Consider the following 47,936-nt stretch of genomic DNA (forward strand, 5'->3'; position numbering starts at 1 on the left):
CACTTCATTCGCTGTGACCAGCTTATGGCGGGACTTGCACCCGCAGGAGTGCGCCCATGCTGGGCGCACAAACAAAAAGCCCGCCATTTGCATGGCGGGCCTTTCGATTTCGGCAGAAATTGCCGTCAGCGGCCGAGCTGGTAGAAAAACAATACCGTGCTGCCGGTGAACATGCCGAACAGTGCGATTCCCATTGCCATTGCCAGATCCATGGCCGCTCCTCGAAGTGTCATGACCCGGCAACCTCACCGGTTTAGAGGCATTATCCCGACAGCTGACAATCTGAAAAACTCGCGATTTCCCGAGAAGGGTTTTCCCCGACCGCCTCGCGACCCGATAATGGAGCGCGCCATCGCGCACCCCGCCCACCCCGTTCATACCGATTCGCCATGCCGATCTTCCAGCAGCACGACATACACGAACTTCACGCCGGCCCGTCGCTCGTTCGGGTCGCCCCGCAATTCGGCGGCCGCCTCCTGTCGTGGCACGTCGACGGCGAGCCGATCATCTTCTGGCCGGAAACGGCCGACTGGAGCAACCTCGCGCGCGTGCGCGGCGGCAATCCGCTGCTGTTCCCGTTCCTCGGCCGCCACCGCGTCGACGGCGAACTGGGCCGCTGGCGCGATGCCGCCGGCGTGGTCCGCGACCTGCCGATGCACGGTTTCGCGCGTGACCTGCCGTTCGCGGCACAACCGTCGGCCGACAGCGCCGCCCTCACGATGACGCTGGAAGGCAATGAAGCGCTGCACGCGAGCTACCCGTTCGATTTCCGCTTCGAAACGACCTACCGGCTCGCCGACGCACACACGCTCGAGGTCGCGCTCACCACGACCAACCGCGGCGACACGCCGCTGCCCTACTACGCGGGCCACCATTTCTATTTCGCGCTGCCGCACGGCGAGCGCGCGCAAACCACGCTCGAGCTACCGCCCACGCACCGCTGCGCACAAAACGCCGACGGCTCTATCAGCGCGCCCGAACGCGGCGACGCGCATTACACGCTCGACGATCCCGACATCCTCGACCGCTTCCACTGCCTCGACGGCGCGCCGTCCACGCCGGTGCGCATCGTGATGCCGGGCCGCCGCCGCACGATCGAGATCGCGCTCGACGTACCGGGCTCGATCCCGTGGTACGCAGTCACGACCTGGACCGAAAAGCCGGAATCGGACTTCTACTGCGTCGAGCCATGGCTCGGCCTGCCGGATGCGATCCACAACGGTCTCGGGCTGCGCATGCTCGCGCCGGGCGCAACCGAAACGGCCACGCTGCGCATCCGCGTGCTGCCGCTCGCAGGCTGACGCCATCGCGCGCCGAAACGGCGCGCGATGGGCGCGAAACTGCGGCGCTCGGGTCGAACCCGTTAAAATCTGACGTTTTGTATTGCTTGCCGCGTCGCGCGGCAGGGTTTTGCGAGGTTCAATGTTCGGAACAACAACGAAGCGACTCTTCGCGGCCGCCTGCGCCGCCCTGCTCGTCGCGTGCGGCTCCGCCCCCGTCGGCCCCGGTTACTACCGCGTCGAGCGCGGCGACACGCTCTACAAGATCGCGCGCGCGAATCGCACGTCGATGGCGAACATCGTGCGCTGGAACCAGATCACGAACCCCGATGCGATCGAGGTCGGCCAGGTGTTGCGCGTCGCGCCGCCGCCCGGCACCACGACCGCGTCGACCACCGGCACCGGCAGCGCGGGACGCAGTCGCCCCGCGCCTTCCGCGCCGGTCGAATCGGCCGTCAAGCCGGCCACCAGCATCGCGCTGATCTGGCCGGCCGCCGGCAACGTGGTGCGCACGTTCGACGGTTCGAAATCCAAGGGCATCGATATCGCAAACGCCGCGGGCTCACCGGTGCTGGCTGCCGCGCCGGGCACGGTCGTCTATGCGGGTAACGGATTGCGCGGCTACGGCAACCTGATCATCCTCAAGCACAACGCCGATTACCTGACGGCGTACGCGCACAACCGCGCGCTGCTCGTGAAGGAAGGTCAGTCGGTCACGCAGGGGCAAACGATCGCGGAGATGGGCAACAGCGACAGCGATCGCGTCGCGCTGCATTTCGAGCTGCGTTACGGCGGCCGCTCGATCGATCCGGCACGCTACCTGCCGGCGCGCTGAACGCGCCCGGCATCGACAGGACGACACGCGATGCCGGCATGCATCGCATGTCGTCGCGAGGGAAATCGGGAAGGGTGTGTCAGCGCTTGCGCAGACGGCCGGTGAAACGGCCGGACAACGGATCGACGCGGCTGGCAAACATCACCAACGCCCCGATTCCGAACAGGCTGAACCCCGCAGCTATCAAAAGCAAATCCATGGTCACATCACTGTTTTGTCGTGATCTTATGCGTCATTGCGGAATCGTGCACTGAGCCGCACCCGTTGGACGAGTCCGCACATTCCCTATCTATCAGACGCCATTGTGGTTTCGGTCGCGTGAAATGTTGATGTAAACCATCGACCGGATCCGTCGATCGACATCGAGGAGACCCGCGATGCTGCCCGCCGCCGAACGCTACGACGACCTGCTCTCCCGCTTCCGGTGGGAGGTTCCGGTCCGCTACAACATCGCGATGGACGTCTGCGACAAGTGAGCCGACGGCCGCGGACGACTCGCGCTGATCCACGAAACGTCGCAAGGCGACATGTCGCGCATCACATTCGACGACCTGAGGAATGCTTCTAACCGGCTCGCGAACAGCTTTGCGCGTGCGGGCCTGCAACGCGGCGACCGGATCGCCATCTTCCTCGCGCAAGGCCCCGAAACGGCGATTGCCCATCTCGCCGCGTACAAGCTCGGCGCCATCGCGGTGCCGCTGTTCACGCTGTTCGGCACCGACGCGCTCGAATACCGGCTCGCGAACAGCGAAGCCGCCGCGCTCGTCACCGATGCGCCCGGCTATGCGAAGATCGTGCCGCTGCGCGCGCAACTGCCGACGCTGCGCACGTGTTACTGCATCGGCGACGACGTGCCCGACGCGCCGGGCGTGCTGCGCTACGACGCCGCCCTTGCGGCCGAATCGCCGGACTTCGTGCCGGCTGACACCACCGCCAACGATCCGGCGGTGATCATCTATACGTCCGGCACGACCGGCAAGCCGAAAGGGCGCTGCCGCACGAATACCCGCGCGCAATCGCGTTCGTCGACGGCCTGCCGATGACGGCGACCGGCAAGATCGTGCGCCGCGCACTGCGCGACGCTTGAACCGCGTGGGGCCCGCTCGCCGGGCGGCCGGCCGGTCGCCCGGATGGTTTATAGTGGCGCCACGCTGTCTTTCCACGCACAACGATGTCCTCCCACCAACACGAATCCGCCGCGGGCGCGTCGCACAGCCCGCTCTACACCAAACTCCTCGGCGAAACCGCCAAGATCGACTGGTGCGATCTCGAGCGCTTCTTCGCGCAGGGCAAGCTGCTGTCGGTCGCGCGCGACCTCGATCTCGTCAGCGTCGCGGAGGCGATTGCCGGCGACGATGCGCAACAGGTCACGCACTGGCTGTCGTCCGGCCTCGTCGCGCGCATGCCGGCGGAAACGGCCGCCGACTTCGCGGCGCGCAATCCGGAGCTGTGGGCGGTCGTCGTGTCGCCGTGGGTCTGCGTGCAGGAACGCGCCTGACACGTCCGCCATGTCCGAATCCGCATTACCGCACGCGGCCGGCACCGGGTCGGCCGCCGTCTCGCACCGGCGCGTCCTCGCGCTCGCGTTCCCGATCGTCCTGGCGAACCTGACCCAGCCGATCCTCGGCGCGGTGGACACGGCCGTCGCCGGCCACCTCGACGGCGCGCAGTATCTCGGCGGCGTCGCGCTCGGCGGACTGTTCTTCAATTTCGTGTTCTGGGGCTTCGGCTTCCTGCGGATGGGCACGACCGGCCTCGTCGCGCAGGCGCACGGCGCCGGCGACGCCGCCGGCATCCGCCTGAACGTGCTGCGTGCGCTGATCGTCGCGTTCGCGCTCGGCGCCGCGGTGCTCGCGCTGCAAGTGCCGCTGCTGTCGTTCGCGCTGTCCGCACTGGGCGGCAGCGACGCGGTTCGCGCAACCGCGCTGGCCTACAGCCACGCGCGGATCTGGAGCGCGCCGTTCGCGCTCGCGAACTACGTCGTGCTCGGCTACCTGCTCGGCATGCAGCGCGTGCGGCTCGCACTCGTCGCGCAGGTCTTCATCAATGCGGTGAACATCGGTGCCGTGCTGCTGTACGTGTACGGCTTCGGCTGGGGCATTGCCGGGATCGGGGCGGCGACCGCGACCGCCGACGCATGCGGCTTCGCGCTCGGTGCCTGGATGCTGTGGCAGCTGCGGCCGCGCGGCCTCGCACCCATTGCCGCGCGTGCGCTGGCGGACCGTGCGGCGCTCAAGCGGCTGATCGTGCTCAATCGCGACATCTTCCTGCGCACGATGTGCCTGCTCGGCGCGTTCGGCTGGTTCGCGCATCTCGGCGCGAAACAGGGCGATGCGACACTCGCGGCCAACGCACTGCTGCTGAATTTTCAGACCTTCATGGCGTACGGGCTGGACGGCTTCGCGCATGCGGCCGAGGCGCTCGTCGGCGCCGCGGCCGGCGCGCGCGACCGCGCCGCATTCCGGCAAGCCGTGCGCGTCACGTTGCTGTGGTCCGCGCTCGGTGCGCTGCTGTTCGCGCTCGTCTACTGGGCGGCCGGTGGATGGATCGTCGCGCGGCTGACCGATCAGGCCGAGATCCGCGCGCTCGCGCTGCAATACCTGCCGTGGGCGGCGGTCTCGCCGATCGTGTCCGTGTGGGGATTCATGCTCGATGGCGTGTTCATCGGCGCGACGCAGACGCAATCGCTGATGCGCGCGATGGTCGCGTCGTTCGCGATCTTCATTGCCGCGACGCTGACCGTCGTCGGCCCGTTCGGCAATCACGGGCTGTGGTTCGCGCTGCTGTTGTTCATGGTCGCGCGCGGAGCGACGCTCGCGCGCTACCTGCCGGCGCTGGTGCGGCGAATCGGCGCCGACGCATCAGCGGCCGGCGCCTGACGGCCACGCGGGACGGACGTTATTGCGCGGGTGCGGGTGCGGGCTCACCGAGCATCGACGGCGGCGTCATGTCGGTCGGCACGCCTTGGTAATCGGCCGGATCTTGCGGCGGGTGGCCTCGACGGGCCTGGCGCGGATCGCTGGAACAGCCGGCAAGAATGGACGCGGCCAGCACGGCCAGCATGAAACGGGTCATCGGGAAGGCTCTCCGGAAAACGGCGCGCCCATCGCGCCAGGACCGCGCCGAGTCTAGCGGAATTCCGGGTTAGGGGTCGTCCCGCGGATGTTCTAGTATGAACGCATGGCGCTGTGCCGTTGAAAGGAGGCTGCCGTGTCGTCTGAAGAAATCGCTGGCCTGATCGGCCTGTTCGTCGGCCTGATGGTGCTCGCCGCCCTGTCCTACTTCGAATCGCGCGAATACAAGCGCAGCCACGGCGGCGAAGGGATGGTCCATCACTGGATGGCCGAACACCATCTGCTCGACTGGCGGCGCAAGCACTAGGCAAGCCGCCCTGTCGCCCGGCCGCCACCTGCGCAGGCCGTCCAGAACGTGCGCCCGCCCGCACGGTGGGCACTGCGTGTCGTTCAAATTAACAGGGCGGGACACGCCAACATCGTCCGAATAGCCGAACGCCGTCGCGCGGCAGCCTCGGATGGTCTGCCACGCGACGGCGTTCGCACGTGTGCGCACCGCAACCGGCGCGCCGCGTCGGTTTACTCAGCCCAGGAAGTGCCGGGCGTAGCGAGCGTTGATGTCTGACAGCCGGAACAGCGTCAGGAAATCCGCGCAGTTGAAGTCGGGATCCCAGGCGGGCGCACCGCAAATCTTCGCGCCGAGGCGCAGATAGCCCTTGATCAGCGGCGGCGGCGCGACGACGGTGCCCGTCTGCAGTTCGTCGACCGGCAGCGCCGTATGCGGGAACGCGCGGTATTCGGGCGCCGTCAGCGAGTTGGCCGACAGCGACTGATACAGGTTCGCCGCATAGTGGCCGCCATCGGCCATCGACACGCTCGCGCAGCCGAGCATCGTCTCGTAGCCGTTCTGCATCATGTAGGCGCCGAGACCGCCCCACAGCGCCATGATCACGGCGCCGCTGCGGTAGTCGCTGTGCACGCACGAGCGACCGACCTCGACCATCTTGCCGCGCAGGTGCGTCAGGCGCGACAGGTCGAATTCGCCTTCCGCGTACAGACGGCCGACACGCGCGGCCTCGTGCGGTGGCAGCACGCGGTACGTGCCGACCACCTTCAGCGTGTCGAGATCGCGCACCAGCAGGTGGTCGCAATAGGCATCGAACGGGTCGACGTCGAGACCGGACGGGCCGCTGAGCTGCGCGCCCATCTCTTCGGCGAAGACGGTGTAACGCAGGCGCTGCGCCTCGCGCAGTTCGTCTTCCGTGCGCGCCCAGGCGGCACGCAGACGGTACTCGGATGTGACGGTTTCAGCAGCGCGCGGCAGGTGACGCCGCGTCGTGTCGAGGGGAAGCGAGGCAAAAGGGAGCGTAGGCGTCGGCAGTTCTCGCATTAGGCTTTCCTGATCGTAAGGAATAGGACGACATGCCAGCCAATGTAGTAACCGGCCGTTACCATTCTGTGGCACGACCGTGTCCTTTCAATGACGTGTCGCCGAATTGACTTTAGCAGAAAGCTTGCGAAACCGTATGATCAATCCCTGCAAACCCTTCATACAAGGTCCGGCGGCAACAACGCACGCAGCACGGCCTGGCGGTTGCCGTCACGCGTACGGCTTGCGATCCACACGATGCCGCCCTTCTTGATGCTCCAGCTGTCACCGTTGCCGGCGACGAGGTGCGCGGCGACGCTGCCGAGCGTCGGCTGGTGTCCGACGATCACGACCGTCGACGCGATGCCGTCCGGCCAGCCGGCGGCCGCCAGCACGTCATCGACGCTGCCGTCTGGCGCGAGTCCGTCGACGGTCCGGTACTGGTCGGTCAGCGCCTCGACGGTCTGCACGGTCCGTGCCGCCGGGCTCGCGAGGATCACGGTGTTCGACTCGAGCCGGCCGCGCAGCCATTTGGCCATTGCCTGCGCTTCCTTGCGCCCGCGGCTCGTCAGTTGACGCGCGAGGTCGTTTGTCGCGTAGTCTTCGGCTTCGGCGTGGCGCCACAGGATCAGATTCATCATGATGTCTCTCCATGCATGGGCGAACGATCCGGTCGCGCACGTGCGTGCCGGACGATCACACTCCGCATTGTCGCCAATCGTTAACGGTTCGTGATGACGTGCGCCATATGCATAACGTGATTGACGCCGTCACCCATTACACGATAGACTCTTTGGCTCGTCGGAGCGTAGCGCAGCCTGGTAGCGCATCTGATTTGGGATCAGAGGGTCGTAGGTTCGAATCCTATCGCTCCGACCAAGGAAATCAAGGGGTTAGCGAAAGCTAACCCCTTTTTCTTTGGTGCAATCCGCCGTATTGCTCTCCTTTGCTATCGGCTGGACTAACTCTCCGATACGGAACGACGGCCGATCCCGTCTCTTTCAGCGCCGTTTCATCGCCCATGAAGACTGGCGCGCAAGCACCCGCCCACCGAACTTCGTCCGCAAACGCTGTCTCTCGAAGCTTCGCAAGTGGGTCTGGCACTCTCCGCCCATTGACAAAGCACTCTTGACACGAAGCCTGACGCAAGATGTCGTGGCCAGCAGCGTGCCGTTCATGCCACTGCCCGCATCGGAATCAATACTTCGCCATGAAGCTATAGACGGTCGACAGGCATTCGTCGCCGCGCGCTCGCACACGATCCTGTATCGGCTTCAGCCCGTCTTGATATCAACGACGCTCAGCTCGGCGTTCCGCTGAGCACTTTGCACGCCAAAGACCAACCGGGCATGATGGTTGTACGGACGCGCATGAGAAAAAGACGATCGCAATCACCGCTCATAATCACGACCTCGATCCGATGCGCTCGGCATACACGCCAACTCACCATGTTTCGGAGCGTCTCGTTTCCCTTTCCTCACGTCCTTCAGACCTCGACATACGATACCGACTGCGACGCCACCAGCTTCGGCGGCGTTGGACATGCGCAGCGACAGAGGTCGTCACTCAACGCCGACTGTCGGCCATCCGGCCCGGTGCTTGAATGACGTGGGCCGTCGCACTCGATCACGCCGAGTGTCTTGCACACCGGGCACCACACCGGATCGTTTTCATACGCTTGTTCGCGGTCGTGCAGAATGTCTTGTCCGTCACCGCCCTGCACGATGCCTCCGACGGTCGTCGTGTCACCTTTCACGATGTCGTAGCGTCGCATGTCGCCTCCGCTCAGACTGCGCCCGGCCGCAGTCGCAGGCTGTTCAACAGCGTGTCCCACGTTTGCAGTGCGGCAGCCTCATCGACCGGTGACGTCGCCTCGTCAGGCTTCAAATCGGGGCTGCTCGCTCCGAGCAGCAACTGAATAGCCGTATGCGGTTTCGCCAACGTGCTCGGATCGCCTGGCGCGAGCAGGTAGAAGCGGTAGGACGTGATCTCGCCTTCCTTCAGCGCGAACAGCACTTCCTCAGCGTCCATCCCGGCCACCGTGCGCTTGCCTTGCCGCAGGATGCGATAGCTCCCGCTCGAAACCTTATCCATCTTCGCCCGAAGTTCGGGAAGGGTTTTGGTTAATGGCGATTTCTGATCCGCGTTCACCGAATCCCGCATCTGGATGACGAGTAGCGCTGGCCGGCCCGGCATCAGCGCCAGTGACTGGCTGACCTCCTCGGTAGAAGTCGACGCGCCTGTGGCAATCCCTCCGTCGAAACAGAACCCCGATTCGGTTGGGACCGACCAGTTATCGCGCGCCTTTATCCGACGATAGATTCCATTATAAATATTTTCGACATCACCAATTGCAGCTGATCCGACGCTGCTAGTTGTGTGAAACAAGGTATTGTTTTCGTAAATATATCCCTCCGTATCAAAAGGTAGTCCGTTAGCCGAAACCGCATCCTGGAACACAAACACCCTGGAATCCTTTGTAGGAGAAAACGCCTTCTCTAGCCATACATGCTTTGTTTCTTCGTTTCTGCGCCCAGGATTAATGCGCTTTTTTGTACGCAACTCTTTTTCCCGGGCGGCAACTTTCCCTTGATACGTCGCAGACGATACGTTGTACCGCGTCTCCAGTTTTTCTCCCTGAAACTCATATCGTTGATTGGTGATTTCGCTTGCCACTGGTCGTTCAAAAACGAAGCGGCCGATGCACCACGGCCGAGGCTTGGACAACAAGGGATTCGTCATGGTCGGTTCACCGGAAAACGTTATCGAACAGGCGCATATGCCCGTCACTAAAAATAGAAATCGGCCAATTCGTGTCAGCATTTCGGCTCCGGGGCATCCTGCGCGATTTGCACGACGCTGTAGAGGAGCGCCCAGCGCGTCCACGGATGGTTATAGCTTTCCTGATGCACGTAGCCTCCTTGGTCAAACACCATTTGTACGCCGTGGGCTGCGCCCCCCTCCGCGCCGCGCGCGGGGGCTTCGGCTGACCAGACCGGCACCGTTCCGTCACCCGGCACGATGCCATTCTTCTCGGGATCGGGCGTTTCGCTGCCCGGCGGCAGCTTCGCCACCTTCTGCACCTCGAACTCGATCGTGACGTTGCGCGAATCTAAATGCACGCGCAGCTTTCCAGTGTGGGAATCGTCGCGCTTCTCGCCCAGGAACCGCGCAGCGCGCAGTTCTTCCTCCGTCACTCCCGCCGGCACATCTCCCTTCCAAATCACCGTACCCCATGCCAACAGATCGGTCAGATCCTCGCCTTTCTCGATCGCGGGCTTGCCGTGATTTTCGTCCAATGCCGCCGCCCCTCTATGTTTCAGCTCTCCATCCCCGTAGGCAACATACGTTTTGTCGTGATAGATGTTAATTATCTTGTTTTGATTTTCGACGACCTTTTTGATTGTATCCTTGAAGTTGTCAACCACCGACTTCTTTTGAGGGCTTTTATCAAGTCGTTCTTTCATAATTCCGGCTGGATCGAGTAACGAAGCCGATTGCTCGGGCACCAAGCCGTACCACTTTGGGTTAGTGAAGACATCATCGTAAGTATTTCCATCCTTCGGCAACTTCATCACCGGTTCGCCGTTGAGCCGTGCAAATATCCACCACGGTTCGCCGTTGTGGTAATCCGGCATCGGCAACAGCTCAAGCGGTCCCGGCGCATTCGCGGCCACCGCCACAAACTCGTCTGCATCGCTCCCGAGCAGTGCACCATTGATGAAACCGTTCACGCCGCCCTCGCTGCCGCCACCGGTACGGAACCGCTTCGCCGCGATGGGTGCCCCGGTCGCCGGCAGCACGTTGTGGAATACACCGTGCATCAGGTCCGCTCCACCGTGCATCGCGATCGCCATCCGTGCTACCAGCCCTCCCATCGAGTGCGTGAGGATAATCGCCTTGCCGCTATGGTTCTCCTCGATGATCTCCCTGATGCCCATCAGGCGCGTCGTCTTGCCGGTCTTCTTGTCCTTGAAATCCGTGCCATCAATCACCTGTTGTGCCGATTTTTCATTCGATTGCAGCCAGTTGTATCCAATTGCGTAGACTCGGTACTGGTATTTCATGAAGTGCTTGAACACCTCCGAGTCTTTTGTGATCGCCTGCCCCCGGCCTTGCGCGCCGGCATCGATCGCCCCGTAGCTGGCCGGCTCCGTGTCCAGCAGTGGCTTGAGCGCCCACTTCTTGCCGTCAGGGTCGCCTGCAATCCAGGGCCCTTTATGCTTCCCCAGACGCATCGGATCGTTCAATTGCTCCTGCAGCCACGCCAACATGGGCTGATAGCTTGACCGATACACTGAGCCCCAACCCCGCCGAATGGCCTCCTTCTCGTCCACGTACTGGTCTGGTTCAGCATCCTCTTCGTGCTTGCCGGCGCTGACTGGCCCGAACGGGGTGACGGCTGCCAAGGTGGGGTCGAACAGCTTTTCCCGCGTGGACGCGCCCTTGAACCACAAGCCGATCAGTGCTGGCAATGCGCCTGCCTTCCCCAATAGGCCGTCCGTCTCCGGTGCAAAGAACATCTCGTCACCGGTTTCGGTGTTTACCAACGGCGAGCCCATCACGCCCGGTAGGAAGATCACCGGAATGATTGGCCGCACGTCGCACAGCAGTTCTTTGGAGCGCGTGTCACTCGCCGGCGTCAACGTAAAATGCCCGACCGACGCCCCGTCCTTGTCCGTGCGACCAGCCTGCTGGACGACTTCCTTGTCGGCATCGTCACTGAACGGCGATCCGCCACCGAATTTCTCTGTGTTTTCGCTCATCGTCGCTCTTCAGATTCGACCATCGGTTATCGGGTTCATGCCGTAGGGCCCTTCGGTGTTGGCCGCAATGCACGCAGCGTAAGCCTCTCGACGTCCTCGCTCTTCTGCTCGGCCACGTGCCCCAGTTCGTTCGTCATTCCGGTCAGGCGTGTGCCGTCCCCGCGGATCAGTTCGTACGGGTGGTTTTTCAGCACCTCGCCCGTGATGCGATCGCGCAGCACATAGGGATCGTTAAACTTGGCCTGCGGCAGGCTGTTCATATGCTGCGCAATCGAACTCGGCCCCTGACGGCTGAGCGATGCCGATTTGATCGTGCGTGGTCCTTGCGTGCCATCCTCGATGCCAGCGGCCACCCACCTGGTGTACGAGCCGCCCGCCTTGATAATGATTTCGTCGGCGTCGAGCACGATGCGCTTGGCCTTCACGGTCACGTCTTTACCCGCATTGAGGTTCACGTCGTCGGTATTGGCCGACAATTTGATCGGGCCTTTCGCGGTCACGAAGTACGCGCCGAGCTTCTGTGCGAAGAAGCTCACTTTTTCCGCGGCCGCCACGACAAACGACTTGCCCGTTGCAACGTACGTGTTCTCGTTACTGACGACGTTGATCTCTTTCTCGGCCACGATATGCGTCGAGTTGTCTGCGACCAGTGCAATGTCTTTCGGCGTCGATACCAATATGTTCGGCTGCGCAAAACCGTTGGCGCTGCCCGTACCGCCACCTGCCGTCACCCCGCCCGACGTATCGCCCGACACCGGATGCTGGATGTCCTTCGACAGCGCCTTGAGCGCATCCTGTCCGGTTTGCAGCGATTCCGCCTGAGCGGTTGCGCTTGCGCTGGACAGCGACTCGACCAGCATTCCCGCCTGCTGCAACTGTGAGCGCGCCTCGTCCACGCCCATCTGCTCATCGTCGTAGGATTTCGAGTGCGCACTGATGGACAACCCCTTGCTGGCACGAACCGCACCGAACTCGTCTGCGTGCAGGATGAAACCAGCGCCCAAATACTGTCCGCGCGTGTTGCCCTCATGCTTGATCAGGTAGCCCTGCGTCAGCGCCGCATAGCTCTTGCCGGTATAGCTGACCAGCCGCGTGCCGCCTTGATTCGTAGAATCGTCGTGGACGAACGCGTTGTATGCTCCGGTCTTGCCAAACCCCTCCGACCTGAACCCGGACAGCAACGCGTTCGAATGCCATGGCGATGGGGTGGCGCCTCCGTTGATACGACCTAATACGAACGGCTTGTCACAGTCGCCGTTCCAGTAACCGACGATGACCCATTCCCGCGCCCTCGGAACGTGAACCGCTCCATAACCGTTCCCGGTATCGGATTGAAGCGACGACAGCAACGGCGAGGAATTGAAGGCGTCCGGTGGATTCTTGCGATCCCACGCGAAATGCACCCGGATCTGGTTTCGGTCGTTCGTCCACGCTTCCGCGCCATCCGGGGTCACGACAAGCGCGTGTTCGATCGACATGACCGGCTTCGGATGATCCAACGGACTCCGGTATTCAACAGCCGTGGGTTGCGCTTCGACTTCGAGCACGAAAAATCCGGCCGAGCCATCCGCCTCATGTCCAAGCGTCTTGAACCGCTCACGGTGAATCGCCTGCTGCTCGGCCAGCGTTGCACGAAGACTTTGAGGAAACTCGGCCGTCTGCTGGCCGATCGGGACGTTGTTCTCGATGAACCAACGCGCCTCGACCACCAGAAACTCTCGCTTCTTCGAGTCGCCGTCGTCGTGGCGGGGATGTCCATTCAAGACGAACCGGGAACCGGCATCGAGCCACCGCACGCCTCCGACGCCAAAATATCGGCTTGCTCGCGCATCCCATATCTCTACTCGTCGTCGCGCTCGCACCTCACCAGTGTCTGAGCTGGAATAGCCGTAAGCCGTCGATTCATAGACCGTCATCGGCGCATCCGGAACGCTCTGCTCAACTTTCTGGCGGTGCGCCTCCGTGACATAGCTCGTCGCGGCAAGCCCATTCTCAACCTGAAAATTGGACGCGGGCCGCTTGTAATCGAACGCACGCGACATGTAGCGCGTGCTCTGCATCGTCTGCACCGCGGCCCAATGGGCGAAGCCGTCTGATTCGTTGCTGTCGTTCGCCCAAATGAATTCAACCGACCTGGCGTCGGGAAGTGTCGAGACGCGGTCAACGATTACGAGTGTCGTCTTGGGCGCGTCACCTTCGCTAACGTTTTCGTGGATCCAGTGGAAATACCAGCCCTCAGCTTCGGCCAAGCGGTTCACGAAGTGAAGATCGGATTCGCTTTGCCTGCACCACGACCGCTTGGCAGGATCCGTCGACAGCGCAAAACGGTACTGCCCGCGTAGCTGCGGATACCGATCAAGCACGTCGGAAACGATCTCGCGGGCGTCTTTCTCGAGCCAGCCTTCTTCGTTGTGGGTTTTCTCGAGGAAGGTCAGGGCCGATGAAAACTCGATCTGGTATGTCGAAAGGCCGCCGTTTCCGCCCAAATAGGCGACCCGATGCACGAAGCCGTGGACCGGACGATAGACGGGAACCGCAAAGGGGGCCGTGACTTGCTGAATCTGCAGAGTGACCGGTTGGTGCATCAGCGACAGTAGTGCGGTATCGTCGCGCGTCGACGCAACGTCGATCGTATACGAATAGTCACGCCCGATTCTGGCCGATCCCCGCGCACGTAACGGCACCAGCGCATTCTTGCCGAGCGGCGTATTCAGCATCAACAACCGCCCCTGCTGCAAAACGCCCTTACTGATCGCCTCGTAGAGGTCGCGAAACTTCAGGTCCCCGAGTGCGGACGGTCTGATATCCATTTTCGTTATCTCTCTCAGGTTCGACCGTCCCGTCAGTCGCACAAAGACGGTCAGCCATCGCGACAGCAAGTCGCCCGCGCGATTTTAATCTAAAGTCTGACAAATATGGTTCGGCCTGACAGAATTTGACGCCGGTTGCCTAGTGAAGCGGAGGCTCGTACCCAGGCACGATTGGGCGACAGCGAATCATTGTCACAAATTCATTGAGCCGCCCTTGGCGTCGGTGGCGACGTGGACGAGGAGATTCCGCAAATATTCGTCGCGCAGGACGAGTACCCTCTGAATCGCGACCATGCCATCGGCGCACTCGAAAATTTCCCCTCGACCTTACGTGACAGGCGAAAGCGAACGGCGTCGCTGCAACGACACGGAACAAGTCCAGGCCGGCTCGCCCCTCCGTCACTTCGAAACAGAAATGCACTGCGAAAGCGAATGGGGTGGCGGCCTGGGTAAATGGGGAGGCGTCGCCCGCGCTCATGAAGAAACTACTGTGGCTATGGAAGGCCGAAATTATTCGGATCGGAAAATTGCAGTAGCGGGAGCAGGTTGCAGCAAAAATTGTAGATGGGTTCCCGAATGAGCCAAACCCACGCAATTTCCATCTTGGAAATATTCAAACTTAAGCAATGAAAAAATTAATAGAAATTTTTCCTCTGTTGCTTTCCTCTTCGACGCGCCTGGCGTCAGACCCAATCCGTCCATGAAAAGAAAGGAATATTAGGCCGCTCTTATATATGTAATTTTTGAAAATACAGGGCGGTTACGATCCACACTCGAGACCCCGGGCCTTCAATAACCATTGGGGGAGTTCGCCACTCTGCAAAAGTTGGCAGCTATTCCTACCAGGCCGATGATAGGAAGTTTGCAATTGCATTCAACCCAAAATGACAGCTTGGACGTATTTAAGCGGGGATGATCCGGATTGGATAATCGCCTCTCATTGCAAGATTCGCACCAAGCGGAGGTAATATATCCAAAGACGATACGCGCACTTCATATATGGCCTCTTCAGCCCGCGTACCATGAACGCTGTACTGCATTGCCGGTAGCCAACGGTTGTGTGAAAACCAAACTGAAATGGAGTTCGACGAGTGATGAATCTAGGCTGACCGCGATGTAAGGTCATTACGGGCTCATCGGCGATCCGCTTTGACGGCCGCTACGTCGCCAGCAAGGACGGCCACACTTCCAACCATCGCCCCGCCCCCGCGCACGAATCTTGCGAGAACACGCGATAATATCCGTGACCAACCCGCAACCGCGCATGAAAAACAACGTACTCAAGACCGCCCTGTTCGGCGCGCTGCTCGCATTCGGCACGTCCGGCGCCGCATCGGCCAAGGCCCTCGACGACGCGCTCGACTGCCATTCGAACGGCCACAAGTTCGTCGCGCCGCTGCTCGCGGCCGGCGACATCCAGTCGGAGCCGATGCACGTCGAAGCGAATTCGGTCAACGCGTTCCGCACGAACCATCCGCTGACCGCCTACGGCTTCGGCGTCTACGTCGTGCTTGGCTATCAGGCGAACGACCCGATCTTCCGGCCGGGCGACGGCACGCCGATCGGCAATTGGGCGTATGGCGTCGTGGTACGCGGCACGAAGAGCGCCGTCGAACAGGCCGTGCGCAAGGCCGGCAGCGACGCGACCGTCAAGCAGGCGTTCCCGTTCCTGACCGCGATCGTGTGCTCGGACTGAACGAGTCGCAAGGAACGCGGCGCGAGCGCGCCGCGCCGGTGCCGGAGCCGTCCCCGGGAGCGCGTCTCGTCACGCGCCCGTATAAACCACGCGATACGGAATGCCGACCTTCTCCCACTCGGCCGCTTCCTGGCTGAGGCTGTAGTCGGTCAGCGGGTTCTGCTCGACCCACGCGCTCGGCAGGCGCACTTCATATCCGCCCTTCTTCATCTGCGACACGGAAATGTCCGGCAGCCCGGCATCGGTCCGGCGCCGGCACAGCAGCGCCGCGAGCCGCAGGCAGAACAGCAGCGGCCATTCGACGTCGCGCGCCTGCGACAGCTTGCCGAGCTTGCCCGCGTGCCCGAGCACGAGCGCGGCGAGGCGCGCCTGGTCGGTGCGCGAGAAACCCGGCATGTCGGCGTTGCTCGCGATATAGGCCGAATGCTTGTGATACGAACTGTGCGAGATCGACAGCCCGATCTCATGCAACGCGGCGGCCCAGCCGAGGAACATCCGGCCTTCCTCGCGCGCTTCGTCGTCGGCTTCCTCGAGCTCGTCGTAGAACCGCACCGCAAGCGCACCGATGCGCTCGGCCTGCGCGCGATCGACGCCGTAGCGACGCGTGAAGCCCTCGACGGTCACCGCGCGCATGTCCTCGTGCTGGGTCCGGCCGAGCAGGTCGTACAGCACGCCGAGACGCAGCGCGCCGTCGGTGGTATCGACATAGTCGACGCCCAGTTCCTCGAATACCGCGAGCATGATCGCGAGGCCGCCGGCGAGCACCGGCACGCGATCGGGCTTCAGCGCGATCAGCTTCAGCCGGTTCACGTTCTCGGACTTGATCAGCGCACGCTTCAGGCGTTCGAGCCCGCCGCGCGAAATGCCGTGCGTAATGCCCGCATCGTTGAAGCCGTTCGCCTCGACGAGTTCCGCGAGCGCACGCGCGGTGCCGGACGAACCGATCGCCTGGTCCCATCCGGCCTTCTTGTACTCGCTGGAAATGATCTGGATCTCGCGCTTGGCCGCGAGTTCGGCCTGCCGCATCGTGTATTCGTCGACGTTGCCGGCCGGGAAGAATGCACGGCTATGGCTCACGCAGCCGATGTAGAGACTCTCCATCACGATCGGCGTGTAGTGCGAGCCGATGATGAATTCGGTCGAGCCGCCGCCGATGTCGACGACGAGCCGTTTGCCGGGGCTCGCCGGCACCGAATGCGCGGCACCCGCGTAGATCAGGCGCGCCTCTTCGCGGCCCGCGATCACTTCGATCGGAAAACCGAGCGCCGCTTCGGCCTCGCCGAGGAATTCGCCCGCGTTCTTCGCGACGCGCAGCGTGTTGGTCGCCACCGCCCGCACGTGATCGGGGTGGAAATCGCGCAGGCGCTCGCCGAACCGCTTGAGCGCCTCCCAGCCACGCTCCTGCGACGCGCGATCGAGCATCTTGTCGCTCGACAGGCCCGCGGCCAGTCGCACGGGCTCACGCAGCGCATCGACGGGATAGATCTGGCTGCCCGCCGGCGTTTCCTCGACGCGCCCGACGATCAGCCGGAAGCTGTTCGAGCCGAGATCGACGGCAGCCAGCAAGTGGGGGGTTGTAACCATCAGAAGGGGGCTCCGTGCGCGTTCGCCCGCGGCAGCCGCTGCGGCCACGCTGGACGGTCAATCAAAGGCGATATTTTAAGCGTGGAACGCTTGCCGTTGCCACGCTTCACGGGCATGTACACGGGTAGATTGTATATGGCCGAAACATTTATGAGATGAAACGGTTGCGGCGTAGAATTTCCCGATATAAATACACAACCGTCATCAGCACGTCATCGTACCGTGAGAGTTTCCGAGCGTCCTTTCGAATCATCGCCCGAATCATCCCCTACTCTGCCGATGTCCGTCCGTTATCCGCTTCTCAATCGTGAACTCGGCATCCTCGGTTTCAACGAGCGCGTGCTGGCCCAGGCTGCCGACCCGCAAGTTCCGTTGCTCGAGCGCCTGCGCTTCATCTGCATCACCAGCAGCAACCTCGACGAATTCTTCGAAGTCCGGATGGCGGGCCTTCAGGAACAGATTCGCGACAACCCCGGCGCCCTGACGCCCGACGGCATGTCGTTACAGCACGCTTACGACCTCGTCGTCGAGCGCGCGCAGCGGCTCGTGCATCGCCAATACACGATGTTGCACGAAACCGTGCTGCCGGCGCTCGAACAGGAAGGCATCTACTTCCACGCGAGCGACACGTGGAACGACGAGCAGCTCGAATGGGCGCGCCGCTACTTCCTCGACGAACTGCTGCCGGTGCTGACGCCGATCGGCCTCGATCCCGCGCATCCGTTCCCGCGCGTGCTGAACAAGAGCCTGAACTTCGTCGTCGAGCTCGAAGGCCGCGACGCGTTCGGCCGCCAGGCGGTGATGGGCATCGTGCAGGCGCCGCGCGCGCTGCCGCGCGTGGTGCGCATGCCGCAGGCACTGTCGGGCTTCGAGCACGGCTTCGTGCTGCTCAGCACGTTCCTCCAGCGCTTCGTGGGCGAACTGTTCCCGCAACTCGTCGTGAAGAGCTGCAACCAGTTCCGCATCACGCGCAACAGCGAGCTGTTCGTCGACGAAGACGAAATCACCAACCTGCGCGTCGCGCTGCAAGGCGAACTGCCCGCGCGCCACCTCGGCAACGCGGTGCGGCTCGAAGTGTCGGCCGACACGCCGGCGCATATCGTGCGCCGCCTGCTCGAGGAAAGCCTGCTCGGCGAGAAGGACTGCTATCGCGTGGCTGGCTCCGTGAACCTCGTGCGGCTGATGCAGATCCCCGATCTCGTCGATCGCCCCGACCTGAAGTTCGCGCCGTTCGCCGCATCGATCCCGCCCGCGATCGCCAACGCACCGGCGATGTTCGACGCGATCGACGACGGCGACATCCTGCTGCACCACCCGTACGAAAGTTTCCAGCCGGTGCTCGAACTGCTGCAGCAGGCCGCGAAGGATCCGAGCGTCGTCGCGATCAAGCAGACGATCTACCGCACCGGCACCGATTCGCCGCTGATGGATGCGCTGATGGAAGCAGCGCGCAACGGCAAGGAAGTGACCGTCGTCGTCGAGCTGCTCGCGCGCTTCGACGAGGAAACCAACATCAACTGGGCGTCGCAGCTCGAAGCCGTCGGCGCGCATGTGGTGTATGGCGTGGTCGGTCACAAGTGCCACGCGAAGATGATGCTGATCGTGCGCCGCGTCGTGCAGGGCGGCAAGGCGACGCTGCGCCGCTACGTGCACCTCGGCACCGGCAACTATCACCCGCGCACCGCACGCCTCTACACCGACTTCGGGCTGATGACGGCCGACCAGAAGATCTGCGAGGACGTCCACCACGTCTTCCAGCAACTGACCGGAATCGGCGGCGAGCTGACGCTGCACGAGCTGTGGCAGTCGCCGTTCACACTGCATCCGCGCATCATCGAATCGATCCGCGCGGAGATCGACAATGCGCGCGCCGGCAAGCGCGCGCGCGTGGTCGCGAAGATGAACGCGCTGCTGGAACCGACGGTGATCGCCGCGCTGTACGAAGCGTCGCAGGCCGGCGTCAAGGTCGACCTGATCGTGCGCGGCGTGTGCGCGCTGAAGCCGGGCGTGCCGGGACTGTCGGAAAACATCACGGTGCGCTCGATCGTCGGACGCTTCCTCGAACACCACCGCATCTACTATTTCCACGCGGACGGCGCCGAGGAAGTCTATCTGTCGAGCGCGGACTGGATGGACCGCAACCTGTTCCGGCGCGTCGAAGTCGCATTCCCGATCCGCGAGCGCAAGCTCAAACGCCGCGTGATCGCCGAAGGGCTGTCGGTCTGTCTCGGCGACAACCAGTCGGCGTGGCTGATGCAAAGCGACGGTCACTATCGGCGCCGCCGCGCGGGCAAGACGCTGCGCAACGCGCAACTCGGGCTGCTCGCGAAGTTCTGTTCGTAGGCAGGCGGCGCGCGGCGCGCAGCAAACGAAAAAGGCACAGCTCACGCGGGCTGTGCCTTTTTCGTTTTCAGTCGTGCGCGAATGCGATGCGCACGAACCGTGTCACGCGATCACGCGCTCAAGCTTCGAACGCTGCCGGCCGGATCGCGATGATCCGCGACGCCGGGAAGCGCGCGGTGAACGTGCTGCCGCGCCCTTCCTCGCTCTGCACGTACAGGTGCGAGTCGTGTCGCTGCAGCACGTGCTTGACGATCGCGAGGCCGAGCCCCGTGCCGCCCGTATCGCGCGAACGGCTGCGGTCGACGCGATAGAAGCGCTCCGTCAACCGCGGCAGGTCGGCGGCCGGAATGCCGAAACCACTGTCGGTGACGGAAAACACGCCCTGCGCGCCCTCGCGCCGCCACGACACGAATATCTTGCCGCCGTCGGGCGTATAGCGGATCGCGTTGGTGACGAGATTCGCGAACGCGCTGAACACTTCGGTCTGGGCGCCCGTGACGCCGAGCGTCTCGTCGATCGCGAACCCGATCTCGTGATGCCCGTTCGACAGCGTCTGCGCATCCTCCTTCAGATGGTCGAACACGGCACGCATGTCGATCGCGTGATCCACCGGCGGCCTGCTTTCGCCCTCGAGCTTCGCGAGCACCAGCAGATCGGTGACGATGTGCCGCATCCGCGACGCCTGCTGCTCCATCATCTCGAGATAGCGCGCGCGATCTTCCTCGTTCAGCGGCAGCTCGCGCATCGTCTCGAGAAAACCCGACAGCACGGTGAGCGGCGTCTTCAGTTCGTGCGACACGTTCGCGACGAAGTCGCGGCGCATCGCGTCGGTCCGCTCGAGCTCCGTGATGTCCTGCGTGAGCAGCAGCTTGCGGTTCTCGCCGTACGGAAACACCTGCACCTCCAGCACGTTCTGCCGCGAGTCGCCCATCCCGCGCATCACGAGCGTTTCGTCGTAGTGCTGCGCGTTCAGGTAGCGGACGAATTCCGGATGACGCACCAGGTTCGTGATGTGCTGGCGCAGGTCGCGTTTCGCATCGAGGCCGAAATGCACCTCGGCGATCGCGTTGCACCACTCGATCTGGTCATGGTCGTCGAGCATCGCGACGCCGTTCGGCGACGCCTGGATCGCCTGGATGAAGCGCGAATGCTGCTGCTCGACCTGACGCACCTGCGCATGCCACTGCTTCGCGAGCTTGTGCAGCCGGTAATAGATTTCACCCCAGATGCCCGGTGCGCTCGGCACCTCGCCGTAGACGGGCGCATCGAGCAGACGCCACAGGCGTTGCGTATGGAAGGTGCTGAAGAAGCCCTGCGCGACCAGCATCACGGCCGCGAACGCGCAGGCCGCGGTCGGGCCGGCGAACACGCCGACCAATACGCTGATCAGCACGAGCAGCATGAGCGACACGAGAAAGCGCGCCCAGATGATGTTCATGATTCAGCGCCCGAAAGAATGAACGGCATGCCGTGGCACACGGCATGCGCGGTTACGTTACGCGTGCTTGGCGAGCCGGTAGCCGCTGCCGCGCACGGTCTCGATCATCGCATCGCAGCCGGCCGGTTTCAAGGCCGCGCGCAATCGTTTGATGTGCACGTCGACGGTACGCTCCTCGACGAACACGTGATCGCCCCACACCTGGTCGAGCAGTTGCGTGCGGCTGTGCACGCGCTCCGGATGCGTCATGAAGAAATGCAGCAGGCGGAATTCGGTCGGGCCGAGATCGAGCTTGATCTCGCTGCCGTCGCCGTGCGCGGCGACCCGATGCGTGGCCGGATCGAGGCGCAGCCCGTTGATCGACACGACGTCCTCGGTCAGCTGCGGCGCGCGGCGGCGCAGCACGGCCTTGATGCGCGCCATCAGTTCCTTCGGCGAGAACGGCTTGGTCACGTAGTCGTCCGCGCCGATCTCGAGGCCGAGCACCTTGTCCTGCTCGTCGCCGCGCGCGGTCAGCATGATGATCGGGATGTGCTTGGTCCGTTCGTTGTTGCGCAGGTCGCGCGCGAACGCGATGCCGGACTTGCCCGGCAGCATCCAGTCGAGCAGCACGAGATCGGGCAGCACATCGCTGATCAGGTTCTGCGCCTGCTCCGCGTTGTACGCGCGGATCGGGCAGTGACCGGCATGCTGGAGATTCACCGAGATCAGTTCGGAAATCGCGGGCTCATCTTCAACGACGAGAATGTTGCTGGGCATCGGCACCTCTGTTCTTCCTGTGCGTGGTCGTGTTAACTGTTGGCTTCGCGGTCGAGCGTGTCGCGCGGCTGGTGCCGCACGTCCGTGCCCTTCACGATGTAGATGATGAACTCCGCGATGTTCTTCGCGTGGTCGCCGATCCGCTCGATCGCCTTCGCGATGAACAGGTAATCGAGGCCGACCGAGATCGTGCGCGGATCTTCCTGCATGTACGACACGAGCTTGCGCACGAACGCACGGAATTCCATGTCGATTTCCTTGTCGTCCTTGACGATCTGCGCGGCGGCCACCGTATCGAGGCGCGCGAATGCGTCGAGCGCGCGGCGCAGGATCGTCACGGCCATCTCGCCCGACACCTTGATCTCGGCGATGTTCACCGTGCGCGCGGCCGGTTCGTCGACCAGGCGGCGCACGCGCTTCGCGATCTTCTCGGCCTCGTCGCCGGCGCGCTCGAGGTTCGTAATCGTTTTCGAAATCGACATCAGAAGGCGCAGGTCGCGCGCGGCAGGCTGTCTCCGCGCGATGATGTTGCCGCACTCCTGGTCGATATCGACTTCCATCGCGTTCAGCGTTTCCTCGGCCGTGATCACCTTCTCGGCCGCGTCGCGGTCGAATTCGTTCAGCGCATGCATCGCGCCGACGATCTGCGACTCGACGAGTCCGCCCATTTCCAGCACTTTCGACGACACGGCATTCAGGTCCGCATCGAACTGGCTCGACAGATGTTTATCCGACATGGTTGTTGTTCTCCGTCATCAGCCGAAACGGCCGGTGATGTAGTCTTCCGTTTCCTTGCGCACCGGCTTGATGAAGATCTTTTCGGTTTCGCCGAATTCGATCAGCTCGCCCAGGTACATGTAGGCCGTGAAGTCCGAGCAGCGCGCGGCCTGCTGCATGTTGTGCGTGACGATCACGACCGTGTAGTCGCTCTTCAGCTCCGCGATCAGCTCCTCGATGCGGCCCGTCGAGATCGGGTCGAGCGCCGAGCACGGCTCGTCGAGCAGCAGCACTTCCGGACGGATCGCGATGCCGCGCGCGATGCACAGACGCTGCTGCTGGCCGCCGGACAGCCCGTAGCCGCTCTGATTCAGCTTGTCCTTCACTTCGTTCCACAGCGCGGCCTTCGACAGCGCCCACTCGACGCGGTCGTCCATCTCCGAGCGCGTGAGCTTTTCGAACATCTTCACGCCGAACGCGATGTTGTCGTAGATCGACATCGGGAACGGGGTCGGCTTCTGGAACACCATGCCGATCCGCGCGCGCAGCAGCGAGATGTCGCGCTTGGTGGTCAGCAGGTTCTCGCCGTCCATCAGGATTTCGCCTTCGGCGCGCTGCTCCGGATAGAGCGCGTACATCTTGTTGAACGTGCGCAGGAGCGTCGACTTGCCGCAGCCCGACGGGCCGATGAACGCCGTCACCTTCCCTTCGGGAATGCGCAGGTTGATGTTCTTCAGCGCGTGGAACTTGTTGTAGAAAAAGTTGAGGTTGTTGACCTCGATCTTCGCGTTCAGCGGCGCCAGCGGACTGCCATGCACCGCGTCGTGCGTGCCGGCGGGCGCAGCGGCGCGCTCGACGGAATTCAGGTGGCTTTCTGCCATATTCATCGGATCGCTCCGCCGTTACTTATTCGAGAAGATCGAGCGCGCCAGGACGTTGAGTCCGAGCACCCCGAGCGTAATCAGGAACACGCCCGCCCATGCAAGCGACTGCCATTCGGCGAACGGGCTCATCGCGAACTTGTAGATCGTGACGGGCAGGTTCGCCATCGGCTGGCTCATGTTCCACGAGAAGAACTGGTTCGACAGCGCCGTGAACAGCAGCGGCGCCGTTTCGCCGGCGATCCGCGCGATCGCGAGCAGCACGCCCGTCACGATTCCGCCGACCGACGCGCGCAGCGTGATCTTCAGCACCATGCGCCACTTCGGCGTGCCGAGCGCGACGGCCGCTTCACGCAGTGCGTTCGGCACGAGCTTCAGCATGTTCTCGGTCGTGCGGATCACGATCGGAATCTGCAGCAGCGCAAGCGCAATCACGCCGGCCCAGCCCGAGAAGCGCCCCGACTTCGCGACGACGATCGCGTACACGAACAGGCCGATGACGATCGACGGCGCCGACAGCAGGATGTCGTTGATGAAGCGGATCGTGCTCGCCAGCAGGTTCTTCTGGCCGTATTCGGCGAGATAGACGCCCGCGAGGATGCCGATCGGCGTGCCGACCAGCGTGCCGAAACCGCACAGCAGCAGGCTGCCGACGATCGCGTTCGCCAGACCGCCGCCTTCCGTGTTCGGCGCCGGCGTCGATTCGGTGAACAATTGCAGCGACAGGCCGCCGACGCCGAGGTGCACGGTCGTGTAGAGGATCCACACGAGCCACAGCAGGCCGAATGCCATCGCGCCGAGCGACGCGGTGAGCGCGATCGCGTTGGTGAACTTGCGCCTGCGTTGCAGGCGGTTGCGCATCGCGTCGAGCGCGGCGCCGTTCGGCCCGGGGAAATTCATGATGGGCTCGCTCATTTCTTGCCCTCTCCCTTCTCGAGACGAAGCAGCAGCAGTTTGGAGATGGACAGCACGATGAACGTGATCACGAACAGGATCAGGCCCAGTTCCATCAGCGCGGACGTATGCAGGCCCGGTTGCGCTTCCGCGAATTCGTTCGCGAGCGCCGACGTGATGCTGTTGCCCGGCGCGAACAGCGACACGCTGTCGAGCAGGTTCGTGTTGCCGATCACGAAGGTCACGGCCATCGTTTCGCCGAGCGCGCGGCCGAGGCCGAGCATCACGCCGCCGATCACGCCGGTCTTCGTATAGGGCAGCACCACCTTCCACATCACTTCCCACGTCGTGCAGCCGATGCCGTACGCCGACTCCTTCAGCAGCACGGGCGTGACTTCGAACACGTCGCGCATCACCGACGCGATGTACGGGATGATCATGATCGCGAGGATCACGCCGGCCGCGAGGATGCCGATGCCGATCGGCGCGCCGGACGTCAGCGGACCGAGCACCCATACGTCCTTGAGGACGCGGCCGAGCGGCTTCTGGAAGTATTCGGCGAAGATCGGCGCGAACACGAGCAGGCCCCACATGCCGTATACGATCGACGGAATCGCGGCGAGCAGCTCGATCGCGATGCCGAGCGGGCGGCGCAGCCACACGGGCGACAGCTCGGTGAGGAACAGCGCGATGCCGAAGCTGACCGGCACCGCGATCACGAGAGCGATGATCGACGTCACGAGCGTGCCGTAGATCGGCACGAGTGCGCCGTAGACATCCGAGTTCGGATCCCACTCGGATTGAAACAGGAAGCCGAGGCCGAACTTCTGGATGGTCGGCATCGACGCAATGATCAGGGAAACGATGATCCCGCCCAGCAGCAGCAGGGTCACGATCGCGGCAAGCCGTGCGAGGCCGCCGAACAGAACGTCGCCGAGACGGCTCGGCGCGCGTTGCGACGCGGCGTCGGGGGACCGGGAGGACGTGTAGGAAATTTCAGACATGGGTGCCTGTTCTGGATCGCCGGGCGCCGTGACGCCCGGCCTTACCGCACACACTGCCCGACCGGCACGGCCGGGCAGTGAACCGCTGCAATGCTTACTCCGCGGCGACCGGCTTGCCCGATGCGTCCGTGACCTTCGTCTTCCACTGCTTGCGGATTTCCATTTCGACTGCCGGCGGCAGCGAGATGTAGTCCAGGCTGTCGGCCGCCTTCTCGCCGTTCTTGAACGCCCAGCTGAAGAACTTCAGCGTTTCGGCGCCCTGCTCCGGCTTGTCCTGCTTCGCGTGCAGCAGCACGAACGTCGCGCCGACGACCGGCCATGCTTCCTTGCCCGGCTGGTTCGTCAGGATCTGGTAGAACGACTTCGACCAGTTCGCGCCAGCCGCAGCGGCCTTGAACGTTTCCGTCTTCGGCTCGACCACCGTGCCCGTCGAATTCTTCAGCGCGGTGTAGACCATGTTGTTCTTCTTCGCGTACGCCCACTCGACGTAGCCGACTGCGCCCGGCAGGCGCTGCACGAAGGCCGCGACGCCGTCGTTGCCCTTGCCGCCCGTGCCCGTCGGCCAGTTGACCGTCGTGCCTTCGCCGACCTTCGACTTCCACTCGTCGTTCACCTTGGACAGGTAGTTCGTCCAGATGAAGCTCGTGCCCGAGCCGTCAGCGCGGCGAACGACCGCGATGTCGGTGTCCGGCAGCTTGACCTTCGGGTTCAGTGCAGCGATCGCCGGATCGTTCCACTTCTTGATCTTGCCGAGGTAGATGTCGCCGAGCACCGGGCCCGACAGCGTCAGTTCACCGGCCTTCACGCCCGGCACGTTGATGACCGGCACCACGCCGCCGACCACCGTCGGAAACTGGAACAGGCCTTCCTTCGCGAGCTCTTCATCCTTCAGCGGAGCGTCCGAACCGGCAAAATCGACCGTCTTCGCGTTGATCTGCTTCAGGCCGCCCGAGGAACCGATTCCCTGGTAGTTCACCTTCGCGCCGCCGGACTGCTGGTAGTCGGCAGCCCATTTCGTATAGATCGGCATGGCGAACGTGCTGCCTGCGCCCGTGATGTCGGCAGCGTGCGCGGCAACGGCGAAAAGCGCGCCAGCCAGGCCGGCAATCGCGGTTTGCATCAATTTCATGAGACCTCCAGTGTGTGAGCGGATGACTACGGCACCGCGAAGGTTAGGGGCTCCTCATGACGTTAATGTGACAATCGATGAAACTGGCGTGACAGTAACATGACTGGTTGAAAGGGTGTAGACGGCCCGGTGGGAGGGGCCGCCGGCGCAACGCGCGGCGGGGATGACGGCAAGAATTGCCGGTCGGGCAGGGACGGCATGGGCGCCCTTTGGCCGGGGCGTGCGGCCGATCATATCGCGGCGAAAACAGGCGGCCATGCTTCCCTGCATGCCGCTTCTGCTCAGGGTCCGATGATTTCTTCTGTCAGATGAAATCCCGCGCCGAGCCCCTTCTATTTAATAGCGCAAACCTTTGCGTCTGATGAATTGCGGCGCCCGAAGGCGCCGCAGGTCGACTCATCTCCGCGACAGCGCGCACTCGGCCGGAGCGTCGTGCGCCGTCGGCGGTTCCGCTCAGCTCGTCGCGATCCGCACCGCGTCGGCGATCGCTTCCGCGTGGCGGGCCGCGTCGGCCGCCTGCTGCGCCTCGACCATCACGCGCAGCACGGGCTCGGTGCCCGACGCGCGGATCAGCACGCGGCCGCTGCCGGCGAGCGCGCCTTCGGCTGCGTCGATCGCCGCGCGAATCGATGCGCTGCCCTTCCAGTCGGCGCCCGGCTTCATCCGCACGTTGATCAGCTTCTGCGGGAACAACGTGACGCCGTCCAGCATCTGTGCGAGCGTGCGGTCGCTGCGTTTGAGCGCGGCGAGCACGAGCAGCGCCGACACGATGCCGTCGCCGGTCGAATGGCGGTCGAGCGACAGGATGTGGCCCGAGCCTTCCGCGCCGAGCTGCCAGCCGCGTTCGCGCAACTGCTCGAGCACGTAGCGGTCGCCGACCGCCGCGCGCACGAACGGCACGCCCTCGCGCTGCAACGCGACCTCGACCGCGAGGTTCGTCATCAGCGTGCCGACCGCGCCGTCGACCTTGCCGGCCGTCGCGATCCGGTCCTTCACGAGCACATAGAGCAGCTCGTCACCGTTGTACAGCCGGCCCGTCGAATCGACGACCTGCAGGCGGTCCGCGTCGCCGTCGAGCGCGATGCCGAGATCCGCATGGTTCGCACGCACCGCGCGCACGAGTGCATCGGGCGCCGTCGCGCCGACGCCGTCGTTGATGTTGAAGCCGTTCGGCGCGACGCCGATCGGGATCACGTCCGCGCCGAGTTCGTGGAACACGTGCGGCGCGATCTGGTACGCGGCGCCGTGCGCGCAATCGATCACGAGCTTCAGCCCGCGCAGGTCGTACGTGGCCGGGAACGTGCTCTTGCAGAACTCGATGTAGCGGCCGGCCGCGTCTTCGAGGCGGCGCGCCTTGCCCAGCCGGTCCGACGATGCGCATTCGAGCGGCTTGTCGAGCCACGCTTCGATCGCGGCTTCGGTATCGTCGGGCAGCTTGTTGCCGTCCGCGGAGAAGAACTTGATGCCGTTGTCCTGATACGGGTTGTGCGATGCGCTGATCACGACGCCGGCCGACAGGCGCAGCGCCCGCGTCAGGTACGCGACGCCCGGCGTCGGCATCGGGCCGGCCAGCATCACGTCGACGCCGGCCGCCGAGAAGCCGGCCTCGAGTGCGGCCTCGAGCATGTAGCCCGACACGCGCGTGTCCTTGCCGATCAGCACCGTCGGACGCGCCCCCGCCGCGACGTCGGCCGTGCCGGCCAGTACCTTGCCGGCCGCATAGCCGAGACGCAACACGAAATCAGGCGTGATGGGCGCCTCGCCTACCGTGCCGCGAATGCCGTCCGTGCCGAAATATCGACGTCCCATGGCGAATCTTCCTCCTTCGTCTTTCTGAATTCTGACTTATCGTTGCCGCGCGGCTTCGCGCACGGCACTCCATACCTTCAGCGCGTCGACCGTCGCCGCGACGTCGTGCACGCGCACGATCGCGCCGCCGCGCCCGACTGCGCACAGCGCGGCCGCCACGCTCGCCGCGACGCGTTCCATCGGCGGCTTGCCGCCGATCACCGCGCCGAGCATCGACTTGCGCGACATGCCCGCGAGAATCGGATACGCGCGCCCGTCGGGCCGCGCGGGCGCCGTGTCCGCCAATGCGGCCAGCAGCGCGTAGTTGTCGTCGACCACAGCCTTGCCGAACCCGAAGCCCGGATCGACGCAGATCCGTTCCGGCGCGATGCCCGCGTCGCGCAGCGCCTGCGCGCGCCCGGCGAGAAAGTCACGCACGTCGGTCACGACGTCGCCGTAGTCGGGCTCGCCGACCTGCATCGTCTGCGGCTCGCCGAGCATGTGCATCGCGCACAGCCCGCTGTTGCCCTCGCGCACCGCGTCGATCGCACCCGGCTGGCGAAACCCCCAGATGTCGTTGATCAGGTCGGCGCCGGCGGCGAGCGCCGCGCGCATCACGGCCGGCTTGTAGGTGTCGATCGACAGCGGCACATTCAGCGGCCGCAGCGCTTCGACGAGCGGGATCACTCTATCCAGCTCCTCGTCGAGCGGCACAGGCGGCGCGCCGGGACGCGTCGACTCACCGCCGATATCGATCAGGTCGACGCCTTCGGCGATCATCCGCTCGGCCTGGCGCAGCGCATCGTCGCGCGCGAGGAAGCGGCCGCCGTCGGAAAACGAATCGGGGGTCGCGTTGAGGATACCCATCACGAGCGGGCGTTCGAACGTCAGCGAGAAACGGCCGCACTGGAGCGGCGCGGGGATGAACGCGGAAGCAGCGGAATCGGACACGGGCGGGAGGCGTTGATGAATGCAAAACGGGCCGGTGTGAAGCCACACCAGCCCGTGAACGGTGCTACAGCGGCACTCAGGCCGGCGAAGCAGGCGCCGGCGCGTTGGCCGGTTTCACTTCGGCGGCCGTGCCACCACCCGACGAGTCGCCGCCGACCGCCGGCGAGCTCTTCGGCGAGCGCGGCGGACGCCCTTCCATGATGTCGTTGATCTGATCGGCGTCGATCGTTTCCCACTCCATCAGCGCGGCCGTCATCGCCTCGACCTTGTCGCGGTTCTCTTCGAGCAGGCGGCGCGCAAGGTTGTACTGTTCGTCGAGCACGCGACGGATTTCGCCGTCGACCTTCTGCTGCGTCGCTTCCGAGATCGTGCGCGTGAAGCCGCGGCCGAACGGACCGTTGTCGCTCTCGTCGTCGACGTAGACCATCGGTCCGAGTGCGTCGGTCATGCCGAAACGGGCCACCATCGCGCGTGCCGTCTGCGTCGCCTTGTTGAAGTCGTCCGACGCGCCGGTGCTGATCAGGTTCAGGAACAGCTCCTCGGCCACGCGGCCGCCGAACAGAATCGCCAGGCGATCGAGCAGGTAGTCCTTCGAGTACGTCTCGTTGTCATGCTCCGGCAGCTGCCACGTGACGCCCAGCGCGCGACCGCGCGGGATGATCGTGACCTTGTGCACCGGGTCGGCCTTCGGCAGCAGCTTCGCGATCACCGCGTGACCCGACTCGTGGTAAGCCGTCGCGCGCTTCGCTTCTTCGCGAATCACCGCCGACTTGCGCTCCGGACCCATGAAGATCTTGTCCTTCGCGTCCTCGAAATCCTGCATTTCGACGATGCGCTTGCCGCGACGTGCGGCGAACAGCGCCGCTTCGTTCACGAGGTTCGCGAGATCGGCGCCCGAGAAACCCGGCGTGCCGCGCGCGATGACCGCTGCATCGACGTCGTTCGCGATCGGCACCTTGCGCAGGTGCACGCGCATGATCTGCTCGCGGCCGCGGATGTCCGGCAGGCCGACATAGACCTGGCGGTCGAAACGGCCCGGACGCAGCAGCGCCTTGTCGAGCACGTCGGAACGGTTGGTCGCGGCGATCACGATCACGCCGGAGTTCGCCTCGAAGCCGTCCATCTCGACCAGCATCTGGTTCAGCGTCTGCTCGCGCTCGTCGTTGCCGCCGCCCATGCCGGCGCCGCGATGACGACCGACCGCGTCGATTTCGTCGATGAACACGATGCACGGTGCGTGCTTCTTCGCCTGCTCGAACATGTCGCGCACACGGGCCGCGCCGACACCGACGAACATTTCGACGAAGTCGGAACCCGAGATGCTGAAGAACGGCACCTTCGCTTCACCGGCGATCGCGCGGGCGAGCAGCGTCTTGCCGGTACCCGGCGGGCCGACGAGCAGCACGCCGCGCGGAATGCGCCCGCCCAGCTTCTGGAATTTCTGCGGGTCGCGCAGGAAGTCGACGAGCTCGGACACTTCTTCCTTCGCTTCGTCGCAGCCCGCGACGTCGGAGAAGTTGACCGCGTTGTTGTTCTCGTCGATCAGCCGCGCGCGCGATTTACCGAACGAGAATGCGCCTCCTTTGCCGCCCCCCTGCATCTGCCTCATCATGTAGAACCAGAACACGATGATCAGGATCGTCGGCCCGAGGTAATACAGCGCGGACATCAGCGCGTTCGGCTCGTCGTCGGCCTTGCCGCTGACCTGCACGCCATACTTCATCAGGTCGCCGACCATCCAGATGTCGCCGGGCGACACGATCTGGTATTTCTGGCCATCAGCCGGAGTGACGGTGAGGTTGCGCCCCTGCACGATGACGTTCTTGACCTTGCCGCTCTTGGCGTCGTCCATGAACTGCGAATAGGACACACCTTCCTGGACGCGGGGCTTGTCGAACTGCTTGAACACCGTAAACAGCACCAGTGCGATCACCAGCCACACTGCTGCCTTCGAAAACATATTGTTGTTCAAAGCACCACTCCTTCACTCGTAGACGAGCGCCTACATTTTCCTTGCGGCGCTCCTCGGTCATTCTAATCCAGTCCGACCACCCCTGCCATAAGCATTGACAACCGCCGCGATAGCGCTTCGCTTGTCTGGCAAGGGCCGGAGCCCGTTTGCGGCACCGCGCTCCGCGTCACCGCGGTTGCTTGAGCTGCCGGCCCAAAATGAACGTTTCGGACGATTTGTCGCGCGAAGCCTTCGGCTTGCGGGGCGCGACTACCTTAAACTGCTGCTTGAACTTCTCGACGATCTGGCTGTAGCCGCTGCCGTGAAAGCATTTCACGAGCAACGCACCATCCGGCTTCAGATGGTTCTGCGCGAATTCAAGCGCCAGATCGCACAGATGCTCGATGCGCGCCGCGTCCGCCGAGGCCACGCCGGAGAGGTTGGGGGCCATGTCGGAAATAACAAGGTCTACCGCGCGGCCTTCGAGCAGGTCCTCGAGCTGCCGGAGGACATCGTCCTCGCGGAAGTCGCCCTGGATGAAGTGGACGTCGGCGATCGGCTCCATCGGCAGGAGGTCGAGCGCAATGATCGTGCCGTCGATGCCGCCTTCGCGTTGCGTGTCGCGCTTCTTGCCTTGCGCGAGCTTGTTGCGGGCATACTGGCTCCAGCTGCCCGGCGTCGCACCGAGATCGACGATCACCTGGCCCGGACGGATCAGCTTGTCCTGCTCGTCGATTTCCTTCAGCTTGTACGCGGCGCGCGCGCGATAGCCCTCCCGCTGCGCCATTTTGACGTACGGATCGTTGATGTGGTCGTGCAGCCAGTGCTGGTTGAAGCGGTTTTTTGCCATTCGAGAGAGAGATTGCTGCTATTTGCTTCGTGAAGCCGTGCTTTTGGCGGATAATACGCGTCTTCTTCGCGCGGCTGCGGCCCCTTTTGAGGCCCAAGCCGCGATTTTACGTGGTTTCGGCGCGCGGCTGATGCGGTAACTTCCCGCGATTCGCTTCTGACGCAGCGCCCCTTATCTAGATTTCGACATTTCCATGCCCGCCCTTTCGCTTTCCCCCGCCGAGCGCTCCGCGCTGCGCTCCCAGGCCCATGCGCTCAAGCCCGTCGTGCTGATCGGCGCCGAAGGGCTCACCGACGCAGTGCTGAAGGAAATCAAGGTGCACCTCGCCGCGCACCAGCTGATCAAGATCCGTGTGTTCGGTGACGAACGCGACGAGCGCGTCGCCATTTACGACGAGATCTGCGACCGCCTGAACGCCGCGCCGATCCAGCACATCGGCAAGCTGCTGGTGATCTGGAAGCCCGAGGCCGCCGTGACGGCGCCGGCCCGCGGCCGTCGTGCCGGCACGCTGCCGAGCGCCGCCGAAGCCAGCGACGACAAGAAGGGCCGTGCACCGCGCACCGTCAAGGTCGTCAAGGTGTCGCCGAACGCGAGCCCCGTGCGTCGCCCGAAGCCGACCAAGGTCGTCGTGCGCGGCAACGAGCGCGTGACGGCGGGCGGCACGGTGAAGCGGGCGAAAAAGCGTCAGGCGAGCACGAAGCGGCCGCATCAGGACAAGTAATCCTGCCGGGCGGCGCGGGGCATCCCGTGCCGCGCTGCCCTTAGACGTCGCGCGCCGGCAGACGCCAGATCAGCATCAGCCCCAGCACGCTCTCGACGAGATAGAACAGGCTCGAGACGCCGTGCAGCATCCCGAAGCGGCTCGCATACGGCGAGTTCGCGATATCGGTGCCCGCTTCCATCGCGGCCACGCGCAGCGCATTCATGAACGGCTGCAGCGCAAAATACCCGACCAGCACGCACGCGACCATCGCCGCGACGATCCAGCGCACGCGACGATAATCGCCGCTGCCGCGCCGCACCTGCTGATTCGACAGCGCGAGCAGCAGCACGCCGCACACGACACCGAGGATCGCCTCGATGCGAAACAGCTGGGCGGCGACCGTACCGGCCGTCATCCGCTCCAGCGTCTTGAACAGCACGGGCGCGACCGCATACCCGATCGTCAGCAGGCTGCCGACCCACACGGCCGACAGCAGACGGAACACGCGATGCGGCATCACGTCGCCCGGCTTCAGATGTAGCTGACGGAAATGATTTCGTACTCGCGCACGCCGCTCGGCGCCTGCACGGCCGCGACGTCGCCTTCGGACTTGCCGATCAGCGCGCGTGCGATCGGCGAGCTGACCGAGATCAGGCCGTGATCGATATCGGCTTCGTCGTCGCCGACGATCTGGTACTTGACGGTGTCGCCCGACTCGAGATCCTCGAGTTCGACCGTCGACGCGAAGACCACGCGGCCCTCGGCATCGAGCACGGTGGGGTCGATGACCTGCGCGGCGGACAGCTTCGATTCGAGTTCCGCGATACGGCCCTCGATGAAGCCCTGCTTTTCCTTCGCTGCGTCGTATTCGGCGTTTTCGGACAGATCACCCTGTGCGCGGGCCTCCGCGATCGCGTTGATCACGGCCGGCCGCTCGACGGACTTGAGGCGCTGCAATTCATCGCGCAGTTGCTCTGCGCCACGCTTTGTCAACGGAATGGTGCTCATAAACGGCTCAATCGATAATAACGGCTATAAAAAAAATCACCGCGATTAAGCGCATTTCCGGTGAACCGGAAACACCGCTTAACCGCGGCACGTGTTGCTTCGACAGGAAACTGACTGCTTAGTTTAGGCGAGCGTGAAGACCTTGTAAATCATAGACTTCCAGATCCTTCAGGTAGCGCAAGCCTTCGACGGCCGCGCGCGCGCCCGACATCGTCGTGTAGTACGTGACCTTGTGCGCCTGCGCGCTCATGCGGATCGAACGCGAATCGGCGATCGCCTGGCGCGTCTCGTCGACCGTCGTGAACACGAGCGCGATCTCGCCGTTCTTGATCATGTCGACGATGTGCGGACGGCCGTCCTTCACCTTGTTGACGACCTTCACCGGCACGCCGGCTGCTTCGATCGCGGCAGCCGTGCCCTTGGTCGCGACGATCGGGTAGCCGAGGTCGTGCAGCATGCGCGCGACTTCGACCGCCTTCGGCTTGTCGGCGTCCATCACGGTCAGCAGCACCGTGCCCGACTCCGGCAGGCGCGAACCGGCCGCGAGCTGCGACTTGAACAGCGCTTCGCCGAACGTCTGGCCGACACCCATCACTTCGCCGGTCGAACGCATTTCGGGCCCGAGGACCGGATCGACGGTCGGGAACTTGACGAACGGGAACACCGCTTCCTTCACGCTGAAGTACGGCGGCTCGACTTCCTTCGTCACGCCCTGCTGCGCGAGCTTCTGGCCGACCATCGCGCGCGCCGCGATCTTCGCGAGCGGCAGGCTGGTCGCCTTCGACACGTACGGGACCGTGCGCGATGCGCGCGGGTTCACTTCGAGCACGTAGATGATGTCCTGCTTCGAGCCGTCCGCCTGCGGCACTTGCTGGATCGCGAACTGCACGTTCATCAGGCCGACCACGTTCAGCGCCTTCGCCATCGCGCCCGTCTGGCGCTTCAGCTCGGCCACGGTTTCCTTCGACAGCGAGTACGGCGGCAGCGAGCATGCCGAGTCGCCCGAGTGAACGCCTGCCTGCTCGATGTGCTCCATCACGCCGCCGATGAACACCGCTTCGCCGTCGCAGATGCAGTCGACGTCGCATTCGATCGCGTCGTTCAGGAAGCGGTCGAGCAGCACCGGCGAATCGTTCGACACCTTCACGGCCTCGCGCATGTAGCGCTCGAGATCGCGCGGCTCGTGGACGATTTCCATCGCGCGGCCGCCCAGCACGTACGACGGGCGTACGACGAGCGGGTAGCCGATTTCGGCCGCCAGCGCGAGCGCTTCTTCTTCGGCGCGCGCGGTGCGGTTCGGCGGCTGGCGCAGGCCGAGGTCCTGCAGCAGCTTCTGGAAGCGTTCGCGGTCTTCGGCCGCGTCGATCATGTCCGGCGACGTGCCGACGATCGGCACGCCGTGCGCCTCGAGGTCGAGCGCGAGCTTCAGCGGCGTCTGGCCGCCGTACTGGACGATCACGCCGACCGGCTTTTCCTTGTCGACGATCTCGAGCACGTCTTCGAGCGTCAGCGGCTCGAAGTACAGGCGGTCGGACGTGTCATAGTCGGTCGACACCGTTTCCGGGTTGCAGTTGACCATGATCGTTTCGTAGCCGTCCTCGCGCATCGCGAGGGCCGCGTGCACGCAGCAGTAGTCGAACTCGATGCCCTGGCCGATCCGGTTCGGGCCGCCGCCCAGCACCATGATCTTCTTGTTGGTGGTCGGCTGCGCCTCGCACTCTTCCTCGTAGGTCGAGTACATGTACGCGGTTTTCGTCGCGAACTCGGCCGCGCAGGTGTCGACGCGCTTGTAGACCGGGCGCACGTTCAGTTCCACGCGGCGCTTGCGGACGTCTTCCGGCGTCGCGCCGAGCAGCTTCGCGAGGCGGCGGTCGGAGAAGCCACTCTGCTTCAGGAACCGCAGCTCGTCGAACGTCAGCGATGCGAGCGTGCGGCCCGACAGCGCCTTTTCCTTCAGGATGATCTGCTCGATCTGTGCGAGGAACCACGGGTCGATCGCGGTTTCCGCGAAGATCTCTTCGGCCGTCATGCCGATACGGAATGCATCGCCGACGTACCAGATGCGATCCGGGCCCGGCTCGTGAATCTCGATCGCGATCTCGTCGCGGTCGGTCGACTTCTCGTCGAGACCGTCGACGCCGACTTCCAGGCCGCGCAGCGCCTTCTGGAACGATTCCTGGAACGTGCGGCCGATCGCCATCACTTCGCCGACCGACTTCATCTGCGTGGTCAGGCGCGAATCGGCTTCACGGAACTTCTCGAACGCGAAACGCGGAATCTTCGTGACGACGTAGTCGATCGTCGGCTCGAACGACGCCGGCGTCTGGCCGCCGGTGATTTCGTTCTTCAGCTCGTCGAGCGTGTAGCCGACCGCCAGCTTCGCCGCGACCTTCGCGATCGGGAAGCCGGTCGCCTTCGACGCGAGCGCCGACGAACGCGACACGCGCGGGTTCATCTCGATGACGACCATGCGGCCGTCCTTCGGGTTGATCGAGAACTGCACGTTCGAGCCGCCCGTGTCGACGCCGATCTCGCGCAGCACCGCGAGCGATGCGTTGCGCAGGATCTGGTATTCCTTGTCGGTGAGTGTCTGCGCCGGCGCGACCGTGATCGAGTCGCCGGTGTGCACGCCCATCGGGTCGAGGTTTTCGATCGAGCACACGATGATGCAGTTGTCGGCGCGGTCGCGCACGACTTCCATCTCGTATTCCTTCCAGCCGAGCAGCGATTCCTCGATCAGCAGTTCGCGCGTGGGCGACAGGTCGAGGCCGCGCTTGCAGATCTCTTCGAACTCTTCGCGGTTGTACGCGATGCCGCCGCCCGAGCCGCCGAGCGTGAACGACGGACGGATCACGATCGGATAGCCGCTGCCGCCGGTGTACGCCATGATCTCGGCGTGCACCTGGGTCGCTTCTTCCATCGAGTGCGCGATGCCCGACTTCGCCGAGCCGAGACCGATCTTGGTCATCGCGTCCTTGAACTTCTGGCGGTCTTCCGCCTTGTCGATCGCTTCCGGCGACGCGCCGATCAGCTCGACGCCGAATTTCTCGAGCACGCCGTGGTGATGCAGGTCGAGCGCGCAGTTCAGCGCGGTCTGGCCGCCCATCGTCGGCAGGATCGCGTCCGGGCGCTCCTTCTCGATGATGCGCGCGACGACTTCCCACGTGATCGGCTCGATGTACGTGACGTCGGCCGTATTCGGGTCGGTCATGATCGTCGCCGGGTTGCTGTTCACGAGGACGACCTTGTAGCCCTCTTCACGCAGCGCCTTGCAAGCCTGCGCGCCCGAATAGTCGAACTCGCAAGCCTGGCCGATGATGATCGGGCCGGCGCCGATGATGAGGATGCTTTTGATGTCTGTGCGTTTTGGCATGGCTTGTGAATTCAGTAAGTAATCTTTGTCGTGGCGTTGTCGCGGGTCGGCCGGCTGCGCTCAACTCATGGTGGCGAGCGCAAGCTTCACCGAGAAACCGATGAACAGGCCGCCCACGCTGCTCGCCGCACCCGCCGCGAGCTTGCGGCGGCGGCGGAAATGCTCGGCGAGCCGCGCGCCCGCGAAGATCAGCGTGCTCAGGTACAGGAAGCTCGCGCATTGCGCGATCGCCCCGAGCACGACGAACGACAGCGCGGGATGCGGGAATGCCGGGTCGACGAACTGGATGAAGAACGAGATGAAGAACAGGATCGCCTTCGGATTCAGGAGGCTCACGATCAGCGCCTTGCGGAACGGCTTGTCGAACGACCGCTCGCCGTCGGCCGCAAGCGGCGCGTCGGCCGGGGCATCGGCGCGTGCGCGCAGCTTGCGCCACGCGCCGCGCAGCATCCCGGCGCCGATGTACAGCAGATACGCGGCGCCGCCGTACTTGACGACGGAGAACAGCAGCGGGTTCGCCTTCAGCAGCGACGCGACGCCCGCGGCGGACAGCACCATCAGCACCGCATCGCCGACGAACACGCCGCAGGCCGCGCGATAGCCGGCCTTCACGCCGCGCTGCGCCGCGAGCGACAGCACGTACATCGAGTTCGGCCCCGGCAGCAGGATGATGAAGATCACGCCGAACACGTAGGTCCAGATATCCGTGATGCCGAGTGCGTGGCCGAACATGATGCGAATCTCCCGTTCTTCGGTTGCTTCAGTGGCGTCAGGCGTTGCGCTGCTGCGCCGCGTCCATCAGGGCGGTGAAACGGTCGAACAGATAGCCGATGTCGTGCGGGCCGGGCGACGCTTCCGGGTGGCCCTGGAAGCAGAACGCCGGCTTGTCGGTCAGCTCGAAGCCCTGCAGCGTGCCGTCGAACAGCGACACGTGCGTCACGCGCGCGTTGGCCGGCAGCGAATCCGCGTCGACCGCGAAGCCGTGGTTCTGCGACGTGATGACCACGCGGCCGTCGCCGAGATCCTTCACCGGATGGTTCGCGCCGTGGTGGCCCGTCTTCATCTTCAGCGTCTTGGCGCCGACCGCGAGGCCCATGATCTGGTGGCCGAGGCAGATGCCGAAGGTCGGCACGCCGCGCTCGATGAATTCCTTCGTGGCCGCGATCGCGTAGTCGCACGGCTCCGGGTCGCCGGGGCCGTTCGACAGGAAGATGCCGTCCGGATTCAGCGCGAGCGCGTCGGCCGCGCTGGCCTGCGCCGGCAGCACCGTCACCTGGCAGCCGCGCTCGGCGAGCATGCGCAGGATGTTGTACTTGACGCCGAAGTCGTACGCGACGACGCGGTACTTCGGCGATTCCTGCATCCCGTAGCCGCCTTCGAGGCGCCATTCGGTCTGCTTCCACTCGAACGGCTTCGTGGTCGACACGACCTTCGCGAGATCCATGCCGGCGAGGCCCGGGAACGAGCGCGCGAGCTCGATCGCTTTTGCCTCGTCGTCCGAACCAGCCAGGATGCAGCCGTTCTGCGCGCCCTTGTCGCGCAGGATACGGGTCAGCTTGCGGGTATCGATGCCGGCGATCGCGACGACGCCTTCGTCGCGCAGATAGTCGCCGAGCGTGCGGTCCATGCGGAAGTTCGATGCGAGCGTGGGCAGATCACGGATGATCAGGCCGGCGGCATGGACTTTCGTGGCTTCGACGTCTTCGGCGTTGACGCCGACGTTGCCGATATGCGGGTAGGTGAGCGTGACGATCTGACGCGCGTAGCTCGGATCGGTCAGGATTTCCTGATAGCCGGTAATCGCGGTGTTGAACACGACTTCACCGATCGTATGGCCTTCGGCCCCGATCGAATAACCACGAAAGACCGTGCCGTCGGCGAGTGCAAGCAAGGCGGGAGAAAAAGACGGCAACACGGGAGGCTCCTTGGGGAACACCCTGCTGCCGACCTGTTTACCCTGCCGCGCGAGCGCCGCGCTGCGTAGGCGCGCGGAGTCGCTAGCTGGACGCGACCTGCGTTGTCGAGACGCGAACCCGGCGCGTGGCGCACGAGGCTTCGCGGCATCGCCCGACAGGCGGCGTGCGGCGGATGAACGGGATGAGTGAGGTAGGCGCTAGGGTGCGAGGTTGATCAGCACAAACTTTCAAATTATAGCCCGAAAATGGCCCTATCTTCAATGGATATGGCCGTCCGATCATGCATGCGGCGCGCCCGACGGCCGCGGGGACCGCGCATCGCGCGCGCTGCTGCGGCCCCGTTTGCGCAGGCCGCCCTACCCGTCAGCGTACCGCCGGATCACCCTGCTTGCCAGCGCCGCGCTCGGGCCACGCGTACCAGACCGCGCTCGCGAGTTGCAACGCGAGCAGCGCGCCCCACGCGGCGACGTGCGCGGCGGCCGGGTAACGGCCGTCGATCGCCGGCCAATGCGACAGCACCGCGCCACTGCCGATCTGGAACGCAAAGATCAGCACGAAGATCACGAGCGTGAGCGTCGTGTTCGCACGGCCGATCAGATGAGCCGGGAAATGGCGGGCCAGCACCGCGTAGGTCAGGATCCCGACGCCGCCGAACATCCCGTACGCGGCCCACAGTACGGCCGGCGGCAGCGGCACGCGCGCGACGATCGCGGCTTGCGTCGCGACGAACAGCGCCATGCCGACGCCGCAAAACGCCTGGACGGACACCCCGCGCCGCTCGAGCACGCGCGCCGCCGCGCCGAAGCCGACGCAGCCGGCCATCATCGCGAACCCGAGCACCGACACGAGCCGCGCGGCGTGCTGCGCATCGAACCCCGCGACATCGCGCAGGTACGGCCCGACCCACAGCGACTGCATCGCATAGAACACGCCCTGCGTGACGACCGAGAACGACGAGAGCTTCCAGAACGCACGGCTGCTCAGGATGTGCCAGGTGCCCTTGAACTGGCTGACGAGCCCGCCCTGATGGCGTGGCCGTTCGGCTTCCGGCGCGCCGAAGCCGATCGCGGCGGCGACGACGATCGTCAGCACCGCGAGGCCGCCACAGACCGCGCGCCAGCTCACGAGCCCGAGCAGCCAGGTCAGCGGCGAGCCGACCGCGACCCCGCCGAGGCCGCCGACCGCCATCACGAGACCGTTGAGGAGCGGCAACCGGCCCACCGGAAAATGCTGCGCGAGCGCCTTGAACGCCGCACCGAGGCACACCGATACGCCGACGCCGATCAGGAGCCGGCCGACCATCATCGTGCCGAGGTCCTGCGCGACGCCGAACACCGCGGCGCCCGCCGCCGCGAACAGCAGCATCCCGGCTGTCACGCGGCGCGGGCCGAAATGGTCGAGCAGCACGCCGGCGGGAATCTGCGCGCCGGCGAAGCCGAGGAAATAGAGGCTGGTGAGCAAGCCGAGATCGGCGGCCGACAGCCCGAGCTCGTGCGTGACGAACGGCGCGAAGCCGAGATTGACGCCGCGGAACACATACGACACGAAATACCCGATCGCAAACAGCGCGAGCACCCTCGCCTGCACCGATGACATCGCCTCTCCTTGTTATTCCCGGCCCAGCGCAACGGCGGCCCGGCTGCCGCACAAATGAAAAACGCCGTCACCTCGGTGACGGCGTTGCCTCGCGTTTCGTCGGATGATAACGCAATCGCGCGGCCCGGACGGGCCGCCGCGTGGCGATCGCGACCGCGTTACTTCTTCTTGCCCTTGCTGGCAGCAGCCTTGGCCGGCGCCGCCTTCGCGGGGGCCGCCCTCGCGGGAGCCGCCTTCGCCGCGCGGGCCGCCGGCTTCGCGGCGACGTGCTTCGCGCCACGCGACTTGCCGCCGACGGACAGGCTCGCGCGCTCGATATGCGCGCCGGCCGCCGACGTCGCAATCCGCTCGGGACCGGGCTCGGCGGGCACCGCACGGCCGACCGGCACGTGCAGCACGAGCGCCTGGCCCGGCATCACCATCTCGCGGTGCGTCCGGTTCCATGCCTTCAGCTGGCCGACCGACACGCCGTAGCGGCCGGCGAGCGCGGCCATCGACTGCTTGCGGCGCACGCGGATCAGCATCTTGCGCGTGTCGGGCACGTCGGGCTCCATCGCGAGCGCGCCATTTTCCGCGACGTCCGCGCTGATGTCCTCGTCGTCATCGTCGCCGCGCGGCACGACGATCGTCGAACCGGGCTTCAGGCGCATGCCGGCCGGAATCTTGTTGATCGACATCAGCGTATCGGCGTCGACACCGATCTTCTCGGCGATCGCGGCCGGGCGCGCGCGCTCGCTGACCGTGTAGGTGGTCCACGACGACAGTTGGCCGTTGTGCGCCTTCAGGTTCTTCTCGAACGCCGCCGCGTTGTCGAACGGCAGCAGGATCTGCGGCTCGGTCGCGCCGAGGATCACCGGCTTCGAGAACGACGGGTTCAGCGAGCGGAATTCGTCGAGCGACAGGTTCGCGAGCTTCGCGGCCACCGCCACGTCGATGTCGCGCGACGTCGTGACCGTCACGAAATACGGGTGGTTCGGGATGTCCGGAAGCGCGAGGCCATACTGCTGCGGATTCGCGATGATGTTCTTCACCGCCTGCAGCTTCGGCACGTAGTTGCGCGTCTCGTTCGGCATCCGCAGGCTCTGGTAGTCGGTCGGCAGGCCGGCCGCCTGGTTGCGCGCGATCGCGCGCTGCACGTTGCCCTCGCCCCAGTTGTAGGCGGCCAGCGCCAGATACCAGTCGCCGAACATGTCATGCAGGCGCGACAGGTAGTCGAGCGCGGCGCTCGTCGACGCGAGCACGTCGCGACGCTCGTCCTGCCACATGTTGCGCTTCAGGTTGTACGTGCGGCCCGTGCCCGGCATGAACTGCCACATGCCGGCCGCCTTCGCGACCGACAGCGCCTGCGGGTTGAACGCGGATTCGATGAACGGCAGCAGCGCGAGCTCGGTCGGCATGTGGCGCGCCTCGAGTTCCTCGACGATGTGATACAGGTACTTCTGCGAGCGCTCGGTCATGCGCTGCACGTAATCGGGACGCTGCGTGTACCACGTTGTCTGCATGTCGACGAGGTCGCTCTGCAGGTCGGGCATCTGGAAGCCGCGACGGATGCGGCCCCAGAGATCGGAGTCCGCACTGGTCAGGTCGCCGACGGATTGCTTGTCGACGTCGACAGTTTCTTTGGCGGTGGCTGATTTACGGAGGTAGTTGGACGTCGCCTGCGAATCGGCGGCGTTGTTGGCGACAGGAGCCTGGCTCGCACAAGCGGCGAGTAGCAGGACCACCATCGCACTCAATATAAGTCGCATGAAAATCTCGGCTTCCGACGGCTGGAAATTGCAGGCGATACTACGGAAGTGCGTGCTTCACGTCAATAAAAACACCGAAAACTCAGCGAAATCCTACATTTGGAGCAATTTTTACAGGCGCCACCTGAGGTTTGGAGTCCTCCGGAATGCGTCATCGGAAACGATTTTTCCACTCGCGCATCAGCGTGAATGCCGCGAGACGATCCGGCACCCTTTCGTGCAACTCGGCCTCGAGCGTGGCATGGATGGCCGTGCTGTCCGCGCGCATGAACGGGTTGACGGCACGTTCGTGCGCGATCGTGGTGGGCAGCGTCGGCGCCCCGCGCGCGCGCAGCGCCTGCGCGTCGTCGCGCCACGCGGCGAGCGCCGCATTGCCCGGTTCGCAGGCGAGCGCGAAGCGGATGTTCGACAGCGTGTATTCGTGTGCGCAATGCACGCGCGTGTCGCCGGGCAGCGCCGCGAGCGCGTCGAGCGACGCGAGCATCTGCGCCGGCGTGCCTTCGAACAGGCGGCCGCAGCCGCACGAGAACAGCGTGTCGCCGCAGAACACGTGCGGCGTGGCCGCGCCTTGGCCGGCCTTGCCTGCGCCGGCCGCGCCTACGCCGGCCGCCTGAAAATACGCGATGTGGCCGCGCGTATGACCGGGCACGTCGAGCACGTCGAACGCGAGCGCCGGTGCGTCGAGCGTCACGCGATCGCCGCCCGCGAGCGGCCGCGTAACCACGCCGATCGCCTCGGCTGCCGGGCCGTAAACGACGAGCGGCGCATCGTCCGGTTGGCCATCGCGCAGTGCGGCGACACCGCCGACATGGTCGGCGTGGTGGTGCGTGAGTAAAATAGCGGTCAACCGCCAGCCGCGTTCCGCAAGAACACGGCGTACCGGCGCGGCTTCACCCGGATCGACGGCGATCGCATCGCGGCCGTCCGACACGAGCCAGATGTAGTTGTCTTCGAATGCCGGCACCGGCACGTATTCCAGCTCGTTCATGGGCGCGCAACCAACGTTATGTCCGATCCACAAATTATAGACTGGCCCGCCTGGACCGACTCGCCGCCCGGCCGCTACGTGCTGGGCTGGGAGCAGGCGCAGCTCGACCGGATCGTGTCCGACGTGTTCGGGTTTCACGCGCTCCAGCTCGGCCTGCCGCAGCTCGATGCGCTGCGCGAGAACCGCATGCCGTATCGCGGCCTCGTGCTCGATCCGGCAAGCGGCGCGAGCGCGCCCTACCAGTATCCGTGGGCGCGCGAGGCACGTGGGCCCGAACACGCGCCTGCCGATCGCAGCACGACGTGGTGCGACCTGCTCGACCTGCCGTTCGAGTCGCAGAGCGTCGACCTGATCGTGATGCCGCACACGCTCGAATTCACGTCGGACCCTCACCGCCTGCTGCGCGAGGCCGAACGCGTGCTGATGCCGGAAGGCCAGCTCGTGATCACCGGCTTCAATTCGCTGAGCCTGTGGGGCATGCGGCAATCGTTCGGGCGCATGGCAAACCGCCCGTTCGTGCCGGCCGCGCGCGACCAGATCGCGTTCATCCGGCTCAAGGACTGGATCAAGCTGCTCGGCTTCGATCTCGAGCGCGGCCGCTTCGGCTGCTACCGGCCGCCGCTCGTCACCGACAAATGGCTTGCCCGCTACGGCTTCATGGAAGCCGCCGGCGACCGCTGGTGGCCAATCTTCGGCGCCGTCTACATGGTCACGGCCGTCAAGCGCGTGCGCGGCATGCGCCTCGTCGGCCAGATCAAGATGAAAAAGCCCGTGCTCGCGCCGGGCCTGACGCCGGCGGCCACCCCGACCACCCATCAAGAACACTCATGACCACCGACACCATCGACATTTATACCGACGGCGCCTGCAAGGGCAACCCCGGCCCTGGCGGCTGGGGCGCACTGCTGCGCTACGGCGACCGCGAAAAAGAGCTGTTCGGCGGCGAGCCCAACACCACCAACAACCGCATGGAACTGATGGGCGTGATCGGCGCGCTCGAGGCGCTCAAGCGGCCGTGCCGCGTGATCGTCCATACCGACTCGCAGTACGTGCAGAAAGGCATCAGCGCGTGGATCCACGGCTGGAAGAAAAAAGGCTGGGTCACCGCGGCGAAGACCCCGGTGAAGAACGCCGACCTGTGGAAGCGGCTCGACGCGCTCGTCGCACAACACGAGATCGAGTGGCGCTGGGTGAAGGGCCACGCCGGCCATCCCGAAAACGAACGTGCGGACGCGCTCGCGAATCGCGGCGTCGAATCGCTCGTGGCCTGAATCCAGGCCACCCTATTGTCTTTCCCGATTTATCCGACATGCGCCAGATCATTCTCGATACCGAAACCACCGGCCTGAACCCCCGCACAGGCGACCGCCTGATCGAAATCGGCTGCGTCGAGCTGCTGAACCGGCGGCTCACCGGCAACAACCTGCACATCTACGTGAACCCCGAGCGCGACAGCGATCCGGGCGCACTGGCCGTGCACGGCCTCACCACCGAGTTCCTGAGCGACAAGCCGAAGTTCGCGGAAGTCGTCGACCAGATTCGCGACTTCGTGAAAGACGCCGAGCTGATCATCCACAACGCGCCGTTCGATCTCGGGTTCCTCGACGCCGAATTCGCGCGGCTCGACCTGCCGCCGTTCACCGAGCATTGCGGCGGCGTGATCGACACGCTCGTGCAGGCCAAGCAGATGTTCCCCGGCAAGCGCAATTCGCTCGACGCGCTGTGCGACCGGTTCGGCATCAGCAACGCGCACCGTACGCTGCACGGCGCACTGCTCGACTCGGAGTTGCTCGCCGAGGTCTATCTGGCGATGACGCGCGGCCAGGACAGCCTCGTGATCGACATGCTCGACGACGCAGGCGCCGACGGTGGCGCGGCGAACGGCCAGCGCGTGTCGCTCGCGTCGCTCACCCTGCCGGTTCTCGCGGCGAGCGACGACGAGCTCGCCGCCCACCAGACCCAGCTCGACGAGCTCGACAAGTCGGTCAAAGGCACCTGCGTGTGGCGCACGTCCGCCGACGTGGCCGCCGCCGAAGCCGCCTGACGCGGCGTCCCGCGACTCACGCGAGTTACGCAAGTCTCGAACGTCCCGCCTGCAGCCGCGCTTACGCGCGCGGCTGCAGCGCGATGACGGCCATCCCGCCGAGCGCGAGCATCGCGCCCGCCGCATCCCAGCGGGTCAGCACGACGCCGTCGACCACCCGCAGCCAGATCAGCGCCACCGCGATATACACGCCGCCGTACGCCGCGTACGTGCGCCCCGCGGCGCTCGGGTGCAGCGTCAGCAGCCACGCGAACAGCGCGAGCGACAGCGCGGCCGGCACCAGCAGCCATACGGGCCGCCCGCCCTTCAGCACGAGCCACGGCAGGTAGCAGCCCACGATTTCGGCCAGCGCAGTGACGGCGAACAGCGCCGCGATCTTCATCAATTCGGTCATCCGGTTCCTCGTGAATTCGCCCGTCGCCCGGCGGGCCGCGCGACCCCGCCGCGCGCCGCCGATCATACCGGAGCCGAGCGGGCGGGAACCCCCGCCCCACGGGGGATTCAGGGCAATTTGCACGATCGTCTGCCATCGTGCTATCATGTCGCCTGTTTCAACATTCAATCTCTGTCTATTCGATTTCGAGAGAAGTCCGCCCGCGCGTTGCGGGCCGGCGCTTCGACCGGAATTGCATCCACAGGAAAGCCCGCCCGACAGGCCCGCTTTTCTCGTTTCGTTGCCCCTCCGGGGCAGTTGCCGGAACGCCGGACCCCGTCCGCACCGGCATCCGCCGCTCGCATCACGCGGCCCATTCTTCATGAGCGCACCGTCGCGACGGCCCCTCGGGCCCGCGTCGAAGCAATCCCTTACGGCCTCTTACCGCCCACTGTGCAGTAAGCGCTTAAAGGCTTGCCCCGACGCGCAGCACACGACATCGCGCTCGCCGGCAAACCGTGTCGGACGGCCCAGCCGTTCCGGCGCAGTCAAAGGAGTGCATGACCTTGACCGCAACACACGTCAGCCCGACCGCTGCCTCTTCCTCCCCGTCGTCCGAGGCCCCGCTCGCCGCGGACGACATTACCGTCGTCGACCAGAGCCTGCTCAAACGCGCCGTCAGCGCAATGGCCATCGGCAATGCGATGGAATGGTTCGACTTCGGCGTCTACAGCTATATCGCCGTCACGCTCGGCAAGGTGTTCTTCCCGTCCAGCAGCCCGTCCGCGCAGTTGCTCGCGACCTTCGGCACGTTCGCGGCCGCGTTCCTCGTGCGCCCGCTCGGCGGCATGGTGTTCGGCCCGCTCGGCGACCGCATCGGCCGCCAGCGCGTGCTCGCCGCCACGATGATCATGATGGCCGTCGGCACCTTCGCGATCGGCCTGATCCCCAGCTACGCGTCGATCGGCATCATGGCGCCCGTGCTGCTGCTCGTCGCCCGCCTCGTGCAGGGCTTCTCGACCGGCGGCGAATACGGCGGCGCCGCCACCTTCATCGCCGAGTTCTCGACCGACAAGCGCCGCGGCTTCATGGGCAGCTTCCTCGAGTTCGGCACGCTGATCGGCTATGTGATGGGGGCCGGCGTGGTCGCGCTGCTCACCGCGTCGCTGTCGCAGGAAGCGCTGCTGTCGTGGGGCTGGCGTGTGCCGTTCCTGATCGCGGGCCCGCTCGGCCTGATCGGCCTGTACATCCGCATGAAGCTCGAGGAAACGCCGGCGTTCAAGCGCCAGGCCGAAGAGCGCGAAGCGCAGGACAAGGCCGTGCCGAAGACACGCTTTCGCGACACGCTGCTGCGCAACTGGCGCGCGCTGCTGCTCTGCGTCGGCCTCGTGCTGATCTTCAACGTGACCGACTACATGGTGCTGTCGTACCTGCCGAGCTTCATGTCGTCGACGCTGCACTTCGACGAATCGCACAGCCTCGTGCTGGTGCTGATCGTGATGGTGCTGATGATGCCGCTGACGCTCGCCGCCGGCCGCCTGTCGGACAAGATCGGCCGCAAGCCCGTGATGCTGGCCGGCTGCGTCGGCCTGCTCGTGCTGTCGATCCCGTCGATGATGCTGATCCATGCGGGCACCACCGCGTCGGTGTTCAGCGGCCTGCTGATCCTCGGCGTGCTGCTGTCGTGCTTCACCGGCGTGATGCCGTCGGCCCTGCCGGCGCTGTTCCCGACCGAGATCCGCTACGGCGCGCTCGCGATCGGCTTCAACGTGTCGGTGTCGCTGTTCGGCGGCACGACGCCGCTCGTCACCGCGTGGCTCGTCGACGTGACCCACAACCTGATGATGCCCGCGTACTACATGATGGGCGCCGCCGTGATCGGCATCGTGTCGGTCGTCGCGCTCGCCGAAACCGCGCGCCAGCCGCTCAAGGGCTCGCCGCCGGCCGTCGCGTCGCGTCGTGAAGCCCACCAGCTGGTGCGCGAGCTGCGCGAGGAAGAGGACACGGAGATCTACGGCGTCGTGTCGGCCGCCCGCGCCTGAGCGCCATGGATCGGGATAGGGGCGGTCAGTAACCTGACCGGTCCCCTCCCACACCACCCGGCATGCGGGTCCGCACCGGGCGGTTC

At 64.8% G+C, this 47,936-nt stretch carries 41 protein-coding genes, 1 tRNA gene and 2 pseudogenes; 15 read left to right on the forward strand and 29 right to left on the reverse strand.

Annotated elements, in window-relative coordinates; genetic code table 11:
* Window positions 1–125: 125 nt before the first annotated feature.
* The gene (locus SB786_RS32030; protein ID WP_006750334.1) at window positions 126–233 is read right to left on the reverse strand and encodes a hypothetical protein; all 108 of its coding nucleotides are present in this window, start codon (window positions 231–233) and stop codon (window positions 126–128) included.
* Between the two features lie 156 nt (window positions 234–389).
* Between SB786_RS32030 and SB786_RS32035 the strand changes: the two genes are divergently transcribed.
* The 5 genes and pseudogenes from SB786_RS32035 (at window position 390) to SB786_RS32055 (ending at window position 4,994) form a co-directional block, all read left to right on the forward strand.
* The gene (locus SB786_RS32035; RefSeq protein WP_410730965.1) at window positions 390–1,301 is read left to right on the forward strand and encodes an aldose epimerase; all 912 of its coding nucleotides are present in this window, start codon (window positions 390–392) and stop codon (window positions 1,299–1,301) included.
* 121 nt (window positions 1,302–1,422) lie between these two features.
* On the forward strand, window positions 1,423–2,115 hold the full coding sequence (locus SB786_RS32040) for a peptidoglycan DD-metalloendopeptidase family protein (RefSeq protein WP_410730966.1): 693 nt from the start codon (window positions 1,423–1,425) through the stop codon (window positions 2,113–2,115).
* A gap of 377 nt (window positions 2,116–2,492) precedes the next feature.
* Window positions 2,493–3,104: pseudogene (locus tag SB786_RS32045) on the forward strand (AMP-binding protein); the annotation flags it as partial.
* 182 nt (window positions 3,105–3,286) lie between these two features.
* Window positions 3,287–3,613, forward strand: a complete 327-nt coding sequence (locus SB786_RS32050) for a DUF2288 domain-containing protein (protein WP_410730967.1) — start codon at window positions 3,287–3,289, stop codon at window positions 3,611–3,613.
* Between the two features lie 10 nt (window positions 3,614–3,623).
* A complete protein-coding gene (locus SB786_RS32055) occupies window positions 3,624–4,994 on the forward strand; it encodes an MATE family efflux transporter (RefSeq protein ID WP_410730968.1) in 1,371 nt (456 codons plus the stop codon).
* Window positions 4,995–5,013: 19 nt separating this feature from the next.
* On the opposite strand, the gene SB786_RS32060 is transcribed toward SB786_RS32055, so the two are convergent.
* On the reverse strand, window positions 5,014–5,190 hold the full coding sequence (locus SB786_RS32060; protein ID WP_410730969.1) for a hypothetical protein: 177 nt from the start codon (window positions 5,188–5,190) through the stop codon (window positions 5,014–5,016).
* A gap of 135 nt (window positions 5,191–5,325) precedes the next feature.
* On the opposite strand from SB786_RS32060, the gene SB786_RS32065 reads away from it, so the two are divergent.
* A complete protein-coding gene (locus SB786_RS32065) occupies window positions 5,326–5,496 on the forward strand; it encodes a hypothetical protein (protein WP_410730970.1) in 171 nt (56 codons plus the stop codon).
* A gap of 216 nt (window positions 5,497–5,712) precedes the next feature.
* On the opposite strand, the gene SB786_RS32070 is transcribed toward SB786_RS32065, so the two are convergent.
* Window positions 5,713–6,519, reverse strand: coding sequence for a GNAT family N-acetyltransferase (locus SB786_RS32070; RefSeq protein ID WP_006750325.1), 807 nt, complete (start codon window positions 6,517–6,519; stop codon window positions 5,713–5,715).
* Between the two features lie 158 nt (window positions 6,520–6,677).
* Window positions 6,678–7,139, reverse strand: a complete 462-nt coding sequence (sixA, locus tag SB786_RS32075; protein WP_410730971.1) for a phosphohistidine phosphatase SixA — start codon at window positions 7,137–7,139, stop codon at window positions 6,678–6,680.
* 161 nt (window positions 7,140–7,300) lie between these two features.
* Here sixA and SB786_RS32080 point away from each other — a divergent pair.
* Window positions 7,301–7,377: transfer RNA gene (locus SB786_RS32080), tRNA-Pro, on the forward strand.
* A 607-nt stretch (window positions 7,378–7,984) separates the two neighbouring features.
* Here SB786_RS32080 and SB786_RS32085 read toward each other — a convergent pair.
* From SB786_RS32085 to SB786_RS32100, 4 genes are all read right to left on the reverse strand, one after another.
* Window positions 7,985–8,272, reverse strand: a complete 288-nt coding sequence (locus tag SB786_RS32085) for a PAAR domain-containing protein (RefSeq protein ID WP_410730972.1) — start codon at window positions 8,270–8,272, stop codon at window positions 7,985–7,987.
* An 11-nt stretch (window positions 8,273–8,283) separates the two neighbouring features.
* Complete coding sequence (locus SB786_RS32090; protein ID WP_410730973.1) at window positions 8,284–9,240, reverse strand: T6SS immunity protein Tli4 family protein; 957 nt, start codon at window positions 9,238–9,240, stop codon at window positions 8,284–8,286.
* A gap of 74 nt (window positions 9,241–9,314) precedes the next feature.
* The gene (locus tag SB786_RS32095; RefSeq protein ID WP_410730974.1) at window positions 9,315–11,264 is read right to left on the reverse strand and encodes an esterase/lipase family protein; all 1,950 of its coding nucleotides are present in this window, start codon (window positions 11,262–11,264) and stop codon (window positions 9,315–9,317) included.
* Window positions 11,265–11,299: 35 nt separating this feature from the next.
* Complete coding sequence (locus SB786_RS32100; protein WP_410730975.1) at window positions 11,300–14,074, reverse strand: type VI secretion system Vgr family protein; 2,775 nt, start codon at window positions 14,072–14,074, stop codon at window positions 11,300–11,302.
* Between the two features lie 415 nt (window positions 14,075–14,489).
* On the opposite strand from SB786_RS32100, the pseudogene SB786_RS32105 reads away from it, so the two are divergent.
* Window positions 14,490–14,676 (forward strand): annotated as a pseudogene (locus tag SB786_RS32105) (hypothetical protein); the annotation flags it as partial.
* A gap of 662 nt (window positions 14,677–15,338) precedes the next feature.
* A complete protein-coding gene (locus SB786_RS32110; RefSeq protein ID WP_410730976.1) occupies window positions 15,339–15,770 on the forward strand; it encodes a hypothetical protein in 432 nt (143 codons plus the stop codon).
* Between the two features lie 69 nt (window positions 15,771–15,839).
* Here SB786_RS32110 and ppx read toward each other — a convergent pair whose 3' ends face one another.
* Window positions 15,840–17,354, reverse strand: a complete 1,515-nt coding sequence (gene ppx / locus SB786_RS32115) for an exopolyphosphatase (protein ID WP_410730977.1) — start codon at window positions 17,352–17,354, stop codon at window positions 15,840–15,842.
* A 279-nt stretch (window positions 17,355–17,633) separates the two neighbouring features.
* On the opposite strand from ppx, the gene ppk1 reads away from it, so the two are divergent.
* Complete coding sequence (ppk1, locus tag SB786_RS32120) at window positions 17,634–19,697, forward strand: polyphosphate kinase 1 (protein ID WP_410730978.1); 2,064 nt, start codon at window positions 17,634–17,636, stop codon at window positions 19,695–19,697.
* A 118-nt stretch (window positions 19,698–19,815) separates the two neighbouring features.
* On the opposite strand, the gene phoR is transcribed toward ppk1, so the two are convergent.
* The 11 genes from phoR to SB786_RS32175 all read right to left on the reverse strand — a co-directional run bounded on the left by phoR (window position 19,816) and on the right by SB786_RS32175 (window position 32,059).
* Window positions 19,816–21,135, reverse strand: a complete 1,320-nt coding sequence (phoR, locus tag SB786_RS32125) for a phosphate regulon sensor histidine kinase PhoR (protein WP_410730979.1) — start codon at window positions 21,133–21,135, stop codon at window positions 19,816–19,818.
* A gap of 57 nt (window positions 21,136–21,192) precedes the next feature.
* The gene (phoB, locus tag SB786_RS32130; RefSeq protein WP_006750313.1) at window positions 21,193–21,894 is read right to left on the reverse strand and encodes a phosphate regulon transcriptional regulator PhoB; all 702 of its coding nucleotides are present in this window, start codon (window positions 21,892–21,894) and stop codon (window positions 21,193–21,195) included.
* Window positions 21,895–21,926: 32 nt separating this feature from the next.
* Window positions 21,927–22,631 carry a phosphate signaling complex protein PhoU gene (phoU, locus tag SB786_RS32135; protein WP_410730981.1) on the reverse strand — a complete coding sequence of 235 codons (705 nt, stop codon included), beginning with the start codon at window positions 22,629–22,631 and terminating at the stop codon, window positions 21,927–21,929.
* A gap of 18 nt (window positions 22,632–22,649) precedes the next feature.
* Window positions 22,650–23,498 (reverse strand): phosphate ABC transporter ATP-binding protein PstB, encoded by an 849-nt coding sequence (gene pstB, locus SB786_RS32140; RefSeq protein WP_006758672.1) that lies wholly within the window; start codon window positions 23,496–23,498, stop codon window positions 22,650–22,652.
* A gap of 15 nt (window positions 23,499–23,513) precedes the next feature.
* Entirely contained in the window at window positions 23,514–24,407 is an 894-nt protein-coding gene (gene pstA / locus SB786_RS32145) for a phosphate ABC transporter permease PstA (protein ID WP_410730982.1), read from the reverse strand.
* Window positions 24,404–25,390, reverse strand: coding sequence for a phosphate ABC transporter permease PstC (pstC, locus tag SB786_RS32150; protein ID WP_410730983.1), 987 nt, complete (start codon window positions 25,388–25,390; stop codon window positions 24,404–24,406). The genes pstA and pstC overlap by 4 nt, the downstream gene beginning before the upstream one ends.
* Window positions 25,391–25,484: 94 nt before the next feature.
* Window positions 25,485–26,519, reverse strand: a complete 1,035-nt coding sequence (pstS, locus tag SB786_RS32155; protein ID WP_410730984.1) for a phosphate ABC transporter substrate-binding protein PstS — start codon at window positions 26,517–26,519, stop codon at window positions 25,485–25,487.
* Between the two features lie 453 nt (window positions 26,520–26,972).
* A complete protein-coding gene (gene glmM / locus SB786_RS32160; RefSeq protein WP_410730985.1) occupies window positions 26,973–28,328 on the reverse strand; it encodes a phosphoglucosamine mutase in 1,356 nt (451 codons plus the stop codon).
* A gap of 36 nt (window positions 28,329–28,364) precedes the next feature.
* Window positions 28,365–29,306: a dihydropteroate synthase gene (folP, locus tag SB786_RS32165; RefSeq protein ID WP_410730986.1), complete on the reverse strand. Its 942-nt coding sequence runs from the start codon at window positions 29,304–29,306 to the stop codon at window positions 28,365–28,367.
* A 28-nt stretch (window positions 29,307–29,334) separates the two neighbouring features.
* Window positions 29,335–31,230 carry an ATP-dependent zinc metalloprotease FtsH gene (gene ftsH / locus SB786_RS32170; protein WP_410730987.1) on the reverse strand — a complete coding sequence of 632 codons (1,896 nt, stop codon included), beginning with the start codon at window positions 31,228–31,230 and terminating at the stop codon, window positions 29,335–29,337.
* 166 nt (window positions 31,231–31,396) lie between these two features.
* Complete coding sequence (locus SB786_RS32175; RefSeq protein ID WP_410730988.1) at window positions 31,397–32,059, reverse strand: RlmE family RNA methyltransferase; 663 nt, start codon at window positions 32,057–32,059, stop codon at window positions 31,397–31,399.
* Between the two features lie 193 nt (window positions 32,060–32,252).
* On the opposite strand from SB786_RS32175, the gene SB786_RS32180 reads away from it, so the two are divergent.
* A complete protein-coding gene (locus SB786_RS32180) occupies window positions 32,253–32,780 on the forward strand; it encodes a YhbY family RNA-binding protein (protein WP_006758680.1) in 528 nt (175 codons plus the stop codon).
* Between the two features lie 40 nt (window positions 32,781–32,820).
* Here the strand turns inward: SB786_RS32180 and SB786_RS32185 are convergent, their stop codons facing one another.
* From SB786_RS32185 to gloB, 8 genes are all read right to left on the reverse strand, one after another.
* Complete coding sequence (locus tag SB786_RS32185; protein WP_410730998.1) at window positions 32,821–33,279, reverse strand: DUF4149 domain-containing protein; 459 nt, start codon at window positions 33,277–33,279, stop codon at window positions 32,821–32,823.
* A 14-nt stretch (window positions 33,280–33,293) separates the two neighbouring features.
* A complete protein-coding gene (gene greA, locus SB786_RS32190) occupies window positions 33,294–33,770 on the reverse strand; it encodes a transcription elongation factor GreA (protein ID WP_006758682.1) in 477 nt (158 codons plus the stop codon).
* 118 nt (window positions 33,771–33,888) lie between these two features.
* Window positions 33,889–37,143 (reverse strand): carbamoyl-phosphate synthase large subunit, encoded by a 3,255-nt coding sequence (gene carB, locus SB786_RS32195; protein WP_006750300.1) that lies wholly within the window; start codon window positions 37,141–37,143, stop codon window positions 33,889–33,891.
* A 60-nt stretch (window positions 37,144–37,203) separates the two neighbouring features.
* Window positions 37,204–37,875, reverse strand: a complete 672-nt coding sequence (leuE, locus tag SB786_RS32200) for a leucine efflux protein LeuE (RefSeq protein ID WP_006758683.1) — start codon at window positions 37,873–37,875, stop codon at window positions 37,204–37,206.
* A gap of 37 nt (window positions 37,876–37,912) precedes the next feature.
* Window positions 37,913–39,058 (reverse strand): glutamine-hydrolyzing carbamoyl-phosphate synthase small subunit, encoded by a 1,146-nt coding sequence (gene carA / locus SB786_RS32205; RefSeq protein ID WP_410730989.1) that lies wholly within the window; start codon window positions 39,056–39,058, stop codon window positions 37,913–37,915.
* Between the two features lie 364 nt (window positions 39,059–39,422).
* On the reverse strand, window positions 39,423–40,655 hold the full coding sequence (locus SB786_RS32210; protein WP_410730990.1) for an MFS transporter: 1,233 nt from the start codon (window positions 40,653–40,655) through the stop codon (window positions 39,423–39,425).
* Window positions 40,656–40,813: 158 nt separating this feature from the next.
* On the reverse strand, window positions 40,814–42,403 hold the full coding sequence (locus tag SB786_RS32215) for a transglycosylase SLT domain-containing protein (RefSeq protein WP_410730991.1): 1,590 nt from the start codon (window positions 42,401–42,403) through the stop codon (window positions 40,814–40,816).
* A 151-nt stretch (window positions 42,404–42,554) separates the two neighbouring features.
* Window positions 42,555–43,391, reverse strand: a complete 837-nt coding sequence (gloB, locus tag SB786_RS32220) for a hydroxyacylglutathione hydrolase (RefSeq protein WP_410730993.1) — start codon at window positions 43,389–43,391, stop codon at window positions 42,555–42,557.
* 18 nt (window positions 43,392–43,409) lie between these two features.
* On the opposite strand from gloB, the gene SB786_RS32225 reads away from it, so the two are divergent.
* From SB786_RS32225 to dnaQ, 3 genes are read left to right on the forward strand one after another with little or no spacing between them, the layout of a single operon-like run.
* Window positions 43,410–44,222 (forward strand): class I SAM-dependent methyltransferase, encoded by an 813-nt coding sequence (locus SB786_RS32225; protein WP_006750294.1) that lies wholly within the window; start codon window positions 43,410–43,412, stop codon window positions 44,220–44,222.
* Window positions 44,219–44,662, forward strand: a complete 444-nt coding sequence (rnhA, locus tag SB786_RS32230; RefSeq protein WP_410730994.1) for a ribonuclease HI — start codon at window positions 44,219–44,221, stop codon at window positions 44,660–44,662. The genes SB786_RS32225 and rnhA overlap by 4 nt, the downstream gene beginning before the upstream one ends.
* A gap of 38 nt (window positions 44,663–44,700) precedes the next feature.
* Window positions 44,701–45,435, forward strand: a complete 735-nt coding sequence (gene dnaQ, locus SB786_RS32235; protein ID WP_410730995.1) for a DNA polymerase III subunit epsilon — start codon at window positions 44,701–44,703, stop codon at window positions 45,433–45,435.
* 61 nt (window positions 45,436–45,496) lie between these two features.
* On the opposite strand, the gene SB786_RS32240 is transcribed toward dnaQ, so the two are convergent.
* A complete protein-coding gene (locus SB786_RS32240) occupies window positions 45,497–45,829 on the reverse strand; it encodes a YnfA family protein (protein ID WP_410730996.1) in 333 nt (110 codons plus the stop codon).
* Between the two features lie 539 nt (window positions 45,830–46,368).
* Here SB786_RS32240 and proP point away from each other — a divergent pair.
* Window positions 46,369–47,850, forward strand: coding sequence for a glycine betaine/L-proline transporter ProP (proP, locus tag SB786_RS32245; RefSeq protein WP_410730997.1), 1,482 nt, complete (start codon window positions 46,369–46,371; stop codon window positions 47,848–47,850).
* Window positions 47,851–47,936 lie beyond the last annotated feature (86 nt).

The sequence above is a fragment of the Burkholderia sp. SIMBA_062 genome, from assembly GCF_046534765.1.
Lineage (GTDB): Bacteria > Pseudomonadota > Gammaproteobacteria > Burkholderiales > Burkholderiaceae > Burkholderia > Burkholderia ambifaria.

Coding starts and splice junctions, on each gene's coding strand:
- phoU (WP_410730981.1), bottom strand. CDS start 22,631: ATGTCGGATAAACATCTGTCGAGCCAGTTCGATGCGGACCTGAATGCC.
- SB786_RS32110 (WP_410730976.1), top strand. CDS start 15,339: ATGAAAAACAACGTACTCAAGACCGCCCTGTTCGGCGCGCTGCTCGCA.
- greA (WP_006758682.1), bottom strand. CDS start 33,770: ATGAGCACCATTCCGTTGACAAAGCGTGGCGCAGAGCAACTGCGCGAT.
- phoR (WP_410730979.1), bottom strand. CDS start 21,135: ATGAACATCATCTGGGCGCGCTTTCTCGTGTCGCTCATGCTGCTCGTG.
- gloB (WP_410730993.1), bottom strand. CDS start 43,391: ATGAACGAGCTGGAATACGTGCCGGTGCCGGCATTCGAAGACAACTAC.
- pstC (WP_410730983.1), bottom strand. CDS start 25,390: ATGTCTGAAATTTCCTACACGTCCTCCCGGTCCCCCGACGCCGCGTCG.
- SB786_RS32090 (WP_410730973.1), bottom strand. CDS start 9,240: ATGACGAATCCCTTGTTGTCCAAGCCTCGGCCGTGGTGCATCGGCCGC.
- SB786_RS32095 (WP_410730974.1), bottom strand. CDS start 11,264: ATGAGCGAAAACACAGAGAAATTCGGTGGCGGATCGCCGTTCAGTGAC.
- phoB (WP_006750313.1), bottom strand. CDS start 21,894: ATGCCCAGCAACATTCTCGTCGTTGAAGATGAGCCCGCGATTTCCGAA.
- pstB (WP_006758672.1), bottom strand. CDS start 23,498: ATGAATATGGCAGAAAGCCACCTGAATTCCGTCGAGCGCGCCGCTGCG.
- pstA (WP_410730982.1), bottom strand. CDS start 24,407: ATGAGCGAGCCCATCATGAATTTCCCCGGGCCGAACGGCGCCGCGCTC.
- SB786_RS32030 (WP_006750334.1), bottom strand. CDS start 233: ATGACACTTCGAGGAGCGGCCATGGATCTGGCAATGGCAATGGGAATC.
- SB786_RS32040 (WP_410730966.1), top strand. CDS start 1,423: ATGTTCGGAACAACAACGAAGCGACTCTTCGCGGCCGCCTGCGCCGCC.
- SB786_RS32180 (WP_006758680.1), top strand. CDS start 32,253: ATGCCCGCCCTTTCGCTTTCCCCCGCCGAGCGCTCCGCGCTGCGCTCC.
- SB786_RS32070 (WP_006750325.1), bottom strand. CDS start 6,519: ATGCGAGAACTGCCGACGCCTACGCTCCCTTTTGCCTCGCTTCCCCTC.
- pstS (WP_410730984.1), bottom strand. CDS start 26,519: ATGAAATTGATGCAAACCGCGATTGCCGGCCTGGCTGGCGCGCTTTTC.
- ppx (WP_410730977.1), bottom strand. CDS start 17,354: ATGGTTACAACCCCCCACTTGCTGGCTGCCGTCGATCTCGGCTCGAAC.
- proP (WP_410730997.1), top strand. CDS start 46,369: ATGACCTTGACCGCAACACACGTCAGCCCGACCGCTGCCTCTTCCTCC.
- SB786_RS32175 (WP_410730988.1), bottom strand. CDS start 32,059: ATGGCAAAAAACCGCTTCAACCAGCACTGGCTGCACGACCACATCAAC.
- glmM (WP_410730985.1), bottom strand. CDS start 28,328: ATGGGACGTCGATATTTCGGCACGGACGGCATTCGCGGCACGGTAGGC.
- SB786_RS32240 (WP_410730996.1), bottom strand. CDS start 45,829: ATGACCGAATTGATGAAGATCGCGGCGCTGTTCGCCGTCACTGCGCTG.
- SB786_RS32215 (WP_410730991.1), bottom strand. CDS start 42,403: ATGCGACTTATATTGAGTGCGATGGTGGTCCTGCTACTCGCCGCTTGT.
- rnhA (WP_410730994.1), top strand. CDS start 44,219: ATGACCACCGACACCATCGACATTTATACCGACGGCGCCTGCAAGGGC.
- SB786_RS32085 (WP_410730972.1), bottom strand. CDS start 8,272: ATGCGACGCTACGACATCGTGAAAGGTGACACGACGACCGTCGGAGGC.
- SB786_RS32225 (WP_006750294.1), top strand. CDS start 43,410: ATGTCCGATCCACAAATTATAGACTGGCCCGCCTGGACCGACTCGCCG.
- SB786_RS32035 (WP_410730965.1), top strand. CDS start 390: ATGCCGATCTTCCAGCAGCACGACATACACGAACTTCACGCCGGCCCG.
- sixA (WP_410730971.1), bottom strand. CDS start 7,139: ATGATGAATCTGATCCTGTGGCGCCACGCCGAAGCCGAAGACTACGCG.
- carB (WP_006750300.1), bottom strand. CDS start 37,143: ATGCCAAAACGCACAGACATCAAAAGCATCCTCATCATCGGCGCCGGC.
- SB786_RS32210 (WP_410730990.1), bottom strand. CDS start 40,655: ATGTCATCGGTGCAGGCGAGGGTGCTCGCGCTGTTTGCGATCGGGTAT.
- ppk1 (WP_410730978.1), top strand. CDS start 17,634: ATGTCCGTCCGTTATCCGCTTCTCAATCGTGAACTCGGCATCCTCGGT.
- SB786_RS32185 (WP_410730998.1), bottom strand. CDS start 33,279: ATGCCGCATCGCGTGTTCCGTCTGCTGTCGGCCGTGTGGGTCGGCAGC.
- leuE (WP_006758683.1), bottom strand. CDS start 37,875: ATGTTCGGCCACGCACTCGGCATCACGGATATCTGGACCTACGTGTTC.
- SB786_RS32055 (WP_410730968.1), top strand. CDS start 3,624: ATGTCCGAATCCGCATTACCGCACGCGGCCGGCACCGGGTCGGCCGCC.
- dnaQ (WP_410730995.1), top strand. CDS start 44,701: ATGCGCCAGATCATTCTCGATACCGAAACCACCGGCCTGAACCCCCGC.
- SB786_RS32050 (WP_410730967.1), top strand. CDS start 3,287: ATGTCCTCCCACCAACACGAATCCGCCGCGGGCGCGTCGCACAGCCCG.
- SB786_RS32100 (WP_410730975.1), bottom strand. CDS start 14,074: ATGGATATCAGACCGTCCGCACTCGGGGACCTGAAGTTTCGCGACCTC.
- SB786_RS32060 (WP_410730969.1), bottom strand. CDS start 5,190: ATGACCCGTTTCATGCTGGCCGTGCTGGCCGCGTCCATTCTTGCCGGC.